Origin of the sequence: Thermococcus sp., from assembly GCF_027063845.1 — an archaeon.
Lineage (GTDB): Archaea > Methanobacteriota_B > Thermococci > Thermococcales > Thermococcaceae > Thermococcus.
Genome location: NZ_JAMOQU010000127.1, coordinates 1 through 54,018 on the forward strand (window position 1 = coordinate 1; position 54,018 = coordinate 54,018).

The 54,018-nt window shown below is 54.6% G+C and carries 60 protein-coding genes and 3 pseudogenes (1 of these 63 only partly in view); 40 read left to right on the plus strand and 23 right to left on the minus strand.

Annotated features, from left to right (window positions below):
* The 4 genes from MVO87_RS10345 to MVO87_RS10360 all read right to left on the minus strand — a co-directional run.
* On the minus strand, positions 1-1,966 hold a 1,966-nt coding region (locus MVO87_RS10345; protein WP_297553083.1), incomplete at its 3' end, for a chemotaxis protein CheA.
* Positions 1,941-3,050 carry a protein-glutamate methylesterase/protein-glutamine glutaminase gene (gene cheB / locus MVO87_RS10350; RefSeq protein WP_297515522.1) on the minus strand — a complete coding sequence of 370 codons (1,110 nt, stop codon included), beginning with the start codon at positions 3,048-3,050 and terminating at the stop codon, positions 1,941-1,943. The genes MVO87_RS10345 and cheB, both read right to left, overlap by 26 nt.
* A gap of 11 nt (positions 3,051-3,061) precedes the next feature.
* Complete coding sequence (locus MVO87_RS10355; RefSeq protein ID WP_297515525.1) at positions 3,062-3,424, minus strand: response regulator; 363 nt, start codon at positions 3,422-3,424, stop codon at positions 3,062-3,064.
* Positions 3,399-4,262 (minus strand): CheR family methyltransferase, encoded by an 864-nt coding sequence (locus MVO87_RS10360; RefSeq protein ID WP_297515529.1) that lies wholly within the window; start codon positions 4,260-4,262, stop codon positions 3,399-3,401. The genes MVO87_RS10355 and MVO87_RS10360 overlap by 26 nt, the downstream gene beginning before the upstream one ends.
* 245 nt (positions 4,263-4,507) lie before the next feature.
* Between MVO87_RS10360 and MVO87_RS10365 the strand changes: the two genes are divergently transcribed.
* Both MVO87_RS10365 and MVO87_RS10370 read left to right on the plus strand, forming a co-directional pair.
* A complete protein-coding gene (locus MVO87_RS10365) occupies positions 4,508-5,716 on the plus strand; it encodes a methyl-accepting chemotaxis protein (protein WP_297553085.1) in 1,209 nt (402 codons plus the stop codon).
* Positions 5,717-5,720: 4 nt separating this feature from the next.
* Positions 5,721-6,161, plus strand: coding sequence for a chemotaxis protein CheW (locus MVO87_RS10370; RefSeq protein WP_297512466.1), 441 nt, complete (start codon positions 5,721-5,723; stop codon positions 6,159-6,161).
* Here the strand turns inward: MVO87_RS10370 and MVO87_RS10375 are convergent.
* Positions 6,158-7,204: a hypothetical protein gene (locus MVO87_RS10375; RefSeq protein ID WP_297512469.1), complete on the minus strand. Its 1,047-nt coding sequence runs from the start codon at positions 7,202-7,204 to the stop codon at positions 6,158-6,160. The two genes, MVO87_RS10370 and MVO87_RS10375, sit on opposite strands and share 4 nt — an antisense overlap.
* Before the next feature lie 294 nt (positions 7,205-7,498).
* Between MVO87_RS10375 and MVO87_RS10380 the strand changes: the two genes are divergently transcribed.
* Positions 7,499-7,828: a helix-turn-helix domain-containing protein gene (locus MVO87_RS10380; protein ID WP_042690868.1), complete on the plus strand. Its 330-nt coding sequence runs from the start codon at positions 7,499-7,501 to the stop codon at positions 7,826-7,828.
* A 9-nt stretch (positions 7,829-7,837) separates the two neighbouring features.
* Positions 7,838-8,791, plus strand: a complete 954-nt coding sequence (locus MVO87_RS10385; protein WP_297512649.1) for a class I SAM-dependent methyltransferase — start codon at positions 7,838-7,840, stop codon at positions 8,789-8,791.
* Between the two features lie 12 nt (positions 8,792-8,803).
* Here the strand turns inward: MVO87_RS10385 and MVO87_RS10390 are convergent, their stop codons facing one another.
* On the minus strand, positions 8,804-12,382 hold the full coding sequence (locus MVO87_RS10390) for a CARDB domain-containing protein (RefSeq protein WP_297553114.1): 3,579 nt from the start codon (positions 12,380-12,382) through the stop codon (positions 8,804-8,806).
* 186 nt (positions 12,383-12,568) lie between these two features.
* On the opposite strand from MVO87_RS10390, the gene MVO87_RS10395 reads away from it, so the two are divergent.
* The 16 genes and pseudogenes from MVO87_RS10395 (at position 12,569) to MVO87_RS10470 (ending at position 26,985) form a co-directional block, all read left to right on the plus strand.
* Entirely contained in the window at positions 12,569-13,282 is a 714-nt protein-coding gene (locus MVO87_RS10395; RefSeq protein ID WP_297553087.1) for a flagellin, read from the plus strand.
* A gap of 38 nt (positions 13,283-13,320) precedes the next feature.
* Positions 13,321-13,647, plus strand: a pseudogene (locus MVO87_RS10400) (archaellin family protein); the annotation flags it as partial.
* Positions 13,636-14,334, plus strand: coding sequence for an archaellin family protein (locus MVO87_RS11285; RefSeq protein WP_342765123.1), 699 nt, complete (start codon positions 13,636-13,638; stop codon positions 14,332-14,334). The pseudogene MVO87_RS10400 and the gene MVO87_RS11285, both read left to right, overlap by 12 nt.
* A gap of 33 nt (positions 14,335-14,367) precedes the next feature.
* Positions 14,368-15,105: a flagellin gene (locus MVO87_RS10410; protein ID WP_297553089.1), complete on the plus strand. Its 738-nt coding sequence runs from the start codon at positions 14,368-14,370 to the stop codon at positions 15,103-15,105.
* A 50-nt stretch (positions 15,106-15,155) separates the two neighbouring features.
* A complete protein-coding gene (locus tag MVO87_RS10415; RefSeq protein ID WP_297553091.1) occupies positions 15,156-15,821 on the plus strand; it encodes a flagellin in 666 nt (221 codons plus the stop codon).
* A 10-nt stretch (positions 15,822-15,831) separates the two neighbouring features.
* A complete protein-coding gene (locus MVO87_RS10420) occupies positions 15,832-16,620 on the plus strand; it encodes a flagellin (RefSeq protein ID WP_297553116.1) in 789 nt (262 codons plus the stop codon).
* 12 nt (positions 16,621-16,632) lie between these two features.
* Positions 16,633-17,118 carry a flagella accessory protein C gene (locus MVO87_RS10425; RefSeq protein WP_297553093.1) on the plus strand — a complete coding sequence of 162 codons (486 nt, stop codon included), beginning with the start codon at positions 16,633-16,635 and terminating at the stop codon, positions 17,116-17,118.
* A gap of 3 nt (positions 17,119-17,121) precedes the next feature.
* Complete coding sequence (locus MVO87_RS10430; protein ID WP_297553095.1) at positions 17,122-18,543, plus strand: FlaD/FlaE family flagellar protein; 1,422 nt, start codon at positions 17,122-17,124, stop codon at positions 18,541-18,543.
* A gap of 23 nt (positions 18,544-18,566) precedes the next feature.
* Positions 18,567-19,103 (plus strand): archaellin family protein, encoded by a 537-nt coding sequence (locus MVO87_RS10435; RefSeq protein ID WP_297553097.1) that lies wholly within the window; start codon positions 18,567-18,569, stop codon positions 19,101-19,103.
* Positions 19,103-19,579 (plus strand): archaellum stator protein ArlG, encoded by a 477-nt coding sequence (gene arlG, locus MVO87_RS10440; protein ID WP_297553099.1) that lies wholly within the window; start codon positions 19,103-19,105, stop codon positions 19,577-19,579. The genes MVO87_RS10435 and arlG overlap by 1 nt, the downstream gene beginning before the upstream one ends.
* Positions 19,580-19,621: 42 nt before the next feature.
* Positions 19,622-20,320, plus strand: a complete 699-nt coding sequence (arlH, locus tag MVO87_RS10445) for an archaellum protein ArlH (RefSeq protein WP_297553118.1) — start codon at positions 19,622-19,624, stop codon at positions 20,318-20,320.
* Between the two features lies 1 nt (position 20,321).
* Complete coding sequence (flaI, locus tag MVO87_RS10450) at positions 20,322-21,962, plus strand: archaellum flagellar ATPase motor FlaI (protein WP_297516594.1); 1,641 nt, start codon at positions 20,322-20,324, stop codon at positions 21,960-21,962.
* 10 nt (positions 21,963-21,972) lie between these two features.
* Positions 21,973-23,703, plus strand: a complete 1,731-nt coding sequence (arlJ, locus tag MVO87_RS10455) for an archaellar assembly protein ArlJ/FlaJ (RefSeq protein ID WP_297516604.1) — start codon at positions 21,973-21,975, stop codon at positions 23,701-23,703.
* Positions 23,700-25,634: a COG1361 family protein gene (locus MVO87_RS10460; protein WP_297516592.1), complete on the plus strand. Its 1,935-nt coding sequence runs from the start codon at positions 23,700-23,702 to the stop codon at positions 25,632-25,634. The genes arlJ and MVO87_RS10460 overlap by 4 nt, the downstream gene beginning before the upstream one ends.
* 40 nt (positions 25,635-25,674) lie before the next feature.
* Positions 25,675-26,325, plus strand: coding sequence for a protein-L-isoaspartate(D-aspartate) O-methyltransferase (locus tag MVO87_RS10465; protein ID WP_297516590.1), 651 nt, complete (start codon positions 25,675-25,677; stop codon positions 26,323-26,325).
* Positions 26,326-26,364: 39 nt separating this feature from the next.
* Positions 26,365-26,985 carry an HAD-IB family phosphatase gene (locus tag MVO87_RS10470; protein WP_297516588.1) on the plus strand — a complete coding sequence of 207 codons (621 nt, stop codon included), beginning with the start codon at positions 26,365-26,367 and terminating at the stop codon, positions 26,983-26,985.
* 135 nt (positions 26,986-27,120) lie between these two features.
* Here MVO87_RS10470 and MVO87_RS10475 read toward each other — a convergent pair whose 3' ends face one another.
* Together MVO87_RS10475 and MVO87_RS10480 are read right to left on the minus strand one after the other, a co-directional pair.
* Positions 27,121-28,338 (minus strand): A24 family peptidase C-terminal domain-containing protein, encoded by a 1,218-nt coding sequence (locus MVO87_RS10475; protein WP_297516586.1) that lies wholly within the window; start codon positions 28,336-28,338, stop codon positions 27,121-27,123.
* A gap of 9 nt (positions 28,339-28,347) precedes the next feature.
* Positions 28,348-28,512, minus strand: a complete 165-nt coding sequence (locus MVO87_RS10480; RefSeq protein WP_297516602.1) for a class III signal peptide-containing protein — start codon at positions 28,510-28,512, stop codon at positions 28,348-28,350.
* Positions 28,513-28,580: 68 nt separating this feature from the next.
* Between MVO87_RS10480 and MVO87_RS10485 the strand changes: the two genes are divergently transcribed.
* Both MVO87_RS10485 and MVO87_RS10490 read left to right on the plus strand, forming a co-directional pair.
* Positions 28,581-28,919 (plus strand): ASCH domain-containing protein, encoded by a 339-nt coding sequence (locus MVO87_RS10485; protein ID WP_297516584.1) that lies wholly within the window; start codon positions 28,581-28,583, stop codon positions 28,917-28,919.
* Positions 28,916-29,485, plus strand: coding sequence for an ASCH domain-containing protein (locus tag MVO87_RS10490; RefSeq protein WP_297516581.1), 570 nt, complete (start codon positions 28,916-28,918; stop codon positions 29,483-29,485). Before MVO87_RS10485 ends, MVO87_RS10490 begins: the two co-directional genes overlap by 4 nt.
* On the opposite strand, the gene MVO87_RS10495 is transcribed toward MVO87_RS10490, so the two are convergent.
* Positions 29,466-29,756: a hypothetical protein gene (locus tag MVO87_RS10495; RefSeq protein ID WP_297516579.1), complete on the minus strand. Its 291-nt coding sequence runs from the start codon at positions 29,754-29,756 to the stop codon at positions 29,466-29,468. The two genes, MVO87_RS10490 and MVO87_RS10495, sit on opposite strands and share 20 nt — an antisense overlap.
* A gap of 143 nt (positions 29,757-29,899) precedes the next feature.
* On the opposite strand from MVO87_RS10495, the gene MVO87_RS10500 reads away from it, so the two are divergent.
* A complete protein-coding gene (locus MVO87_RS10500) occupies positions 29,900-30,604 on the plus strand; it encodes a TIGR02253 family HAD-type hydrolase (RefSeq protein WP_297516577.1) in 705 nt (234 codons plus the stop codon).
* A gap of 70 nt (positions 30,605-30,674) precedes the next feature.
* Here the strand turns inward: MVO87_RS10500 and pgsA are convergent, their stop codons facing one another.
* The 3 genes from pgsA to MVO87_RS10515 are packed head-to-tail and all read right to left on the minus strand — an operon-like array spanning position 30,675 to position 33,387.
* On the minus strand, positions 30,675-31,244 hold the full coding sequence (pgsA, locus tag MVO87_RS10505; protein WP_297516575.1) for an archaetidylinositol phosphate synthase: 570 nt from the start codon (positions 31,242-31,244) through the stop codon (positions 30,675-30,677).
* A 5-nt stretch (positions 31,245-31,249) separates the two neighbouring features.
* Complete coding sequence (locus tag MVO87_RS10510) at positions 31,250-31,786, minus strand: tRNA (cytidine(56)-2'-O)-methyltransferase (RefSeq protein ID WP_297553102.1); 537 nt, start codon at positions 31,784-31,786, stop codon at positions 31,250-31,252.
* A complete protein-coding gene (locus tag MVO87_RS10515) occupies positions 31,786-33,387 on the minus strand; it encodes a transglutaminase-like domain-containing protein (protein ID WP_297553103.1) in 1,602 nt (533 codons plus the stop codon). Before MVO87_RS10515 ends, MVO87_RS10510 begins: the two co-directional genes overlap by 1 nt.
* A 49-nt stretch (positions 33,388-33,436) precedes the next feature.
* Between MVO87_RS10515 and MVO87_RS10520 the strand changes: the two genes are divergently transcribed.
* Positions 33,437-34,216 carry a (R)-S-adenosyl-L-methionine hydrolase gene (locus MVO87_RS10520; RefSeq protein WP_297516601.1) on the plus strand — a complete coding sequence of 260 codons (780 nt, stop codon included), beginning with the start codon at positions 33,437-33,439 and terminating at the stop codon, positions 34,214-34,216.
* Positions 34,217-34,780, plus strand: a complete 564-nt coding sequence (locus MVO87_RS10525; RefSeq protein ID WP_297516569.1) for a nicotinamide-nucleotide adenylyltransferase — start codon at positions 34,217-34,219, stop codon at positions 34,778-34,780.
* Here MVO87_RS10525 and MVO87_RS10530 read toward each other — a convergent pair.
* Complete coding sequence (locus tag MVO87_RS10530) at positions 34,777-35,961, minus strand: MFS transporter (protein ID WP_297516567.1); 1,185 nt, start codon at positions 35,959-35,961, stop codon at positions 34,777-34,779. The genes MVO87_RS10525 and MVO87_RS10530 overlap by 4 nt on opposite strands.
* A gap of 161 nt (positions 35,962-36,122) precedes the next feature.
* Between MVO87_RS10530 and MVO87_RS10535 the strand changes: the two genes are divergently transcribed.
* Together MVO87_RS10535 and MVO87_RS10540 are read left to right on the plus strand one after the other, a co-directional pair.
* The gene (locus MVO87_RS10535) at positions 36,123-36,830 is read left to right on the plus strand and encodes a beta-galactosidase (protein WP_297516565.1); all 708 of its coding nucleotides are present in this window, start codon (positions 36,123-36,125) and stop codon (positions 36,828-36,830) included.
* A 35-nt stretch (positions 36,831-36,865) separates the two neighbouring features.
* A complete protein-coding gene (locus MVO87_RS10540; protein WP_297516564.1) occupies positions 36,866-37,240 on the plus strand; it encodes a hypothetical protein in 375 nt (124 codons plus the stop codon).
* 1 nt (position 37,241) lies between these two features.
* On the opposite strand, the gene MVO87_RS10545 is transcribed toward MVO87_RS10540, so the two are convergent.
* The 3 genes and pseudogenes from MVO87_RS10545 to MVO87_RS10555 all read right to left on the minus strand — a co-directional run bounded on the left by MVO87_RS10545 (position 37,242) and on the right by MVO87_RS10555 (position 41,224).
* Complete coding sequence (locus MVO87_RS10545) at positions 37,242-37,868, minus strand: GNAT family N-acetyltransferase (protein WP_297516600.1); 627 nt, start codon at positions 37,866-37,868, stop codon at positions 37,242-37,244.
* A gap of 34 nt (positions 37,869-37,902) precedes the next feature.
* Positions 37,903-40,338 carry a serine/threonine-protein kinase gene (locus MVO87_RS10550; protein WP_297516563.1) on the minus strand — a complete coding sequence of 812 codons (2,436 nt, stop codon included), beginning with the start codon at positions 40,336-40,338 and terminating at the stop codon, positions 37,903-37,905.
* Positions 40,339-40,402: 64 nt separating this feature from the next.
* A pseudogene (locus tag MVO87_RS10555) lies at positions 40,403-41,224 on the minus strand (GNAT family N-acetyltransferase).
* 67 nt (positions 41,225-41,291) lie between these two features.
* Here MVO87_RS10555 and MVO87_RS10560 point away from each other — a divergent pair.
* From MVO87_RS10560 to MVO87_RS10570, 3 genes are all read left to right on the plus strand, one after another.
* Entirely contained in the window at positions 41,292-41,795 is a 504-nt protein-coding gene (locus MVO87_RS10560; protein WP_297516598.1) for a hypothetical protein, read from the plus strand.
* 62 nt (positions 41,796-41,857) lie between these two features.
* Entirely contained in the window at positions 41,858-42,304 is a 447-nt protein-coding gene (locus MVO87_RS10565) for a helix-turn-helix domain-containing protein (protein ID WP_297553105.1), read from the plus strand.
* Between the two features lies 1 nt (position 42,305).
* Positions 42,306-42,788, plus strand: a complete 483-nt coding sequence (locus MVO87_RS10570; protein WP_297516558.1) for a hypothetical protein — start codon at positions 42,306-42,308, stop codon at positions 42,786-42,788.
* A 183-nt stretch (positions 42,789-42,971) separates the two neighbouring features.
* On the opposite strand, the gene MVO87_RS10575 is transcribed toward MVO87_RS10570, so the two are convergent.
* From MVO87_RS10575 to MVO87_RS10590, 4 genes are all read right to left on the minus strand, one after another.
* Complete coding sequence (locus tag MVO87_RS10575) at positions 42,972-43,643, minus strand: gluzincin family metallopeptidase (RefSeq protein WP_297516555.1); 672 nt, start codon at positions 43,641-43,643, stop codon at positions 42,972-42,974.
* 147 nt (positions 43,644-43,790) lie between these two features.
* Positions 43,791-44,336 carry a GNAT family N-acetyltransferase gene (locus MVO87_RS10580; RefSeq protein WP_297514998.1) on the minus strand — a complete coding sequence of 182 codons (546 nt, stop codon included), beginning with the start codon at positions 44,334-44,336 and terminating at the stop codon, positions 43,791-43,793.
* A 49-nt stretch (positions 44,337-44,385) separates the two neighbouring features.
* The gene (locus tag MVO87_RS10585) at positions 44,386-44,529 is read right to left on the minus strand and encodes a hypothetical protein (protein ID WP_297515001.1); all 144 of its coding nucleotides are present in this window, start codon (positions 44,527-44,529) and stop codon (positions 44,386-44,388) included.
* Positions 44,530-44,673: 144 nt separating this feature from the next.
* Positions 44,674-45,318 carry a hypothetical protein gene (locus MVO87_RS10590; RefSeq protein WP_297515003.1) on the minus strand — a complete coding sequence of 215 codons (645 nt, stop codon included), beginning with the start codon at positions 45,316-45,318 and terminating at the stop codon, positions 44,674-44,676.
* Positions 45,319-45,396: 78 nt separating this feature from the next.
* Between MVO87_RS10590 and MVO87_RS10595 the strand changes: the two genes are divergently transcribed.
* The 7 genes and pseudogenes from MVO87_RS10595 (at position 45,397) to MVO87_RS10625 (ending at position 50,369) form a co-directional block, all read left to right on the plus strand.
* A complete protein-coding gene (locus MVO87_RS10595) occupies positions 45,397-46,734 on the plus strand; it encodes a TldD/PmbA family protein (RefSeq protein ID WP_297553107.1) in 1,338 nt (445 codons plus the stop codon).
* The gene (locus tag MVO87_RS10600; RefSeq protein ID WP_297553109.1) at positions 46,735-47,940 is read left to right on the plus strand and encodes a TldD/PmbA family protein; all 1,206 of its coding nucleotides are present in this window, start codon (positions 46,735-46,737) and stop codon (positions 47,938-47,940) included. It begins immediately after the preceding gene.
* On the plus strand, positions 47,937-48,269 hold the full coding sequence (locus tag MVO87_RS10605; RefSeq protein WP_297515016.1) for a hypothetical protein: 333 nt from the start codon (positions 47,937-47,939) through the stop codon (positions 48,267-48,269). Before MVO87_RS10600 ends, MVO87_RS10605 begins: the two co-directional genes overlap by 4 nt.
* Entirely contained in the window at positions 48,266-48,874 is a 609-nt protein-coding gene (locus MVO87_RS10610; RefSeq protein WP_297515019.1) for a class I SAM-dependent methyltransferase, read from the plus strand. Before MVO87_RS10605 ends, MVO87_RS10610 begins: the two co-directional genes overlap by 4 nt.
* A pseudogene (locus tag MVO87_RS10615) lies at positions 48,871-49,536 on the plus strand (carbon-nitrogen hydrolase family protein). The gene MVO87_RS10610 and the pseudogene MVO87_RS10615 overlap by 4 nt, the downstream one beginning before the upstream one ends.
* Before the next feature lie 49 nt (positions 49,537-49,585).
* Positions 49,586-49,915, plus strand: coding sequence for a methionine--tRNA ligase subunit beta (gene metG, locus MVO87_RS10620; RefSeq protein ID WP_297515022.1), 330 nt, complete (start codon positions 49,586-49,588; stop codon positions 49,913-49,915).
* Position 49,916: 1 nt separating this feature from the next.
* Positions 49,917-50,369 carry a protein-tyrosine phosphatase family protein gene (locus MVO87_RS10625; protein ID WP_297553110.1) on the plus strand — a complete coding sequence of 151 codons (453 nt, stop codon included), beginning with the start codon at positions 49,917-49,919 and terminating at the stop codon, positions 50,367-50,369.
* Here the strand turns inward: MVO87_RS10625 and MVO87_RS10630 are convergent.
* Together MVO87_RS10630 and MVO87_RS10635 are read right to left on the minus strand one after the other, a co-directional pair.
* Positions 50,356-50,919, minus strand: a complete 564-nt coding sequence (locus MVO87_RS10630; protein WP_297553112.1) for a nitroreductase family protein — start codon at positions 50,917-50,919, stop codon at positions 50,356-50,358. The genes MVO87_RS10625 and MVO87_RS10630 overlap by 14 nt on opposite strands.
* A gap of 55 nt (positions 50,920-50,974) precedes the next feature.
* On the minus strand, positions 50,975-51,724 hold the full coding sequence (locus tag MVO87_RS10635) for an MBL fold metallo-hydrolase (protein ID WP_297516204.1): 750 nt from the start codon (positions 51,722-51,724) through the stop codon (positions 50,975-50,977).
* A 75-nt stretch (positions 51,725-51,799) separates the two neighbouring features.
* On the opposite strand from MVO87_RS10635, the gene MVO87_RS10640 reads away from it, so the two are divergent.
* Together MVO87_RS10640 and MVO87_RS10645 are read left to right on the plus strand one after the other, a co-directional pair.
* A complete protein-coding gene (locus tag MVO87_RS10640; protein ID WP_297516198.1) occupies positions 51,800-52,264 on the plus strand; it encodes a Mut7-C RNAse domain-containing protein in 465 nt (154 codons plus the stop codon).
* Positions 52,261-52,971: a 6-hydroxymethylpterin diphosphokinase MptE-like protein gene (locus MVO87_RS10645; protein ID WP_297516195.1), complete on the plus strand. Its 711-nt coding sequence runs from the start codon at positions 52,261-52,263 to the stop codon at positions 52,969-52,971. The genes MVO87_RS10640 and MVO87_RS10645 overlap by 4 nt, the downstream gene beginning before the upstream one ends.
* A 74-nt stretch (positions 52,972-53,045) precedes the next feature.
* Here MVO87_RS10645 and MVO87_RS10650 read toward each other — a convergent pair whose 3' ends face one another.
* The gene (locus MVO87_RS10650; protein ID WP_297516192.1) at positions 53,046-53,873 is read right to left on the minus strand and encodes a hypothetical protein; all 828 of its coding nucleotides are present in this window, start codon (positions 53,871-53,873) and stop codon (positions 53,046-53,048) included.
* 94 nt (positions 53,874-53,967) lie between these two features.
* On the opposite strand from MVO87_RS10650, the gene MVO87_RS10655 reads away from it, so the two are divergent.
* Positions 53,968-54,018: the 5' portion of an LSm family protein gene (locus tag MVO87_RS10655; RefSeq protein ID WP_297516187.1), read on the plus strand. It continues 165 nt past the right edge of the window; 51 of the gene's 216 nt are visible here — the first part of the coding sequence; its start codon is at positions 53,968-53,970; its stop codon lies off the right edge, out of view.

Below are 54,018 nucleotides of genomic sequence, written 5' to 3' on the forward strand. Positions count from 1 at the left end.
GGAGCGCCTGGATGATGGCCATGCTCACTGGCAACTTGAGCACGAAGGTCGTTCCCTTTCCGACCTCGCTGTAAACGGCTATGCTTCCGTTGAGGCTCTTGACGACCTCCTTGACCACGTCCATACCGACTCCTCTTCCTGAAACGTCCGTGACCTGGTCCTTGGTGCTGAAGCCAGGCAGGAAGATTAGGTTTATAGCCTCCTCGTCGCTCATCTCAGCCGCCTGCTCCGGCGTGATGAGGCCCTTCTCTATCGCCTTCCTCTTAATCTTCTCCGGGTCTATGCCCCTTCCGTCGTCCCTGACGATTATCTCGACGTGACTCCTCTCACGCCTTGCTATGAGCTCAAGCCTTCCCGTCCTCGGCTTGCCGAGCTTCTCACGCTCCTCAGGTGGCTCAATACCGTGGTCTATGGCGTTCCTGAGGAGGTGGACGAGGACGTCGCCGAGCTTGTCGAGTATCGTCCTGTCAACCTCGATGTCAGCTCCCTCGATGATGAACTCGACTTCCTTGCCCATCTTCCTCGCGAGCTCGCGGACCATCCTCGGGAACTTGTTGAAGACCTCTGCGACCGGTGTGAGACGCATCTCCATTATCTCGTCCTGCAACTCTGTGAGAAGCCTTGAGAGCGTTGAGAGGGTCTCCAAAAGCTCCCTGTCGCCGAGTCTCTCGGCTATCTGCTCAAGCCTTCCCTTGGTGATGACGAGCTCACCGACAAGGTTCATTAACCTGTCGAGGTGGCTGACGTCAACCTTGATTATTTTGGAAATCTTGACCTTCGGAGTCTTTATCGGACCCTTTGCGGCCTTCTTCTCCTTCTTTTCCGCTTTCTCCGCTTTCTTTTCCTCCTTCTTTTCGGACTTGGGCTGGGACTGGGTCGGGGCTTCTTCCCCAATCTCCCTAACGTCGGCGTTTTCAACGTCCGGGTGCTTGGTGATTATCTTAACTATGTCCTCCTTCTTGAGGTTCGTCCTCAGAATGACCCTGAAGTAGTAGCCGTCAATCAGCTCGCCGTTCTGGATGTCAATCGCGTTGGGCTCGGTCTTCTCAACGACTCCAACCTTCTGAAGGTCCTGGAGAACGAGATAAGAGCGAACTCCCTTGAGCGGTGCGTCTTTCTGGAGGTAAACCGTGACCTCGTACTTCCTTTCTCCTCCTTCTCCCTGCGCCCCCTCTCCACTCGCAACGGTCTCGCCGCCAAGCGTCTGAACCTCGACCTTCTCGACCTCGGGATGCCGAGAAACGACTGTTTTAATCTTCTCCGGGTCCTCTTCGGTCTCTATGACGAACTCGAGCACATCAACGTCAGCCTTTCCGTCCTCAATTATTTTTCTCTCCGGGTTAGTTTCAAGGACAATCCCCAGCTCCTCCAGGTCGGAGAGAATGAGAAAAGCTCTGACCCCCCTCAAGGGGGCGTCCTTCTGGAAGTAGACCTTCACGAGGTAGCGGTTGCCGGCGGGAGGAGCTTCTGGCGCCTCGGCTTCCTCCCCTTCTCCCTCTTCGGGGGTTTTCTCCTCTTTCTCTGCCTTTTCCTCTTCCTTCTTTCCGCCGCCTGCCCCTGCCTGGTCGAAGAACTTCTGGGCCTTTTCGAAGAGCGAATCAACGTCAAAGTCTCCCTCCTCCCCGGTCTCCTCGATGTTGTCAACCATGGCCTCGATGATGTCGAGGAATTCGAGGAGGACGTCTATAAGTTCGGGAGTTGGCTCAATCTTACCGCTCCTGACGAGGTCGAAGAGGTTTTCCATCTTGTGGGCAACTTCGCTGAGCTTCATGAAGCCCATAGTCGCGGCCGTACCCTTGAGAGTATGAGCGTCGCGGAAAATCTGGTCTATCATCGCCTTCTTCTCTTCCTCACTGCCGCCTTCCTTGACTATCTTCTCCAGCGTGAGTATGGCGTTGCTGAGGCTGTCTATCCTATCCCTCGCGTCTGCGAGGAACTCATCAAGGTACTGTGAAAGGTCTTCCACCGCCACCACCCCGCTTTATCTTGTTCACTGCCATCACAACGGTGTCGGCGATTTTATCGAGTGGCACGATGTAGTCAACCATGCCTGTCTCGGCGGCTGCCTTTGGCATTCCGTAGATTATCGAGGTCTCCTTGTCCTGCGCGATGGTGATTCCGCCCTTCTTCTTGATGGCGACTATTCCCTGGGCCCCATCGCGTCCCATTCCCGTCATGACGACGCCGACGGTTCTCCGACCAAAGACCTCTGCGGCGGTAATCATCATCGGGTCGGCCGCGGGCCTTACGCCGTGTATCTTCGGCTTCTTGTTGAGGGTTATCACGGGCTTTCCGCGCCTCAGCTCGACCTCCATGTGGTAGTCACCGGGCGCTACATAGCCCCAGTCCTCCTCGATGGGCTCGCCGTCCTCGGCTTCCTTCACGTTGAGCTTGCTGACGCTGTCAAGCCTCTTGGCGAAGGACTTCGTGAAGCCGGGGGGCATGTGCTGGACGAGCAGGATTGCCGCGCCGAGGTGCTCTGGGAACTTGGGGAAAACCTTGAGGAGGGACTGGGGTCCACCTGTGGAGGCCGCCATTGCAACCGCAATCCTCGCGGGAACACCTTTCCTCTTGACCTTGCTCTTCTGGGCCCTCAGCAGTCTCGTCCTCTTGAGCTCAAGGAACCTTCTCGGGACCTTCGCCGCCTCCTTGATTTTCGCGATTATCTCGTCCTTCATTTCTTTCATGCTGAGCGATATTGAGGAGCTGGGCTTGGGAATGAAGTCAATGGCACCGTACTCGAGGGCCTTTATCGTTGCCTCGGCTCCCTCCTGCGTGAGTGCGCTCACCATGATTACCGGCGTTGGGTTTTGTTTCATTATCACCCTGAGGGCGTCGAGGCCGTTCATTCGGGGCATCTCAATGTCGAGCGTTATTACGTCCGGCTTGTGGAGCTTGACCATGTTTATGGCCTCGATTCCATCCCGCGCCTCGCAGCAAACTTCAAGCTCGGGGTCGGAGTTGATTATATCCCTGAGTATCTTGCGCATGAATGCCGAGTCATCAACGACGAGTACCCTAATCTTTTTCTTGGGTGAGCTCAGGGGCATCATCACTCACCCTAACTCGACAGTACGCGGTTGATTTCTTCAAGCACCTTCGGGGCCTGGAAGGGCTTGACGATGTATCCAGAGGCACCGGCCTTGAGGGCTTCCATGACCTTGCTCTCCTGTCCGACGGCGGTAATCATGATTATCTTGGCGTTGGGGTCGATTTTTTTAATCTCCCTGACGGCCGTTATTCCGTCCATCTCTGGCATAACTATGTCCATCGTTACAATATCGGGCTTGAGCTCCTTGTATTTCTCCACTGCTTCCTTTCCGTTGCTGGCCTCGCCAACCACCTGGTGGCCGCCCTGGGTCAGTATCTTCTTCAGGAGCATGCGCATAAAGGCGGCGTCATCTACGACCAAAACCCGAGCCATGCTTCTTCACCTCCAGGTTCTTGCGATAAATCCTCGCGACGAGGTCGTACAATTTGAACAGCTTTGCCGCGTTTCCGAGTATCGTCTCGGTTTTACCCAGAATCAGGAAACCGTGGTCTTCGAGCGAATTATACAGCTTGGCAAATATCTCCTCCTGCGCCTCCCTCTTGATGTAAATCAGCACGTTGCGGATGAATATGACGTCGAAACCCGTTGGGTACCTCGGGCTGAATAGGTTGAATTGCTGGAACTTAACGAGCCTCTTCACCTTCGGTGAGACGCGGTAGCGTTCATCGCTTACCCTCGTGAAGTACTTCGGTATCATGTGCCTCGGAACCTGCTTCTCGACGACGTCAACTGGGTATTCGCCGCGCATGGCCACGGCCAACGCTTCCCTGTCTATGTCCGTCGCGAGTATCTGCACCCTGAAACCGCCGAGGTTCTCTCCAAGGGCCTCGTAGAGAGTCATCGCTATTGAGTAAGGCTCCTGTCCCGTGGAGCAGGCCGCGCTCCATATCTTAAGCGAGGAGCTGTGCTGTTCCTTCTTTATCTTCACGAGCTCGGGGATGACTTTCTTCTCAAAGGTCTTCCAGACGATTGGGTCGCGGAAAAACTCGGTGACGTTTATAGCGACCGTTAAGAGCAGTTCGTCGAGCTCCTTCTTGTTTGTCTTTATCAGGCGGTAATACTCCATGAAGTTCGTAATCCCCAGCTTTCTCATCCTCGCGCGGATTCTCCTCATAAGGTAGGAATCCTTGTAGGCGTCACTGCTAACCTTGAGGTGCCGAAAGAGCTCCTCCTTAATCTTCAGATAGCCGGGGTCCCTGTAGTCCATCATACGGCCCACTCACCTTGGTGAATGTCCGGGATGAAGGCGAGCCCGTTGGGGGCTCAACGAAATTCCCTACAAGTTTATGGGCCTTTTCTCATAAAAAGCCTTTAGTGTAGATGGTTGTGTAGGTGCATACGCAGGTCGTTACGAATCGAAGGGTTATTATAGTGACTCGTAGCATTGGTTATTACATACATACGAAAGTCTTTTATCCCCGAAGTGACAATAAGTACCAGTCAGGGGGTGCGCCCATGGGCAGGTCAGTAACTCTCGCCTCGGTGCTATCGGTTCCAGTGGTCACGCTCGCGGGTTCTGCGGTTTCTCTAGCTGTGGGTGCAATAGCTGGCATCGGCACCGCTCTGGTCGTTGGGCTCTACCTCTCCTCCGGCTCCCGGAGGGAAGACATCCTCGACGTTCTTGAGAAGCTAATCGAGGGGGAGCACGTTCCCCTTGAGGGCTTTGACCAGGAGACGGCCTCCCGTCTTCTCCACATAGCCGAAAAGGCAAAATCAAAGAGAGAGGTTAAGATTGAAAGGGTCGGCGTTCCGGAGGAGGTTCGCGAGGCCCTTGAGGAGCTCAGGAACGCCGACAAAAAAGCCACATCGCTTCTTGAGAGCACCGACTTTGAGGTTTCCCTCGACTCCAATGGACTGCTCACCCTCATTCAGGACGAGCGCTCCCGCGTGGCGGAGCTAGGAGACTACATCCAGACCCTCACCGCCGGCATAGAGGAAATGAACACCCAGGCCCAGGCGCTGACCGATTACGCCCTCGAAACGGCTAACATGGCCGAGAAGGGCAAGCAGATTTCTGATAACGTGGCTTTGAACGTCGCGAGCATCAACGAGGTCAACCAGGATATGGAGAAGGCCCTCTCGCTCCTCGTCGAGCACTCCAAGAGGGTTGGAGAAATCGTCGAAGTCATCGGCAACATCGCGGAGCAGACGAACCTCTTGGCCCTCAACGCCGCAATAGAGGCCGCGAGGAGCGGAGAGCACGGAAGGGGCTTCGCTGTGGTCGCTGAGAACATCCGCGAGCTGGCCGACCAGTCCAAGAAGTCAACCGACCAGATTGCGGAGCTGATTAGGAACATGCAGGAGAGCATTGACAAGGTCGTCGGCTCAATAAAGAAGGAGTTCACGGTCACAGAGGAGATAAAGGACGCCGTTCAAGAGCTCATCGCGGCCTTCGACGATATAGCGAGACGCGCCAACGAGACGGCCAACATGATAAAGGAGCTCTCCGACAGCATAGAGGGCCAGGCCCAGTCGGTTCAGATGCTGATGGACACCCTGGACAGCGTTTACAAGGTTCAGGAAGACCTCTCGACTGAGATTGACGGCTTCACCACCTTCGTCGCGGACGTCCAGACGAGGCTAGAGGAGATTAGAAAGGGTCTTAAGGAGCTTGCCGAATCGGTTTCGCGTTCACGTGAACTCCTTGAAAGGGTTGGGGGGTGATACCTTGGGGGAGATTCAGGTTGTAGCTTTCATGGTCGGCAACGAGGAGTTCTGCCTTGACATCTCTAAGGTCAGGGAAATCAAGGAGATGATGCCCATAACCCGCGTTCCCAACGCGCCGGACTTCGTTGAAGGCGTCATAAACCTGCGCGGTCAGATTACCACCGTCGTCAACCTCAAAAAGCTCCTCGGCTACTACGACATGGATGAGGATCTCTCCAAGAAGAAGATTATCATCGCCGAGGTCAAGGACGAGGTCGTCGGCATAATCGTTGACGCCGTCTCGGACGTCATCACCCTCACTGACGAGCAGATAGAGCAGCCTCCAAAGACCCTCGCCAGCAGGGTTGACATACGCTACATAAAGGGCATCGCTAAGATAAACGACGGTGAAAGGCTTCTCATAATGATTGACCTCGACAAGCTCCTCGGCGACGAGTTCTAGAGGAGGTTGAGGTCCTTTAGAATTTCCTCTATGTCGTCTTTCTTCTCTTCGGGCTCCTTCTCAACGGCACCGAGCTTGAGCATTAACTTTTGCACCTGCTCCTCCAGCCTCCTCAGCTCCTCGAACTGGTAGCGCAGCTTCTCGTAGAACTCCTTCTCTACCGGCGTCACGGGGACGGGCTCTCCGAGCATCTCGGCAATCCTGTCAATCTCACCGGCCAGCTCGTAGGTTATCCTGTGTATCTCGATGAAGCTCTTCTCGGGCGAGAGTTCTTTATCCCCGCGCTTCATCGGGAGTTCGAGCCTCTTGGTCTTGACTATGACCTCGTTGAACTTGGAGTAAACGTTCTCGTCTGGAACTGAAACGATGGCCAGCTTCCTCAGGTTCTTGAGGAGTTCTACGAGGTTCTCTTTGAGCTCCTGGAACTCCTTCTGCCCCTTTCCTGTCAGGACGTAAACCTTCGCTATGTCCCTGAGCGAAAGGAGCGCGCGCTTGGCTTCAAGAAGGCCCTCGCGGAGCTTCTCCGGCTGCAGTGTTATCGCGGCCTTGATGACCTCAAGGAACTCCTCCACTTCCTCGTTCTTCCGCCTCTCGATGACCTCTTCGAGGTGCTCTATCTCCTCCTCAAGCTCCCTGATGATTTCCTCCTTGAGCTCCTCCTTTATAAGCTCCCTGCTTTCCTCGACTTCCCTTTCCAGCTTTTCGACCCTGCCTTCGAGCCTCTCAAGGCCGTTCTTAACGCTCCCAATCTCGAAGTCGAACTTCGTCTCGAACTTCTTGAACTCCTTCAGGGACTTTTCAAGTGAAGCCAGCTTCTCCCTTATCTCCTTCAGCTCCGGGATTTGAGCTGAACTCCTCTCGGAGCTTCTCAGTTCTGAAATCCTCTTTTCAATGGCAGAACGGAAGCCGGTGAAGTTCTCTTCGAGCTCCATGAGGTTGTCCTTGAGTTCGAAGTACCTCGCGAGAACCTTGTTCGTGACGTCCCTAACGTAGAGAACGAGCGCCACTGCGACCGCTGCCGTTACTGCAATCGCTTCCCACATGATTACCACCCGGAGCCCGTGGAACTAATATGCGCACCAATGCTTTAAATGTTTTGTGAAACTGCTTTGGATTTTATCCAAAATCATAGAGGGATGTACCAACCTTCCACGAGTATCGAAATGTTGTGATGATTCCCCAATTCGATGAGATTTTCGTTGTATTAGGGACATTATCCATGCGAAAACGTTATATATCTTCCAATCGTTAGTACTAACACGATGCACCTGCATGGCCAGCTACATAAAGTTCAGAGGGGTACAATCAGCTCAGAAAAAGCCCGGGGTGGTGGAAGTATGAACTCGGTGGTGATAGACCCGCAGGTGCTCAGGTCGTTGCACCGCAGTGAGCTCAGGAAGAAGATATTGATGTACCTGAACGAGATATACCCGTCCGCGACGTACCTGTCCGAGATTGCGAGGGTCGTCGGTTCTGACCCGTCCAACGTTAGGGGCGCTCTCGTTGGTCTTGGTAACCGCTACAACGGTGAGAGCTCCCTTGTCTATCTCGGCCTCGTTGAGGAGATAGCGAGCAACGGCTTCAAGTACTACCGCCTCACGGAATACGGCAAGAAGGTCGTGGACTACCTGAAGGAATACTACCGCTACTACAGGCGGTTCCTGTGAGGTGGGGAGATGTCCTCCCCGAGGGTCGTGGACACCAACATAGACCACATGGTTAGGATTGCCATACTCCAGATTGTTTCCCTCGGCACGAAGCATGGTATATTTTCCCTCCTTGCGAAAGAACCCACCCTCCAGGAGCTACTTGACAGGGTTGGCCTCCCAAACAGGGCTCTCCTGGTTAAGTTCGTCTCAACCCTGCAGGACCTCCGAATCGTCGAGGTTCGCGCCGGGAGGCTTCACCTCAACGGTTTTTCATATACCCTTGAGATTCCTCCGGATAAGTACGACCTCCTTCTCCCGGACTGGGTGTCAATCCACGAGGAGATTTATCGGATGGTGGACTACGCCTTCATAACGCCCACCCATCCGCACATCCTCATGGACTTTGACAAGGACGCCGACTTCTGGGACATGAGAATGAGCACCTCCTTTGCGAGGGCCTACCGTGAGGTTATGGCCGACGTCGCCAACCTGGGGCCGGGTTCGGCGGTTCTCGACATAGGATGCGGTTCCGTCTCGCCGGAGTTCTTTGGCAGGATTGTGGGCTACGATGGCCTCTACCTCGGCCTCGACTACTCTCCGGCGCTCCTTGAGATAGCCCGCTCCCGGGCTGAGGAAAAGAACCTCCCCGTTTCCCTTAAAGAGCTCGACGCCAGGCTAATACGGCCCGTCAACGAGTACGATGCCGTTCTGATGAGCTTCGTCCTTGAGTACATCCCGGACAGGGCGAAGGTTCTCAAGAACGCCTTCGAGACGCTGAAGAGCGGGGGCAAGATGGTGATAGTCGAGCCCTTCAGGGACGCCTTTGAGAACGTCTCGGCCCTTGAGTTCTTCGAGGCCCTCAACAGGGACTTCACGGGCTTCCCGACGGTGAGGGAAGTGACGAGGGCCCTGGATAAGATGGGCTTCAACTTCAAAACCGAGCGCCCTGGAAGAAGCATTCTCGTCGTGGAAAAAGTTTAAAGAAGGGAAAGTTCAGGCCTTAAGGGCCTTTTCCAGGATTTCTATTGCCTTCTTGAGCTCGACGTAGGCCTTGCGCAGGTACGGGAAGAGTCTTATGTTGCCGATGTTGCTGAGAACCGGGCCGTACTTGGCGGCCTCCTTGTAGTAACCCTCGGCCAGCTCCTTGTGCTTGAGGGCCTCTTGGAGCGTTGCGTTTGAGACGTTGGCATTTACAGCCTCCTGGTAGAGCTTCTCGAAGGTTTCGATGTTTCTGGTGTAGTAGAGGTAGTAGAGGTAGTTGACCCTCATCAGCGTCAGAACGAGCCCGCTCGCGCTGAGTGACGCTCCCCGGGTTACCTCCGCCAGGACGATGAGCTCGTTGTTGCTCTCGTTGCTCTCCTGAATCCTGTTGTCGGGGTCAACGACGGCCTTTATGGTGTAGTTGCCCTCCTCCTCGGGCGTCCACTTGAAGGGCAGCGAGAACTCCGCCCCCTCCGAAACCTCGCTGACGGTAACCCTTCCGACTTCGGTTCCGTTGACGTAGAGAACGACGTCGAAGGGTCTGTCAACCGGTCCGCCGAGGTTCTTTATCGTGACGTTTATCGTCTGCGGGACGCCGACGTAGAACTTAGTTGGACCGATGGCCTCGACCTTGAGGTCGGGTAACTTCACACCGAGGGCGTACTCGCTCAGGTGGCTGACGTTGGCCCAGACGTAGTTGTGCACCGGGTCCCTTCCGAAGCCGAAGACGGTTATGTTGCCGTACGGGGAGTTGTCCGGGAGAGTCTCCCCGACGTGCTTGCTGAGGTCAATCCACTCGGTTCCGTTCCAGTAGAGGAGCGTCACCGCGTTCTCGCTTATGCCGAGCCTCTTGAGCATCTCGTCGCTGTAGGTCAGGTTGAGGATTACCCACGAGTACTTTACCGTCTCGTTGGTCTCGACCTTGACGTACTTGAGGTCTTCGTAGCCCTTGGCAGTCATCTTCACCCTCGCGTCTTCGTTTTCAACTCCAGAGGCGACGGTGACGTTCATGGTGACGCTCTCGTTCTGGGCAGGGGCAATGACTATCTGGGTCTGGTTCTCGACGTTGACCTCGTGGGTCTCGTTGGCCGTGAGGTTGAGATCCCTCGTCTCGACAGATTTTCCGAAGAAGTTGACGAGCTTAGTTGTGACGTGGCCGGCCTTGTCAACGGCGGTAACGTTCAGGATGTAGTCTTCGAGGCCCCTGATGGTGAAGTTGAACTTGACTGAATAGCCGTTTATTGCATAAGTGAAATTCAGACTGTTCCGCTCTATGACGTCCGTTACGTTCGTAATTGTATAGTTCACCTGCTTGATTCCCCCCTCATCCCAGACGCTTATGTTAATCGTTACGTTCTTTCCGACCTCCTGAACCTTGGGCGTCACCGTTGCGGTTACCGCCGGTGGGAGGGTGTCAACCGTGTTGTGCACCCACAGGCCCCAGTCTATGTCAAAGAGTGCTCCCTCATCGCTCACGAATCCAAAGCGTATGTGGAGCCATTCCCATCCTCCTATGGGGATGTTCTCCATGTTTATCCTTGCCACACCGTTTCCGTTTTCGTCGGTGAAGCCGATTTCATTGTGCTCCTGACCGTTGGAGTAGTAGGAGTAGTAGAAGACGCCCTTTCCCGGGAGCTTAATCGGAACCTCCAGCTCCCCTCCGGTGTATTTGACATCCTTCGGAAGCTCAAGCCCGCTGACTACGTAGTAAACCCTCTCAGTGCTGTGGCTTCCCGCACCGCAACCAAAACCGCCGTCCGGGTCCCTGTGGCAGAGCCAGTTGTTGGGGAGAATCTTGAACAGGTAAACCCCCGGGCTTACGTTCCCCGGAACGGTCGCGTTTGAGGTGACGTAGAGGGAACTCACGTTTCCGATGTAGTTCCAGTCAAAGGCCTGGCCGAACTCAACAACGGTTGGGGTCTTGAGGCCCCAGTCAATTCCCCTGTCGTCTGCCGGCTCGATGTTTATCCTGACCCCGTCGGAGGTTATGTTGACGAAGACCCTCGCCCTCGGCGTGTCAACGGTCGTGCCCTCGTACGCTCCCGACCTGTGGATGAAGAGAACCTCCGGGTGCCTGTCCCAGACCATGTCGGCCAGTCTCTCCGAAGGAACTGAAACGTTGGCGCTGAACCTGCCGTCTTCGTCTGTCTTCACAGTTTTAACGCCCCAGGGGGTGAAGATGTACACGGTCTCGTTGGCGAGTCCCCTGTAGAACCTCTCCCAGTCGTAGAACCAGTCCCTGGTCTTGTTCTTGAGGTCGCCGCTAATCATGAGGGTGTCTCCGGTCTTAAGTCCCCTCTCGGGGCTGTACGTCAGGTTGACCCAGGCGCTACCCCATAGGTTCGGCCTCAGGGTGTAAATCCTTGCCATTGCGTTTCCTATCCTGACCTCGCCGTAGTATGCCCACTCCGGGACGGTTATTCTCTTGATGACGCTCTTGGTGCCGTTGAAGGTCACGAGGGTGGTGTTGGTTTCCCCGTTCCAGTCCCATATCCAGGAGTGGAATTCCCAGCGGTACCAGGTGACGGTCATGTTGTAGGTGCCTTCCTTGGTAGTGTTGACGACGAGGGAAATGCTCTGGCCCGGCTCCGCCAGAACCTTGTCTGGCGTTATCGTGAAGATTAGGGGCGTCTCGTTGGAGGTTTCGTTAGTTGGCGGCTGGGGAACTGGGGTGGACTTTTCAATTCTTATGTTGTGGGAGCCGACCTCCGTGAGGATTTCAATCCTGTCGCAGTCCGGAACGGTCAGGGTGAAGTTGGCGTAGCCGTCCCTCACGCCAACCGTCATGTTGTCGGTGAGGGTTGTCCAGTTGCTGTAGTACCACTTCTCCAGCTTGACGGTGAGGTTTCCGCTGTAAGGCGCGTTTGCCCCGGCGTCCCAGGCGAGAAGATGAACCGTCACGTTCTGGCCGACGTATGCTTTATCTGGGCCTATGAGCTTGGTGAGGATTATTTTCTCACGAACCTCGAAGCGGGACGCCGTTCTGCCGTCGAAGAGAACCTCACCGGCTCCGGTCTCGTTGAACCTGAGGGTGAGCTTTAGCTTTCCGTCGGTGACGTTCACGACTTCGCTCCTGACTTCCCTACCGTTGAAGAGCACCGTCACGTTGACGGCTCCGCTGTAGGGCGTGAGGACGTAGGGCGTGACGAGCGTCCACTCGATGCTGTAGCTCCTGTTGACCTGGAGCTCCAGGTCTTTCTCGATGAAGAGGTACGGCGGAACTTTCTCGACGTCAATCCAGGTGCCCGTTGAGAGGTTTCCGTACGTGGCCCTTACCCAGTAGCCACCTTCCTCCGCGAAGGTTAGGTTCAGGCTCGCAAAGCCGTCCTCATTGGTGGTGACGTTGTAGAGCCCGCCCTCGGTTATGATAGTTACCGTCGCGTTCGCTATTCCACCCTCGCCAGGCTTCCAGAGCACGACCGCAATCGTCACGGTCTTTTTCGGCTCAACGAGCCTGCTCGACGGCCAGATGAAGAGCTGGACGTTCTCAGTTCTGCTGTAGGTGTAACTCACTCCCATGACAGCGGGCACACCACTGCCGAGGAGCAACAGTATTAATGCCACCACTATTGTTCCCTGCCTTCTTACCATGGGAATCACCGTAACTTTATGCTCTTGTCCCCTTTATATACCTTAGCGGTAGTTTCGCCGAGGCCATCGTGGTTAGTACCTACATATGCACCTACATAACCACCTACACTACCAACAACAAAAAAGGGCTTTATATTTTTCGGGCGTAACCACTAACGCAGAAAACCCTACGGGGGTGCGTGGTGAATGAAGGCCAGGACCAGAAGAGGTGCCGTCGGTATCGGTACCCTGATTGTGTTCATAGCCATGGTTTTAGTGGCGGCAGTTGCTGCGGCAGTGCTGATTAACACGAGTGGCTTCCTCCAGCAGAAGGCTTCCAGCACTGGAAGGGAGACCACCCAGGAGGTTGCCAGCGGACTTCAGGTCGAGAGGGTCGTCGGTAAGGCCAACAACCTCCCGAGCAGCCAGTACATCCAGCAGTTGGCCATCTACGTCAGCCCGAACGCCGGAAGCTCCGGCATTGACCTCAGCAACACCAAGATAATCCTCAGGAGCGAGAACACCGAGGCTGTCCTGAAGTACGATGTTGATGCCACAGACAAGGCTTTCACTGATGGTGTTGTTAACGACATCTTCAGCGCTGGAAGTTCTGGACTTGAGGCTTGGAAGTACCTCGACCAGTCCACCAGCGAGTTCGGTATCATAGTTCTCCAGGACGCCGACGACAGCCTCAGTGCGGACCACCCGACGCTCAACAAGGGTGACCTTGTCATCCTCACCGTTCTCGTTGGAACCTATGACGTTAACGGAGATGGTACTAACGAGGCTGGTGTCTTCGGCGACGGCATCGCTCCGGGCAAGAAGATTACCGGCGAGATTGTCCCAGAGTTCGGTGCTCCGGGCGTCATCGAGTTCACCACTCCGAGCACCTACACCGACGCCGTTATGGAGCTCCAGTGATTTCGTTTCCTTTCCAAATTTGTTAAGGAGGTGAGAGGATGAGGAAGGGAAGGAGGGGTGCCGTCGGTATCGGTACCCTGATAGTATTCATTGCCATGGTGCTCGTCGCGGCCGTAGCGGCGGCAGTGCTCATCAACACTTCAGGCTTCCTCCAGCAGAAGGCTTCCAGCACTGGAAGGGAGACCACCCAGGAGGTTGCCAGCGGACTTCAGGTCGAGAGGATAGTCGGTAAGACCGACGCCAACAAGGAGTACATCCAGCAGCTCGCCGTCTACATCAGCCCGAACGCTGGCAGCGCTGGCATTGACCTCAGGAAGGCCAAGATAATCATTAGCAACGGTGAGAAGCAGGCCGTGCTGAACTACAAGGTTGGAGATGGAGTTGCCAAGATTGATGATGATGGAACATTTGATGAGACCTCTGAGACAAATGACCCGCAGACTGTCCTTAAGACTGGTGACAGCGTTCTCATTGACTACAATGGAACTGCCGGAACACTTACCATTGGAGACACTGTGATTACCCTTAGTTCAGAGAGCCTCTACGCCAGCGAGAAGTTTGCGTTCATTGACACGTCAGATGGTGAGTACATAATCCTCAACGAGGGTGCTAACACTGTTTCAGTTACTGACAATGGAGATGGAACTATAACCATAACAGTTGGCTCTACCAGCATGACAGTCACTGACGGCTCTTCAATCACTATTGAAGTCCTTGACTCCGCCTACACTGCCAAGGATGAACTTGCGGGTGGCATTTTCGCCAGTGAAAAGTTTGCATGGTCCCTCCTTGTTAGCCCGACCGACTACGGTATCATCGTCATCCAGGATGCCGACAACAGCGTCCAGGCTCTCTACCCGACCCTCAACAAGGGTGACCTCGTTGCCCTGACCTTCAACGTTGGAAACAGCGGTGGCAGTGCCATCTTCGGCTACGGTATCGAGCCGAGGACCAAGATTACCGGTAAGGTCGTTCCTGAGTTCGGTGCTCCGGGCGTCATCGAGTTCACCACCCCGACCAGCTACACCGCCGAGATTATCGAGCTCCAGTGATTTCCTTTCCAAATTTTATGGAGGTGAGGTGAGATGTTTGGCAGGAAGAGGAAAGGTGCCGTTGGTATTGGCACCCTGATAGTGTTCATTGCCATGGTGCTCGTTGCCGCGGTTGCCGCCGCGGTGCTCATCAACACTTCAGGCTACCTCCAGCAGAAGAGCCAGGCCACCGGCAGGCAGACCACCCAGGAAGTTGCCAGTGGCATCAAGGTCACCAGCGTTGTTGGATACGCTCCAAAAATATCCGATGGAGTCTACGACAACATAATGAGGCTTGCTATCTATGTTTCCCCGAACGCAGGAAGTGACGGCATTGACCTCAGGAAGGTTAAGATAGTCCTCAGTGACGGTGGCAAGGAGGCCACCCTCGAGTGGGCTGATCCAGACACTAACGATGACGGTGCTCAGGATGTTGACACTTACACCAACGACCCGGTTAGCAACATATTCGAGGACTCCTTTGGAACCACCTACACCTTTAACTGGAGCGTCCTGACCCCGACTACCTTCGGCATCATAGTCCTCCAAGATGAGGATGGTAGTGTCCAAATGAATTACCCAACCCTCAGCAAGGGCGATCTCGTCGTCCTTGCCGTCAGGGCTGGAGCAGTCTTTGGTGATGGTGACACTAACTACGATGAGCAGAACGTTGACGGAATAGCCCCCAACACCAAGATAACCGGTGAGGTCGTCCCCGAGTTCGGTGCCCCAGGAGTCATCGAGTTCACCACCCCCAGCACCTACACCCAGAGCGTCATGGAGCTCCAATGATTCTGCCCCCTTTCCCTTTCGTTCTTTGAAGATTTTTCGGAGGTGATGCTATGCGTAGGGGAGCAATAGGCATCGGCACGCTGATAGTCTTCATCGCAATGGTCCTCGTGGCAGCGGTGGCAGCGGGTGTCATCATCGGTACAGCGGGCTACCTTGAGCAGAAAGCCCAAGCAGCGGGAAGGCAGACCACCCAGGAAGTCGCGAGCGGTCTCAAGGTAATCAACATCTATGGCTACGTCAACACGACCCCCCCGAGCAAGGGCACCATAACCAAGATGGCTATCTTCATAGCCCCCAACTCGGGAAGCGAGGGCATCGACCTGAGCAACGTTAAGATTGTCCTCAGCGACGGCCTCAAGCTCGTCGTCTACAACTACAGCGGAATCCTCTACAGGGGCGTCATAGACGACCTCTTCAACAGCACCGAGATAACGACCAAGATATGGAAGAACAACAGCCTCACCGACACGAACTTCGCCATCGCTGTAATCCACGACGGCGGGAGCGAGATGGACACAAGGCACCCGAACCTTGAGTGGGGTGACATGGTTGCACTGCTCATAAAGACGGTCGTCTTCAAGACCGAGGACGGCAAGGAGGGCATTGGTCCAGCGACCAAGATAGTCGGTAAGGTCATTCCCGAGGTCGGGGCGGCCGGTGTTATAGACTTCACCACCCCGGCGACGTTCAACTACAACGTGATGGTGCTGCAGTGAGGTGGTGACCATGAGGAGAGGTGCGATAGGTATCGGCACGCTCATCGTCTTCATCGCGATGGTACTAGTGGCGGCAGTTGCCGCTGGGGTGCTCATAAGCACCAGCGGCTACCTCCAGCAGAAAGCTATGGCCACCGGCAGGGAGACCACCCAGGAGGTGGCCAGCGGTATAAAGGTGCTCAACATCTACGGCTACACCCCCGCCGACCCGCCCGGGAGCGGTAAGATAACCAGGATGGTCATCTACGTCAGTCCCAACGCGGGAAGCGGTGGCATTGACCTCGCCCACGTCAAGGTCGTCCTCAGTGACGGCAAGGTGATGGCGGTTTACAGGTACGTTGACGCTCAGGAAGATAGTGTCGATAAGAACTACTTCCTCTACAGTGGAGACGTCAGCAACGTGTTCCCTGACGTTGGGGAAAACAACAATGGTGTCCTTACCTCTGCCCCAACTGACTACACAGAACTCACGGGTACAGACAACACCGTCGAGAACCTCTGGAAGAACCTCTACCATGCCATGACCAACAACAAGATGCTCTTTGGAATTGTAGTCGTCTCGGACAACGACGAGAGCCTCAGCGGAAGCTGGCAGCACCCGACCCTGAGCTGGGGCGACATCGCGGGAATAGCCCTCTGGACGATACCCTTTGACGACAACAGCGACCACACCGACGGCTACGGTATCGGTCCCGGAACCAAGGTTACCGGTAAGGTAATACCCGAGACCGGAGCCGGTGGCGTCATAGATTTCACCACCCCGAGCACCTACACCGACAACCTGATGGAGCTCCAGTGAGGGGGTGGGAAAATGGCCCTTGACTTCCTTTCATCTTTATTCAAGAAGAAGCCCAAGTCCAAGGAGGAAGAGCCCACCCCCGCACCGGAGCCGATGGAAGTTGAGGAGCTCGAAGAGGAAGTTGAGAGCAGGCGGGAGGACGAGCAGATAAACCAGATACTTGAGCGCATAAACGAGATTGAGAACGACATCCCGAGGATAAAGATAAGCATTGACACCCTCAAGAAGCAGATACAGGAGCTCCGCGACGACATAGACAGGCTCGACAAGACCATCAAGGACGTCATGATGCTCTACGAGGTCATCAGCCAGGAGATAAACCCCTTCAAGGAGCAGATGGGACAGGAGAACCCGCTCACCAGTGAGATACAGGAGCTCAGGAAGGAACTGGAAGACTTAAAGCTTGAAATTGCCCAGATAAAGAATGACATAAAGGTGCTCGCCGGCTACGGCGTTGACCTCGATTCGATAATCTATGAGGTGCTCGCGGAGGTGTGACGCATGGAGATGGCAAGGCTCGTCACCGAGGCAGACATCAACGCAAAGCTCGCGGAGCTTAAGGGCAAGGTTCCCAGCGTCATCATCAACGACCTCAGGGAGAAGCTGATAGCGAGAAAGGAGAACCTCACCTACGAACAGCTCGAGAAGATAATCCAGAAGGTCCTCGAAACCTACGGCAACCAGGTTACCAAGTACGAACAGCTCAGCAAGCGCGTTGACGAGCTGGGCAAGAGACTTACAGACCTCAGCATGCAGCTGAGCAGGCTCGTTGAGACCCTTGAAACGGCCAAGTTTGAAGTGCACGAGAAGAAGGCCGAGACCGTCTCGAAGAAGGTTGAGGAAGTCCACGAGAAGATTGGCAAGCTTGAGGAGCTCCTTGAAGAGGAGGAGAAAGAGGAGGCTCCGTCCGAGCTTGCTGAGAAGCTTGATGAGCTCCACAAGAAAGTTGAGGAGCTCGCGGAGAAGGTTGAGGAGAAGACCGCCGCCGAGAAGCTTGAGGAGGCGCAGGAGAGGCTTGAAGAGCTCCAGGCCAAGATTGAGGCCGGCGAAGAGGTCAGCGAAGAGGAGCTTGCCGCGGCGGAGCAGGCCGTCGCCGAGGCCCAGGCCGAGCTCGCCCAGGCCGAGGAGAAGGCCGAAGAGGCCGAGGAAGTCACGGAAATCGAGGAAGTTCCCGAGGTTGAGGAAGTAACCGAAGTTCCCAAGGCCGAGGAAGTTGAGGAGCTCAAGGTTGAGGAGGTTCCAGAGGCCGTTGAGGAAGTCGAGACGCCGAGCGAAGAGCTCGAAGTCGTTGAAGAGGCCCCAGAAGCTCCCGAGGCTGAAGAAGTTGAGGAGATTGAGGTCGAGGCCCCGGAGGGAGTTGAGGTAGTTGAGGCCCCTGAGGAGGGGGTTGAGGAAGTCGCGGAAGCCCTTCCCGAGGAAGTTGGTGAAGTTTCGATTGAAGAGGTTCCCGCTCATGAAGTTGTTGAAGAAAAGAAGGAGGAAGGTGGTGTTGGCATGGCTGAAAAGCTCCAGATTCCCGAGGACATCGCGAGCCTTCTCTTCGAGGAGGAGCCAAGGAAGGCCAGGCTTGAAAAGCTACCCGAGGACATCGTTTCCACCATGATAGCGCTCAAGTGGCTCGGGTTCCTCATAGACAGGGTCGGCATACAGAACCTTGAAAGGGTGCTTGAGTTCTACTACGAAATCGGCTGGATAAGCGAAGAGGTGCTCAACCAGCTGCTCCGCTACGCCAAGGGCACCAGACCGCACCACAGGGACCCCGAGTGGAAGCCAGCCGAGAAGCTCACCGTTCAGGACCACCTCATAAGCCTGCTCTTCATCGAGCGCCTTAGGGGGCTCAGGATTAACAGGAACGTCCTTGACAAGCTGGAAAGGGAAATCAAGATGCTGGAGAAGACGCTCGATGAGTTCTACGGTATCTAAAGGAGCAATTCGGGGGGCGGCCTATGGGATTCAGCGTCTCAGCGAGTGCAGCGATAATCTTCATTTCATTTTTAATGGTGGCTGGGACGCTATACACAGCCTGGGACAACGCTTACGCCAACGTTCAGGCCGCCCAGGAGTATTGGTATGAGATGAGGTTGTCTCAACTGAATACACTCTCTTCACTTGACGCTGAGAACAGCAGCGTAAGCACGGGGACTGACAGTGGTGGGAACCAGTACTACAACCTCACACTTGCAATACAGAGTAATGGAGTCACCCTCTATGTGCCACATTGGAGTGGAACGTATGATGGAAAACTGGTCACCCTCAACAACGTTGACGACGATAACGTTGGTTTCCTATCCGATTACGGCTATCTCCTCCCAGGGAATTCCATTCAGCTGAACGTCACATATATTCCACTCAACGAAAATGAACACAGTATCAAGATAACCTTTGACAATGGGTGCTGGTTGTTGATTAATTGGTACTACAACACCACTGAAAAGGTGGTGTATGTGAACACATCCAGAGGCTGTCCAATGGAGGTGAGCTAATGGCGGCAGGAGGGCCAGCGAGCGAGCTCATAATGTTCATCGTGGCAATACTCGTCGCCGGAAGCGTTGCCGGCGCCTTAGCTTACGTTACCAACGACATAGCCCATGGAATCAACGATAGGGGCGCGATGCTGGCTGACAGACTGAGGACGGACTTCGCGATAATAAACGACCCAAACCACATTCCGGTTGATACTGGAACCAGTCCTCCAACTTACACGTTTTACATCAAGAACGTGGGCAAGGAGATAATCCCCTTCACAAGCGATGCCGTTCAGGTGTTCATAGACGGGAACCTCGTTCCGGCGAGCCAGCTCTCCTTCGAGGACACCGGCGGGAACACTATAACCTCCCTTCAGCCCTATCAAGTGGGCGTGATTAAGGTTCAGTATGACCTCACTTCGGGTCACACCTACACGATAACGGTTGTCCTTGAGAACGGGGTCAAGAGGAGCCTTGTGTTCACGGCTCCGTGAGCCACTGACCGGCTAAAATAAAGCGAGACGGTGGTGGTCACATTGGTCGAGGAACTGCTCAAGATAGAGCTGAAGGGCGACGAGCTTCACAGGCGTCTCGGCGGTGGAATCCCCGCCGGGACTATAATGCTCGTCGAGGGTGACAGGGGTAGCGGTAAGTCCATCTTCGTCCAGAGGCTCCTCTACGGGTTCCTCATGAACGGCTACACCGCGAGCTACATCTCAAGCCAGTACACCACCGTTGAGTACATAAGGCAGATGGAGTCCCTGGGTTATGGTATAATCCCCTTTCTAATCCGGAAGAAGCTCATATTCGTCTCCCTCTACCCCCTCCTGAGCGGTGTGAGTGAGAAGAGGAAGTTCCTGAGCAGGCTTTTTGGTGAGCCCCGCCTCTGGGAGCCTGACGTCATGATAATCGATTCATTCTCATCCCTCCTCTCGCGTGAGCAGGACCCGTCTGCCGTTAGGGACTTCCTCCTCTACGTGAAGAAGATGGCCTCCCTTGACAAGGTGATTATACTCACCGCAAACACCGAGGAAATTGACCGCGACTCGCTTTTCGTCCTTGAAGAGGCCTCGACGATGCTCGTAAGGCTGAGCGTGAAGGTCTTCGGTGGTGACCTGAAGAACTCCGCGACCATAGTCAAGTACAACAACGCCAAGGGCGTCTTCCAGAAGATTATACCCTTCCGCGTTGAGCCGAAGGTGGGGCTGATAGTAGAGATAGCGGCGGTGGTGTGATATGGCGCAGGTGGTCAGCGACACCCTTGAGGAGGCAATGGCGAGGAACCCCCATCTTCGCAAGTACATTGACCAGTTTAGGAAGAAGTACGGCAAGATGCCCGAGTTCCACGCCCAGCTCAGCAGGGACATGAAGGACATAATGTACCCCAACATCCTATATCCCGTTGGGGACCCCATCTTTATCCACATCTTTGCAGACCCCGCAACCGCCGAAAAGCGCTACATCGTCATTGAGCCAAGGATTGAGAGCAGGGAAGAGGAGGAGAAGTACAACAAAATCCGCGACAAAATCCTTGAGATAGCCCCGACCAGGGACATTCCGGAGGAGCAGGAGGAGTTCGAGAGGTTCCTCGATGCCCTCTTCGATGAGGCCGTCTTGAGCCTCGTTAAGTCCGGTAAGGGAAGCCCCTTCGGTAAGGGCCAGCGCTTTGTTATAACCAAGGACGAGATGGAGAAGTTCCGCTACCTCATCAAGAGGGACATCATAGGAATAGGGCCCCTTGAGCCCCTTGCCAGAGACCCGTACATCGAGGATATCCACATCATCGGTGCCAACAATGTCTCCCTTGTCCACAAGATATTCGAAATGATGCCGACCAACATAACCTTTGGTGACGATGTCAAGCTCGCCGACTACTTTAAGAACATAGCCGAGCGCATTGGAAGGCCCGTCAGCGACAGGAATCCGATAGTTGACGGTGCCCTGCCCGATGGCTCCCGTATAAACATCATTTATTCACCGGACATCTCCATCAAGGGTCCGAGCGCGACAATCCGTAAGTTCTCGGCGACGCCGATAAGCATAACCCAGCTCATAGCGTGGGGAACGCTCAGTGCAGAGGTCGCCGCCTACCTCTGGATAGCCCTTGAGTACGGTATGAGTGTCTTCGTCTGTGGTGAGACGGCTTCCGGTAAGACCACCCTCCTCAACTCAATCATCCCCTTCATCAAGCCCGGTTCGAAGATATTCACCGCTGAGGATACGCCGGAGGTTCAGGTTCCCCACCCAGTCTGGCAGAGGCTCATCACGCGTGAGCGCGGTCCCGAGGAGAGCCGTGTTACCCTGTTCGACCTGCTCAAAGCAGCTTTGCGTTCGAGGCCGAACTACATCATCGTCGGTGAGATTCGTGGTGCAGAGGGTGCCATCGCGTTCCAGGCAATGCAGACCGGCCACCCTGTTATGGCGACCTTCCACGCGGGCGACATCAAGAAGATGATACAGCGTTTCACGGGCCATCCGATAAACGTTCCGATAACCTTCATTGACAACCTCAACATAGCCGTCTTCCAGCAGGCAGTTTATGTAAAGGGCAAGTTCCTGAGGAGAACCGTCAGCGTCGTCGAGATTGAGGGTTACTACGAGGAGCTCGGAGGAGTTGCGACGAGGAACGTCTTCGAGTGGGATGCCGTCGCTGACAAGCACATATTCCGTGGTTTCAACAACTCCTACATCCTTGAGAGGAAGATAGCCGAGATTGCGGGTTACGAAGACCCCAAGGACATCTACAACGAGCTCTTCCTGCGCGCGAGAATCCTCCAGAGGATGGTCGAGCTCGGCATAACCAACTACTGGGATGTCTACAAGGAAATCAAGGCCTTCTACCTCAAGGGTCTCGAAGGCTTAAGCTTCAGGGTCTGAGGTGATGCCAATGGCCGACGAGAAAATCAGCATCTTCACCAAGGCTGACCTAAACCTGGAAACCTACCTCAAGAAAGTCCTGCTGCCCTACATGGGAATCTCGGCGGTTCTCTTTATAGTCGTCGGCCTGATGGCGAGGCTTTTTCCAATCCCCACTGGTTTAAGGGTGCTGATGTTCCTAATCCCAGTTATCCTTCTCGTCTACGCTGCAGTTTACCCTTACATCGTGGCGGACTCGAAGAAGATATCAATCAACTCGAAGATGCCCTACTTCATCACTTACTTCGCAGTGCTCTCAACAAGTGAGATGAGCCGTTCTGACCTCATCGCAATCCTCGCCAAGGACCCAAAGCTCGGCGCGATAGCGAGCGAGCTCAAGAAGGTTCACACAATCGTCAACAAGCTTCATCTTTCGATGCCGGAAGCCTTCCGCTTCCTCGCGAGGAGGACTCCCAGTCAGATGTTTGCGGACTTCCTTGACAGGCTTGCCTATTCCCTCGACAGCGGTGTTGACCTGAAGGAGTACCTCTTCCAGGAACAGCAGACCGTCATGGACGACTACCAGACCTTCTATGAAGGCGCCCTCTATGACCTCGACATCTTCAAGGAGATTTACGAGTCAATCATAATCTCGGTCGTCTTCATAGCCTCGTTCGTTATCATCGGCCCCATAATTACCGGTATGGACATCGGCAGGATGGGCCTCTACGCCGTTGCCATGACCCTCGCGGCGGAGGTTGGGATACTTCTCGTCGTCAAGTTCAGAATGCCGGAAGACCCGATATGGGCGGACAGCAAGGGAATACGGGACCCGCGCAGGGAGCGCATAAAACGCGCCGCGATTTACTCGGTCATGGGCATGATTATAACCGCGCTGGTCTACATGCTGATTATAAGGCCCCGCTTTGCAATCCCCACGCCATTCACCCTCGCGCTAATCCTGACCCCGTTCTACTACCTCGGGCGCGTCGTGGACAAGGAGGAGAAGTCCATATTCAGAAAGGACGAGAACTTTCCTGCCTTCATCAGGAGCCTGAGCTCGTCCCTTGCCGCGAGCGGTGCTTCACTTGTGCTCGTTCTCAAGTACCTGAGCGCCCACGACTTCGGTTCGCTCACCGACGACATCAAGGCACTGTACAGAAGGCTCGCCATCCGCGTTGACAGGGACAGGGCCTGGGACTTCTTCATTGCCGGAACCGGGAGCTGGCTAATCGGTATATTCTCCGAGATATTCCGCGAGAGCCTCAGGATGGGTGCGGAACCGGATTACGTTGGTCTCATCATCAGCAGGAACTTCGAGAGACTTGTCCGCCTCAGGAGGAAGAGACAGCAGAGCATAGCGAGCTTCATAGGCATCATCTACGGTCTGACCGGCGCCTTTGCATTTGCCCTCGCAGCGTCGTTCCAGGTCGCGGTCTCGATAAGCCAGATGTTCTCCCAGATGAACCTCAACCTTGCCAACAACTACATTGGGGACCTTATCCACGTGATTCCTCCCTCCGGAATGGCGTTCCTGACCTACATCATGCTAACCCTGATGGTTCTTCACTCCCTCCTCTCGGCAATGGTCATCAAGCTCGCCGACGGCGGACACATCCTCGGCTCCGCGAAATATTTTGTCATACTCACCTGGATATTCGCGGTTGGAATGTACCTCGGCCAGAGCCTCATGGAGAAGATGATGAGTATGGGTGCTGGAAACGCCGAGATTGTGGCCTATCTCCTGGGGGTGATTCCATGAAGAGGCTGGTCGCTCTCCTGTTTATCCTGCTCCTTCCGCTCGTTGAGGCCTCAACGTTCACCGGTTACATCGGGGTGTCTTCGACCGTCGGGGTGGGCAACTACACAGTGACGGTTAAGGACGTCTCGCTGGACGACGGCTCGCTCCTCCTCGACGTTTCCACCCCCAACTGGAGCGGGATAAAAAAGCTTCCTCTCGGCAGCGTGCTTTCCCTTGGTGAACTGAACCTGACGTTCGAAAAGGTATTCCTGGGCTCCAGGTCGCTCGTTTTTCTCTCTGCCCAGTTCCCCTACGTCCTGCCCGGCCAGAACGTCACCCTCGGGCCCTACACGATAGAGGTGCTCTCCGTTGGCAAGGATGGGGTTGAGCTGAAGGTCACCTATGGAAACGAGAGCAAGACCTTTAAGTCCTCCTTCAAGTTCGAGAATCTCGTTGCCAACGTTTCCGGCTTCCTTCCCGTTTACTCTGGCTATTTGAAGCTCAACGAGAGCTTCTCCTTTGCAGGTGAAACCGTAACCTTCACCGGGGCAAAGGTTGAGAACACGACGAGCGGGTTCATCGAGACGGTGTTCTTCTCCTACGACAACACGACATACGCCCTGCCCGTTGGCAACGAGAGCGTCATCGGGCCGTTTCTGGTCAGGGTGGATGACCTCATAGGGCTCAACTACACCAAGGTTGACGTTCACTTTCTCGGCGTTTCGATGAACCTCACAATCGTTCCAAACGAGGTCTTCTCCCTTGCCCCTGGCCAGACCAAGACCCTCGGCCCCTACGTGTTCCGCTACGACTACCACCTCGGCAATAAGCTCAAGGTTTCCCTCCTCAATCCATGTCAGGTCGTTCTAGCCTCGACTTCCCTCATAGTTTCCAACGTCTCGACGCTCCTTTATCACAAGGGTCTCACAGTTATCCCCCTCTCCATCGACGCTAACGGAACTGCCCAGTTCGCGAGCTTCATAAACCCCAACGAGCTTCCCTCCCCCGACAAGGTTGCCAACGTTCTCGTTTCCCTCAGTGACGGAAACGCCAGGCAGTACCTTCCAACGACCCTCACGGTTGAAGTTGAAAACACGGGCAACGTTGCCCTTTCCAACCTCACAGTCAAGTTCGTTCCGGGCGACGTCAAGGCGCTCTCCGAAACGGAGTTCTTCCTAAAGTCCCTGGCGCCGGGAGAAAAGAAGGAGTTTAAGCTCGCGGTTCTGCCGATGAAGTCGGGCAACGTCTCGGCTGGAAGGGTCACCGTTACCGCCATGGCCCCGTACGAGCTCGCCTGCGGTGGATACACTCTCCTCAAGTTCTCATCCAACGAACTTACCCTGAACGTTAAGCCGACCAGGGTCGAGTACTCCCTTAAGGTTTCGGCCCCTGCCAACGCCTCCCTCTACCGGCCCGTTAACCTGACGGTCGTTGTCAGGAACACCGGGGACGAGACGCTTCCCGCGAACCTGACCCTAACCGTTCCGCTCGGTGTTGCGATGGCGTCATCTGGTAACGTTTTCGCCAGCGGGAGCAGGATAGTCCTTCCCCTCTACTTACCTCCCGGCAACGAGAGCGTCGTTAGCTTCGTTCTGATTCCATACACCCCCGGAGAGAAATCCTTCAAGATAGCGGTGATTTCGGTTCCAGGGGTCGTCAACGAGACCGGCCTCTCGATAACCGTCCTCGGTGCCGGGACTGAGGGGGAGAACCAAACGGCGTCGACGACGTTCACGACCACGAAGACGATTACGGAGAGGATAAACTCCACCGTCACGATAACGGTTACCAAGACCCAGACGGAGATAAAGACGAAGACGGTAACCTCAACGACCACCTCAAGCGTCCCCTACACCCCCCTCAAGACTAAGCTAATCTGGTTGGTCATAGGAGTGGTAATCGGCGCGGGGATAATAATAGCGATAGCCTGGTACCAGGCCAGGTCGTCGTGAGTCTTTTATTCTTTTCTTTCCAGAGGGGTAGGGGGTTTCCATGAACCTCGACGAGCTCTGGAGGAGAACCGTTGAGAACCTCGTTCGCGAGGGAATCATACGGAGCGAAGCGGTTAAACGGGCCTTTCTAAAGTATCCCCGCTACCTCTTCGTTGAGGAGAAGTACCGGAAGTACGCCCACCTCGACGAGCCGCTGCCGATTCCGGCCGGGCAGACGATAAGCGCCCCCCACATGGTTGCGATAATGCTCGAGCTTGCCGAACTCAAACCGGGTATGAACATCCTCGAGATAGGAACCGGGAGCGGGTGGAACGCGACTCTGATTTCGGAGCTCGTCAAGACCGACGTTTACACCGTTGAGAGGATTCCAGAGCTGGTCGAGTTCGCAAGGAGGAACCTGGAGCGCGCTGGAGCTAAGAACGTCCACGTGATTCCCGGCGACGGAACGCTCGGCTTCCCGCCGAAGGCTCCCTACGACAGGATTCTCGTAACGGCCGGGGCACCGGACATACCAAAGCCCCTGGTGGAACAGCTCAAGCCCGGCGGAAAGCTCATAATCCCCGTTGGAAGCTACCACCTCTGGCAGGACCTTCTTGAGGTTATCAAGCTCGAAGACGGTTCGATTAAGGTAAAGAACCACGGGGGCGTTGCCTTCGTTCCGCTCATCGGGGAATACGGCTGGAGGGAGTAGACTTTTAAGTTCGGTCCCTCTTCATAACCCGGTGATAGAATGAGGCTCATAGCTTTCGACGTCGAGGGAACCCTTGTAAAGGCGCGTTCGAGCTGGGTCGAGCTCCACAAGAAGTTCGGCACGTGGGAGAAGGGGAAGGAGTACGCGGAGCTGTTCTTTGCCGGAAAGATTGACTACGCGAAGTGGGCCGAGTTAGACGCTTCCCTCTGGCTCGGCAAAAGCAGGGAGGAAATCCTTGAGTGGGCGGACTCGGTCGAGTACAACGACTACGCCTTTGAGCTGATGGACTTCCTGCGCGAGAACGGGTTTAAAATAGCCCTCCTCTCGAGCGGGCTGATGTGTTTGGCCGGAAGGGTCGCGAGGGAGCTTAAAGCGGACTACGTTTTCGCCAACGAGCTGGTCTTCAAGGACGGAAAAGTTGCCGGCGTCATTCCGAGGGTTGACTTCGAGGGGAAGGGCGCGATACTCAGAAGGCTCAAGGAGGAGCTCAAACCTGAACTGACGATAGCGGTCGGCGACGGCTTCAACGACCTCAGCATGTTCCGTGAGGCGGACGTGGCGATAGCGATAAACCCGCACGAGGGCGTTGAGGGCGACCACGTCGTCGAGAGCCTGAGAGAAGTGCGGGAGATAATCGAGGGACTGATAGGGGGTCGGTGAAGGGCGTGCTCCTCACCGCTCGGCAAAGCAAAAGCTCGTCATCCCCCTGTCGGCCCGACCGGAACCCCCGGTTCACGATTCCCCAGGGAGGGCGGGCGCCGGGCCGGTGGAAAATTGGAAAAGGGCCTTAAAACTTTAGAGGCCCATCAGCTTGAGCTCGAGGAGCCAGAACAGGTCGCCGATGAAGTAGCTTATCAGGAAGCCGAGGAATATCGCCGGGGCGAAGGGCATTGCTTTCTTCCTCAAGAACTTGTTCTCCAGCTTTCCTTCCTCCACGAGCCTCTTGAGTTCTTCAATCTGCTCCTTCGTCAGGCCCTCGGCGCTCGGTGATGCTATGACCTTCCCATAGTCCGGCTTGAGGAGCGAAAGGTCCACCTTCAGGAGCGCGAACTTGAGCCTCTCGAAGGGGTCTGTCCTGTCGCGTCTAATTTTCCCGTCCTTCTCGAAGATGGTTTCTCCCAGTATGTCCCACTCCCTCAGTTCCTCAACCGGAACCTCCTCCATGAGGACGTTCCTCCTTATGAACTTGACGAGTGCCAGGAACACCTTGAAGGCGTAGAGGAACGCGAGGAGCCTCAGGAAGGCAAAAATCGCGCTCTCCGGTGAGAGGTAGATGAGATAGGAGAGAACAAGCGCTCCCGCAACGTCTCCGATTCTCCTGAGCTTGCCGAAAATTGTTATGAGGACTACCGCGAGGAGCCAGCCGAGGATGGGGTTCAGTGAGACGCCGAGTCCCTCTTCCAAGATGACCCTTACCCCCAGGGCACCCATAATCCAGAGGGACAGCTCGACGGTGAGGCCGGCACCGGAGACGAGTATCTCTCTGAGCTCCGAGAAGCGCTTCCTCAGGATTATGACGCCGAAGGCGTAGATGAATATGAACGGGAACACCGCTATGAGGCCGTTGAGGAGGATTGCTATTGGATAAAGCGGGTAGTGAATGTAGTAGGGGGCGGTTATCTTGGCCGTGTCTGGCGGGTATGGCAGGAGCGCGGAGAAGCCGGCTAGTATAACCGCGTCGCCGCTTGCCCATGCCCCGATGTAGAACAGGAGCAGACCGAGAATCAGCCCAACGAACAGGGCTATTATTCCTGAGAGGGCAACCAGAACGCTACCCTCGCTCAGCCCCTTGTAGAGGTAGTAAAGGATTCCGATTTCAACGGCCGGAACCGGCAGTTTGACGAGCCACTTCGGGAGGGGAACCTCCTCTTCGCCCTCGTCCCAGCCGAGGAACTTTCCGATGAGCGCTAAAAGAACCGAGACGTGGTTGTCGAAGATGAAACCGGTCTTCAGGTCGGTGTAGGATGTAACCAAACCCATGGCTAGCCCTGCCAGAAGCGGAACCGCCTCCATGCTTTCACCTCACAGGTTTTCGAGGAGCTCTCTCCTGACGCTGTCAACGTAGTTGTTAACGTTCCTGTTGAGGTCTCTCATTGAGTTCAGGACGACCCTCGTCGCCATGAGCACGAGCACGAGAACCGCTGCGAGCATGAATAGGTATTCCAGTGCAGTTTGAGCCCTTCTCATGGTCGCTCCCAATAAGGTTACGCCCCAAAGCCTTTAAAAGTTTCCCTGAACTTTCTTCGGGAGCGAAGATGAAGGTTTACAGACTGTTCGTCAAGGAGGAGTATCTGGACTTCATAACGTCCGGCCAGAAGAGGATAGAGGTTCGCGTCGCTTACCCCCAGTTGAGAAAGATTCAGCCCGGGGACAAGCTCATCTTCAACGACTCGGTTCCGGCCGTTGTTACAGAGGTCAAGCGCTACGAGACGTTTAGACAGGTTCTGCGCGAGGAGCCCATAAAGAAAATCTTTCCCGACGAGCCGAGCTTCGAGAGGGCGGTAAAGCGGTTCCACAACCTCTACCCCAAGTGGAAGGAGAACCGCTACGGTGTTATCGCCATAAAGTTCAAGCTCATCGGTGAGGGGCGATGAAGCACCTCGAGTTCGATGGGAAGTACGCCGATGCTATACTGAAAGGGAAGAAGAGGGCAACCGTCAGGCTGGGCAGAAAACCGAACCTCAGGGAGGGGGACACGGTTCTAATCCACGCTGGCGGCTACGCCCTCGGGAAGGCCGTAATAGAGAGAGTGGAGAGCAAAACTGTGAAGGAGCTCACCGAGGAGGATGCCTTCCTCGACGGCTTTTCCAGCAGGGAGGAGCTGATTAGGGCTTTGAAGGAGCACTACAAGTACGTAAACGACGACTCCAGGGCCCACGTGATAGTCTTTCGCCTCGTGGAGAAGTTTGAGAAACCCGTGATGAGCTCGGACTACGCCTATGAGGGCAACCTGCCGGTTGAGATAGCCGAGAAAGCGTTAAAGTACCTCGACCTGCCCGAGGAAGACAGGAAGCTGATAGAGCTGTTCCTCAAAACGGGAAGCCTGAGGAAAGCCGCCTACAGGCTCGGTGGCCTGAACAAGCGCTACCTGATAAGGGACGCGCTGAGAAGGGCCTACGAGGAGCTGAAGAAGAAAGGAATCATGGGACCGAAGCTTTAACGCTCTCAAGGAGCGCTATCGTCTCCTCTCCTTCGACCTCTCTCTTAACGGCTGAGAGCTTAATCGGCATGAGCTTGAAGGTGTTACCGTTGATGAGGTGCCTGAGGGTCTTCTCAAACTCCTCCATTTCCTTCTCTCCCGCGAAGTCCACCTTGGCTATGAAGTCGTACTCCCCGTAGAGCCACTGCCCGCTCACGGGGAGCTTCTCCAAAACCTCGTCCCTAACGCCCCAGACGAGGAGTATGGCCTCGATTCTCCTCACCTCCGCCATAGATGGGGGTTGTCCTACGATAAAAGCCTTTCTCAGCTTTTTCCGTCAGACCTACAACCTTTCGAAATATTTTCGGGTGAAATTCGTCTCCACGGCGGGAAGCGTTTTAACGCCCTCAGGGAACCTAAAAAGGGTGGTGAAAAATGAAGGCGGTCTTCTTCGACTTCGTCGGGACGCTCATAACGAAGGACGGTGAAAACGTAACGCATCTCAACATAATCCGCGAGGTTCTCAGGAGGGCCAACGCCGACCTTGACGCCGAAACCGTTTGGAGGGCCTATGAGGAGGAGAGCTCAAGGCTCTTCAGCGAGCTGGCAGGCAAAGAGGCGAGGAAAATCCGCGAGGTCGATACGGAGGCTTTAAGGCGCGTTGCAGAGCGCTACGGCTTCAGCGTTCCCGAGGAATTCTGGGAAATCAGCCTTGAGATGCACTCCCGCTATGGGGAACTCTTCCCCGATGCGGTGGAGACGATTAAGGCGCTCAAGGCGCTCGGCCTCCACGTTGGAATCGTAACCGACTCGGACAACGACTACATCGAGAGCCACCTAAAAGCACTCGGAATCTACGACCTCTTCGATTCGATAACCACCAGCGAGGAGGCAGGCTACTTCAAGCCCCACCCGAGGCCCTTCCGGCTGGCCCTTGAAAAAGCGGGTGTAAAGCCAGAGGAGGCCCTCTACGTCGGAGACAACCCGAGGAAAGACTGCGTTGGTGCCAAGAACGTTGGAATGCTCAGCGTTCTCCTCGACCCGAAGGCCGAGAAGAGGGAGCTCTGGGACAACTGCGACTTCGTCGTTTCAAAGCTGGGCGACGTCGTTGAGATAGTGAAGGGTCTGATGGAAAAATGATGGGGGTCAGCAACGGCAGGGCTCTTCATCGGAGCCTCAGATAGCGAAATTCTCGTCATTCCCCTCTTCTTCACTTCAGCCTCTGGTAGGCGGCGTAAAACCTCTGGATGACGGTTATCCACGCGAGTATTCCGACGATGTAGACGCCATATCTGACGTATTCTGCCCCGAGGAACGAAAATAGCATGAGGATTATCAGCCTCTCCGCCCTCTCGGCTATGCCAACGGCGAGCTTTCCGGAGCCAGCTAACTCGGCCCTGCAACGCTCGTAGCTGACGAGGTAGCTTCCCATGAACGTCAGGAAGGCAACGCGCCAGTCTGCGAGGCTTCCGAGCGCGATTCCAAAGAGCACCGCGCCGTCGCTTATCCTGTCGAAGGTCGAGTCGAGGAATGCCCCGAAGCGGCTCGTCTTCCCTGTCAGCCTTGCCAGCGTTCCGTCGAGGGCGTCAACGAGCGAGCCTATGAGGAGCGTTAGAGCCGCCAACCTCGGCTCGCGGAGGTAGTAGAGGTAGGCCGCAAGGAGGCTTAGTAGGAGGCCTATCACTGTTACCGCGTTCGGCGTTAGCCCGGCCTTTGCGAGGGGTTTAACTATCGCCTCAAGGTAGCCCCTGACGTTCTCTCGATACCTGTTGAGGACCATTTCCTTCACCCGTCGAGCTGGATTACCTTCTTCCCCCTCTCCTGCGGAATGATTTTGAGCTTTGCCCCCTCGAACTCCTTCCTGAGGCCCTCACCGTCGAGGAGCCTGTCGAGGAAAACCGCCAGCGCCGCCACCTCGCTGTGGGGCTGGTTGCCAACTGCCACGTTGTAGTGGGCCAGCTCGTAAACGTCTCTTGGAACCTTCTCGGCACCGACGACGATGAGGAAGTCCTTTCCGGCCTTCAGCTCCTCCTTAAGCTTCGGCATCGCGTCGTCTATGTGCACCCCGTACATCGTCAGGTGGACTATAACGCCCCTCTCGCGCCACTCCCTCAGGATTTTCTTCCAGCTGGGGTCGAAGGTTATCTCGAACGGCCCTCCCCATCTCCTCACGACGTCCTCAACGCTCTCCCTGACGTGCTCGTCTTCCTCGGCGGCGATGATTATTTTGTCGGCTCCGAAGGCCCTAGCCGTCAGGGCCACGTGCGTTGTGATTCGCTTATCCCTCTCCGGCCTGTGACCGAGTCTGAGTACCGCTATCATCACACCTCACCCGTAAAGACCCTCCAGTAGTAAGTGAAATCATCGCGCCAGGGTATGTCCCTGTAGAACTCGTACAGGACTTTTATGTTTTTCTGGATTTTGTCCGCGCTCCACTCTGAGAGGACCTCGTTCAGCTCGGCCTCGTTGGGTGCCGACGCAAAGAGGAAGAGTGCGTAGAGTTTCTCCTGCTCGTTCAGGTCGTTGAGGACGAGGTCAATCTTGGAGCGGAGAGATGGCTTTACACGGTTCATAATCACGTTCATAAGCCTGTCCTCGAGGTCGTTCATGAACTGGTTCGTGACGTCAACGTGGTTGTGGAGGCCGGTTCCGTATTTGAGGGCCACGAGACGGTAGCCCTTGGTTGTTATGAGCTGGTAGAGTCTGGGGAAGTACGGACTGGCCAGGTACTCGTCCAGGGGACCTATGAAGTCGTGGCTGAAGTCAATCACGTACCAGCCGTCGCCGGTGTAGAACTCGGTAATTGGGTGGGCAGTGCAGTCAACGCCGTTGTAGAGGCCTACAACCCTGGCGGGAACGTTTATTGACCTGAGCATCGCCGTTATTAGGATTTGGGCCTCCCTCGGGCTTATGGTTTCCATCCTGAGAAGCTCCTTCGGGTTGAGGGTCGTCGTGTTGTCCGTGAAATTGTAGACTGCCTTAATCCACTTGTAAAGCTCAACAGCCGCCTGGTATTCGGAGCTCGCGTTCCCGATTATCGCCAGCGTTGCGGGTTTAAACGTCGTTGCGTTGAAGGCCGAGCTTGAGTTGTACCTCTCCTCCCAGTACCTGTCAACGATGTGCCCGCTGGCCGTCCAGGCGTAGTTCTCTCCGTACGCTTCCTTCAGCTGTTCGACCGTCGCCTCCCAGGGTTGCCAGACGACTTGGATTCTAAAGCTCTTTGCCATGCTCTTCTCAGCTGTTCCGACGCGGTACTGGACGAGAACCGAGACGAAACCGTCGCGGTAGGAGTAGGGTGCCTTGAAGGTGTAGCGCAGGGTCACGCTCTCCTCTGGGGGAATAACCCTCGGAGGTGTTGGCGCCCCCAGAACTTTCATTCTGGGCAGGGGCACGAAGCTCACCTTGAGGAGCTCGACCTCTTCGTCGTACCCGTTGGTTATCTCAACGGTTACGGGAATCTCGTCGCCCCCGAAAACCTTCTTGGGTGCGCTCACGTTCAGCGAGAGCCTCACCGGAACGTTCTCCTCTGTGGAAACGGTTATCCTGAAGTGGCCGTAGAAACCAGTCCAGGTTCTCTTAAGTTCGTCCCGCAGTTCCAGGGAGACTTGGAAGGTGTATATTCCGGGTCTTGAGGGCGCGCGGATTATCCAGACGAGCTGGGTTGCCTGGCCGACCTTTAGAACGGGCGGAAACCTTGGCTCCTGGACTATCTGGAAGTTGTCGTTGCCCAGGATTAGTGTGGCCCCAACGAGCCCAACCTTTCCCGTGTTGTTGACGGTCACGATTATGTGGAACGTTCCTCCGGGGGGTACGGTCGTCTTGTCAATCGAGAAGGTAACCTTCGCCGGTGGCTTCACGAGGCAACCGGACGCGAGCACGATGAGCGCGAGTGCCAGAAGGACGGCCGTTCTCTTCACCTTCATCTCCAAACCCTTTAAAGCCAAACCTTTAATTAAACTTTGGGTGGTGAAAGTGATAACGCTGACGACGGACTTCGGGCTTAAGGGGCCCTACGTCGGTGAGATGAAGGTTGCGATGCTCCGCGTCAACCCGAACGCGAAACTCGTCGATGTTACCCACGCGGTGACGAGGCACTCGATAATCGAGGGCTCCTTCGTCATGGAGCAGGTGGTTAAGTACTCGCCTCCCGGAACGGTTCACGTCGGAGTCATAGACCCCGGCGTCGGGACCGAGAGGAAGGCGGTAATCATCGAAGGTTCTCAGTGGCTGGTCGTTCCGGACAACGGATTAGCTACACTTCCGCTCAAGCATATAAACCCGAGACGCGCTTGGGAGATAGACTTCGAAAGGATTAAAAAATTCACAGGCTGGAGGATAAGCTCGACCTTTCACGGGAGAGATGTTTTCGGGCCCGCTGGAGCACTCATAGAGATGGGAGTTTCTCCAGAGGAGTTCGCGGAAGAGATTCCCCTCGATTCGCTGGTCGAGCTCGACATTGAGCCGAGGAAGGAAGGCGACCTCTGGGTTCTGAAGGTAATCTACGTTGATGACTTCGGCAATGTCATCCTAAACCTCGAGGACTACGGGAAGCCGGAGGCGGTTGAGCTACTCGACTTTGGACTTAAGATTCCCTACAGAGAGACCTACGGCCAAGTGGAGCCCGGAGAACTGCTTGCACTCCCGGGAAGCCACGACTACCTTGAGATTGCCGTCAACCAGGGGAGCGCGGGCGAGAGGCTCGACTTGGGTGTCGGGGATGTTGTTAGGGTGAAGCTGATCGGAGGTGATTGAATGAAGCGCGGTCTATTCGTCGGCCGTTTCCAGCCCGTCCACAACGGGCACATGAAAGCTTTGGAGTTCGTCTTCTCGCAAGTTGACGAGGTCATCATCGGAATCGGGAGCGCACAGGCAAGCCACACCCTCAAGAACCCCTTTACGACGAGCGAGAGGATGGAGATGCTGATAAGGGCCCTTGATGAAGCTGAGTTCCCCAAGAAGCGCTACTACTTGATTCCGCTCCCGGACATCAACTTCAACGCCATCTGGGCGACCTACGTGGTTAGTATGGTGCCCCGCTTTGACGTCGTCTTCACCGGGAACTCGCTCGTCGCCCAGCTCTTCCGTGAGAAGGGCTATGAAGTAATAGTCCAGCCGATGTTCAGGAAGGACATCCTCTCGGCGACGGAGATAAGGAAGCGCATGGTCGAGGGCAAGCCATGGGAGGAGCTCGTACCGAGGAGCGTCGCCGAGTTCATAAAGGAAATCCACGGCGTTGAAAGGATTCAGATGCTCGCGACGAACCTCGAGAAGAACGAGAAAGAGTTGCAAGCGCCGATAAGGATTCCGGAGTTTTAAGAGGGGCTCGATGTTCCCGTCTCTCCTTTTCTGCTCAGCTTTGCAAACATAGCCCCAGCCAGAAGGAACAGCCCGAAGCTTACAGCGTAGGGCAACGTTGGGTGAAGGCTCGCCAGTGCTCCCGCAACGAAGGGTGTGAAGAGGGCGAGGAGCTTCCGGTAGCTCGATATCGCCGCGTGGAACTCGCTGGCCTTCTCCTTTGGAATCAGCTTGAACATCCAGGAGCGGTAGAACGGGAACCAGAGGGTGCTTCCAAAGTCGCCGACCGCGTAAACGAGGAGGGCGAGCCAGAAGGGTGGCGAGAGGGCCATCACCAGCGCGTAGAAGGCGTTAATCAGCATGCCGGCCCCTATTGCCTGGAATCCCTTTCTCTTCGGAACCCTTTCGCTCGCGTAAGTTCCTATTATCGATGCCAAACTGCTCGCGCAGGCTATCAGCGTCACCTCGAAGACGGTCTTGTGGAGCACGAAGACGACGTAGTTTATGAGTACCAGCTCAGGAGCTAGAGCCCAGGCGAGCGTTAGTAAGGCCTCGAAGGCGAGGAGAAGCTTGAATTCGCCTGCTTTGAAGGTGAAGCCCTCCGATGTTATCTTCTCCTCCCGACCAACGGAAGGGAGGAACCTCCAGATGTACGCTACCGTGATGGCCGAGAAGAGGCCGAAGAGCAGAAACGCCCAACGGTAGCTCTCCGGTCCAGGATAGACGTAGCCTAGGATGTAGCCCATAATCGGGAAGGTGATAAGCCGAGATATCTCGGGCAAGCGGAGGTGCCAGGCAAAGATTTCCTCATACCTGTCCTCCGGGTAGATTACCTGCTCGTAGGCCCGGTAGAGGGGGTAAAGAACAGTGGAGAGCTTTTCTATAGCTCGCCCGGCGAAGAGCATGATAGGAGCTATAGCTCCCTTCGCGAGGCCGTAGGAAACGTATGCGATGCCGTCGAGGATGTCTATCGCGATAAGGCCCTTCTTGATGTCCCAGCGGTTGAAGAGCCTGCCGAAGAGGTAAGTCAGGGGAATCGCGATTATGTTCACAGCGGTAAAGAACACCCCGACTTCGAGAATCGAGTAGCCGGTCCCCATGAGGTATAGCGGGAAGAGTATCCAGACTATCAGGCCGGGAGCGATGAGCGTGTGGTAGAGCATGTATGCCCTGGCTTCCCTCGGAATCTCACTCCAGCGCATCTGAAGCCCCGTTCAGATTACAACCGAGATTTTAAAACGTTTCTCAGACACCTGGCGTAAACCAGCACCGCTCGCCCTCTTATGAAGACTGTGGGCTTGCTAAACGCACTCACCCAGATTAATTTCTCAAGAAGCTTTAAATGGGGTTCCCCCAAGTTCGGATGGCGGTCAACGTGCTGAGGAGATTGCTTCCACTCACGGCGTTTTTCATCGTCCTTCTGGTTATCTTTGGTCTGCTGTTCGTCAATCAAACTCCTACCCTTCCGCCCTGCGAGGGCAACGTCACTTACACCCTCACTCCCGGTGTCAACGGCTCCCTCGGTGTCCTGATAGTCTACATGGATCCGGGCATAAGCCACGAGAGGGCGGAGGCCGTTTTTGACGCGGCAAATAAGGTGGGTACGAAGTGGGTGAGGATAGGCTTTATCTGGGCACTGGCAGAGCCCTCGCCAGGGGAATACAACTTCACCGAGTTTGACTGGATAATCAACGCCGCTCTTGAGAGAAACCTCTCCGTGCTTCCCGTCGTGATGTTCACGCCTAAATGGGCCTCGGGAAAACCGGATGCGGAGGATTACTACCTCTATCCGCCGGCGAAGGGCGAATACCTCCGCGATTTCGCAAAGGCTCTGGCCATACACTACCGGGGGAAAATAACCCACTGGGAGCTCTGGAACGAGCCCGACATGAGGGGCTTCCTCAAAGACCTCGACGGAGACGGCTCGACCGCTGACGAGTACGCTGAGATGCTGGCCTACTTCTACGGCGGTATAAAAGCCGGAGACCGGATGCAAAGGTCGTCCTCGGCGGGCTTGCCAATTCGAAGGTCGAGCCCTCCTGCGAGAGGGACTACCTCAGGAAGCTCCTGAGCGACCCGGACTTTCCAGCGGGACAGAACTTCGATGTGGCGAACATCCACACGAACTTCCGGAGTCCTGAGGACATAATTCAGGAAATCCGGGAGACCCGGGCGATTCTACATGAATTCGGCCTCGAAAAGCCCCTCTGGATAACGGAAACGAGCTACACGCCCATCAAAAAGTTCCAGATTCTGCCGTGCTATCAGGGAGAGGAGGGGTTTGAGCGCTACGTTCACGATGCGCTCGTGGTCGAGCTGAACGAAGGCGCCGAGGTCGTCGTCTGGGCGGCCCTCCACGACTACGGGCCCGACCGGCCGGAGAGCGACCCATACAAGTACTCGGGCCTCTACACCTACGACCTTGAGCCGAAAAAGGCGGTGGAAGTGTTTAGAGAGTTGAGCGAGGAGCTGGAGAAATAGGTTAATCCAGCCATCCCTCCAGGGCCCTGTTAACGAGTTTCAGGAACTCCTCCTTAGTTCCGCCCTTCCTGTAGAACTCGTCTAATAGCTCCATGAAGCGTTTCTCCTCCTCTGTGAACTTCTCGCCTCTCCATCTGAAGATTCTGAACCTCTCGCCGAGGAGCTCAACGGTGTGGAAGCCGCTATCTCTGGGCGTTGGCTCAAGGTCCTTCACGAGCTCGATGGTATTTATCGTGTCGTAGCCGAGCCTCTTCCAGAAGGCTATGGCGTCCTTGTCCTGGGGTAAGACGAAGAGGTAGAGAGCCGAGTCCCACTTCAGCACCTCCTCCTCGGCCCGTTCGACGAGAGTTGTCCCAATTCCCTGCCCCCTGAATTCCGGCCTCACGTATATTTCCTCCACCCAGAAGCTGCCCTCCCTGCTCGAAACTCTAATGAAGCCTGCGGCCCTTCTTCCATCGAATGCGAGGAATATTATGTCGCCCCTTTTGAAGTAGTGCACTGCCTCTGCCCTGTATTCTGCCTCGGCGTGGGGGCTCCAGCCCTGCTTGCCCCTAAGCTCCTTGAAGAATTCGATGTAAAGCTCCTGGAAGTCCGGGAGGTGTTCCTCAATTAGGCGGACTATTTTCATTATTCTCACGTTTTAGAGTTTTTAAAAGCTAAAACTAAACTAACCATATAATAGTTTCTTCTATGTTATTTATTGTTTCTGGAGAAGGTGTTATTCTTTCGTTTAGGAATACACTAAGTTGGCTTAACATTTTATGTAATTTTTTTAGTTTAGTGCTGTCATTTATATATAATTTTAGCTCAGTTCCTATACGATAAGCATTCTCTAAGTTTCCTGCCCGTAGGTATGCAATAAACATGTATTTAAAATACTCAACTAACCGAATATTCTTAGTGACGGTGGTGAGCTCTGTGTTTGTTGGTAGGATCTCCATAAAGACTTTTAGTAAATCATTTTGTAATTGCTCTACAGTCTCATATCTCTTAGCCTTATCTTTTGCGAGCATTTTCATAATGATGGGTTCAACGAACTTAGCCTCTGGATTGACAGCGCTCGGTGGAACCGGGTCTTTCCCAATTATTGAGAACACTATCTCTCCAAAGGTACTCCCGTTAAAGGGGGACCTTCCAGTCACAAGTTCGTAGAAGATAACTCCCAGCTGCCAGATGTCCGTCCTCTCATCGGTTTTTCCAAAGCGAGATGGGTCTATCTGCTCCGGAGCGGCGTAGAGGGGTGTAATTTCTAGTGTCGAGTATGTATTTTCACTTACAAACTTGCTTAGCCCCCAGTCGCTAATCTTGGCTATACCTTGCTTGAGTAGAACGTTGCTCGGCTTCAAATCACGATGGATTACACCCTTTGAATGAGCATATTTAAGCCCTTCAGCAATATTGAGAATAACAAGTACCGCCTCATCTATTGACATAGGCCTTTTAGTTTTTTCTAATGAACCTTCGCAAAATTCCATCTCGAGATAGGGAATCGGTAGTACGTTGGCGTCATAGAGTTCGACGATGTTTGGATGCTTCAAGTGCAGCCAGTTGCTTATTTCTCGGAGGAAGGCTTTTCCAGTTGCCGTGTCCAGGTTCTTGGGGATTTTGAGAGCGACTGTTTTACCGTCACTCTTTCTTTTAGCTTTGTAAACCCACGCAAAACCACCTTGGCCGATGAGCTCAAAATCTGTGTAGAACTCGACCAACTGCTCCATGGGTTGTTGGATTACTGATCTTACTGAGGAAGTTAAAGATGGGGATAACTTATATGGGTGGTCAGCTTGATTAGTTGTGTTTTTATTGATCAATAATGCATAGTGCGTTGGTTCATTTTCGATTTTATACGGGACAATAATCTCAGGAATTGTGATACTGTGAAGATTTGTTAACCTGTACGTAGTTGTTATCAAGGAAGAAATATCATTGCTCTCTAACTTTCTAAGCAAAAATTGGATAGCATTTCTGATATATGTCATTTTGAAAACTTCTTCAATCGGGAAATCCATCTCTGTGTATTCTAGTTGATATTTCATCAAAGGTAATCCAAACTCTTTCAAAATTCTATTAGAGTATCCATTTATCCTACTAGATGCAACTTCATCGATTTCAAGATTTAGGTAGTCTCTTAACCACCGTTCTACTGTCTCTTGTGTTATAGTTATTCTCCAATCTCTCTCTGGATAAAAAACAACTTTTGATGGAAAGTTAAACAGAGGTAAGGACATGAGGAATGTTTTATTATTTTTGCTATATCCAGTACCAATATTATCTAATGGATTTTCCCTGATTATCATTGATCGTAGATAAAACTTAATTTGTTCTGCAAATGTGCTTCCGAATACATATCCCCATGCAATTGCTTTGTTAAGAATTTTTAAGTACCCCTCGCTCTCCGCAAGACAGGGATTTTCTTGAATTTTTCTTGATGGGGTATACTTAGGATTAAATCTTTCATAGTTGTCATCAATTAAATCTGCAGTACGAAGAATGGGTAAAAGTAGATAGGGTCTAATTGTCACTTGATATTCTTTCTCTTTTATATACACAGATAACACTCTTTGTTTTAGTTTATTCTTTTTTATATGTTTCTTGCCATTATGATTTTTTATAAGAAAACCAACAATACCTATGAAATCCCCGAGATCTAAGGAAAATACTTGATTTGAGCCTTCTTCGTAATCAAACTTTAAAATGGCTTTTTCCATATTTTTAACAATCTGGTAACTGTATTCTCCATGTTTTTTTCTTAGTTCCTTAAACCCATCCGGAGAATTCCATTTTTTTATGTCTGGTGAGATCATTGACAAATCATGAGAAAGTGCTGATATCTCCAGTATCAGCTTTTCCACCCTATAGGACATAGGATCCGTATGGAGAGTACTTATGTACTTTTTATAAAGCTTTACGCTATTTCTTTTTACACTATATGCATGGCAGATACCATGGGGGTTGAAAAACCACGGTTTGTATTCATCATCCAATTCTGGTATCCACATTTTGTTTCCGAATTCCTTTAAAATTTCACTCTCCCAAGCTGTTTTAAGAGCCAATATACCAGTGTCTAAAGAATTTTGAAGATTTTCAATAATATAGCCCATCATTGTTCCCTCTAGTCCATAGATACACACTTTTCTTTTTATCTCTTATTATAGCCATGATTGTCTACTTCTCTTTCGAACTTAAGAAAAGTCTCCTGAGAACCAGCACGTTGGGTTCCTCAGTCTCCTCCCAAAGAAAGAGACCGAGCCTCTTCAGTCCCGGCAGGAGGGGCTTAACACCGCTCGGGAGCATTACCTCGAACTCCTCCCGTCCCCTCTCGCGAGCAACCCAAGCCATTCCCGGGAGCGTGGCCTTAAGCGTTGCCAGTCCAACGTCGAGGGGCGTGAACGTTGCCTCCCCCTTCGGAACGAGGAAGCGGAAGCCGTTGAGGTCGTAGAATTAGGCCTTCGCCTTCAGCCATTCGAAGCTCTCATGACTCCTGTGGAGAAACTTCAATCCGACCGGGATTACGCCGAGGGTCAGGTCTTCCATCCCTGGCTCAATTTTCTCGGGCTCTTCTGGCTCAAAGTCTGCCACTTTGGCCCCGAAGTTGAAGAACTTGGCCTTGATGTAGAAGCCGTCTCTCTTTGCCATGGCTATGCTCTCGCGGCTGAGGAAGTAGGTCGCAAACTCAAGGGCCTCAATCTTTCCCTCGCGGGCGAGTCTCTCGCCGAGCCCGAGCATGAAATTGTGGAGCTTCCTCCCGTAGCCTCTACCCCTGTAGTCTGGGTGAACCCTCAGCCCCTCAAGCCAGCCAACCTTCCCCGGCAGAATGGTTAGCTTCGCCGTCCCGACGACCTTTCCGTCAACCTCGAGGGCGTAAAAACCTCCGTCCTCAAGCCACTCGTCGAAGACCCGTGCTAGATAATCCTCACCGTCCCAGGTCAGCCTCGCTATTTCCTCGATGAATGGTTTATCCTCTGGCCTTGCCTCGCGGATGAGCATGAACATCACCATGAGAGGGTTGGAGAAACCTTTTAAGGCTATTTTCCAATTACGTCCGGTGGTATTAATGAAACATATCGCGTCTCTAATAATCGCCCTGCTCTTGGTCGCTTCGGCCGTCCTCGGTTACTCATACCACCGGAAAAGTGCAGAGGCAGAAGACGCCAAAAGTGGCTTTCTTTCCGTTTCAAACACCGCCCTCTTCTGTCTGACCGACATGGGTGCCCTCGAAACGATGTTTAAAAACAACGCGAGCGAGGAACTCGTAAGGGAGCGGGTTGGAAGGTATGCTTTCTGCTCCCTCGTGCTCAGTAAGGCCTCGGCGTCGCTCTACAAGGTCACCGGGAAGAAAATGTACTGGAACTTTCACGTTGCATCTGCAAACCTCGCCGACTTCTTCAGCCACGTGAGGAACAGCGAAGAGCCGAGAAAACTCGTGGCCGAAAACCTGGACGTCCTCCTGCAGATTGACCGCGAGATTTCGGGGATATATCAAGAGTGGGGAAAGGGCAACGTCACCGAGGACATGACGTCTAAGCTCCTCAGCCTGACGGAAGGCCTCTCATGGTGAATCATTAAAACTGCTAACTCCTGACCGGAAACGCTAAAGGGTTGACCACCCAACCATTAACCATGCCCGACGAGGAGCTCGCCAGGGAAGTGCAGGAGCTCAGGAAGGCGCTCGAAGAGCTCAGGGAGAGCTTCGCCCTCGTTCCCCAGCTGGCGCAGGCCTACCTTCGGCTCATCAATCTATACACCCAGTACGGTAGCCTGGGAATAGAGGTGGCCGTTCCCGAGGTCACCGATCCCATATCGAGGGAAATCGTCCGGATTCTCTTCGACCTCAAGCGGGCCAACGTGAGCCAGATAGCGCGGGAGCTGAAGGGCAGGCGCGGAAAGGCCTCGCGCAACACGGTTCGAGCGAAGCTGGCCGAGCTGAAGGAGATGGGCATCGTCGTCGAGGTTCCCGGCGAGAGGGGAAAATGCTACGCCCTCTCAAAGAGGGTGGTCAAAAAGTGGCTCGAAATAGTCGGAATCCCGATTAAACTTGACCGGACTAATGATTATCGAGGTGGTTGACATGGTGGATGAAAAGGGTGGAACTCCGAAGAAGCTGGAGGAACTCCTAAATGAGATTGTAGAAGAGATGAGGAACGCCAGGAGCGAGGAGGAGCTCGAAGTCCTCAGGAAGAAGGCGGACATACTGGAGGATCTCATCGAGGCCTACGAGGGCGACAAAGACCTTGAAAAAGTGCCCCTGCTGCTGGAGAAACTCGGGGACATGGTGGAGAACATCCTCGGGCCGCTCAAAGAGCTCCTCAACGAGCTCTACAGCCCTGAGAGGGTTCAGGCGATGGGAAAGAGCGTGGCAGAATTTTATAAGAGCCTCGTCGAGGCGGGCATGGACAAGGATGCTGCTCTTGAGCTCACGAAGGAGTACATGGACTCGATAAACCCCGGCAAGAAGCTCATGGAGATGCTCGTGGATATGAAGAAATACCTTCAGGTTCCGGAGATTCCTAAGGTTCCCAAAAAGGAAGGAAGCAAAGGGGAGGTCGAATGAACCCGCTCCCAATTTTTCGCTTTTTTCTCCGCCTTCCATTGCTCGCGTTTAGAATTGCCGGTCTTGTGAGGATAACCAACCGGGCGAGGCGGAGCTTTAAAAAAGTCCTCAAGAAGGAAGGCCTACCCGAAGACGTCGCTGAGGAGCTTGAAAGGCATTTCACTCCTCGGTTTCCTTCTCTTCTCAAACGGTAACCTCAAGCCCTGTGACCTCTTTCATGATTCTCCTGAACCTCTCGAAATCAACGCTCTCCTCTTCCACGAGTCTCCTCAGGACGTCGTAGAAGGCATTTCCTGCCCGCTGGTGGATCTCGTAGAGAATTAATGCTCCTTTTGTGTAGGAGAGCTCCCAGAGGCCGAGCCTTCCCCACTCAGACAGTCTGAGCTTCTTCGCCTCCGGAAACCGCTCAATTACGGCTTCGTAGTTCCTTCTCAGGCCCTCGATGAAGCGGTTGAAGGCTTCCTCGCCGTGTATCTCCTTAATCGCCAGCGCAGTCAGGTAGTTGGCGAAGGCCTCGTCAAAGAACCTGCTTAGATGAGCCTTGGGCGTTGCCCTCGGGTTCCAGAGGTGGGCGAGCTCGTGGTAGAGGTTTGCTGGTATCTCCGCCCTGAGCGAGCTCCCCGCGACGAGCGCGTAGCCTTTTCCGGCCTGCCCGCCGTAGTTCTCAGGCGTCTCGATGACGGTGAACTTTCCCGCCCTGTGCCCTAAGATGGACGAATAAAACCAGTATGCATTCTCAAGTAGCTCAAGGGCTCTGTTAATTCCTTCTCCGCTAAGAATGGAGCGCCTGAAGGGCTCCTTTTCAATGACCTTGAACGGTGCCACCGCGATGTCGAGCCTTTTTGTGCCCTCCATCGGAGCCGGACTTCGAGAGCCTCATCAAGTCTATCGTTGGCTCGGAGTTTGACGCCGAGATAACCGTTGAGGGCATTCCTGAGGGGTTGGTGGTCGCGTTTGGCGGGGAAATCAAGGAAAACCGGCTGAGAATCGAGTTCCAAGTGCTCAATCATTTTCATCCCTTCTGAACTTCTCGTAAATCAGCTCGTCTAAGTACCTCCCGTCGCTCCAGACGTGCTCCCGGAACCGTCCGCTCAATGAGAAGCCGTTCTTTTCAAGGACGCGGATTGAGGGAATGTTGTCGCTGTGAACCTTCGCCCAGACCTTGTGGAGATTGAGATGAGTAAAGGCGTATTCGCAGAGGAGCTTCACCGTCTCCGTTCCGTAACCCTTTCCCCTCTCTTCCGGGGAGAGGTAGTAGAGTATCTCCCCCCACCTTGCCTGCCAGTCAATCCAGTTGAAGCCGGCTATGCCCACGAGCTTTCCGCTCTCGTTTTCTATCACCGCGAAAGTGGAGCTTTTCTCCCTGTTCTTCTTCAGCTCCTCGTAAAACTCCTCCTCTTCCTCGGGCAGGGTGAAGTGGGCTGAGTTGAAGAGACCCCTAACGGTGCTCCTGTCGTTGAACCACTCCCAGCTTTTGGGAAGGTTTTCCCTGAGGAAAATCGCCAGGGAGACCTTTTTGCCCTTCAAGATTATCGGGCGCATGGGCATCCCCTCAAGGGACTTCTTTGTTTTGTTAAGGATAAATGGAACGAGGCATTCAGCCCTCAATTGACTGAGCCACCATCTCGATTTCCTCCCATTCCCTCACACCGATGGCGATGCCTCCCTTCAGCACCTCGACCCAGCCGTTTTCCCATAGCTCCCTTACCTTTGGCTCTTCTCCCTCGAGAATCTCGACCACAACGGCCTTTCCTTCAAGCTCGCCCCGACGAGGAGCTTATTGCCTGCGGACAGGAGCGAGGTGGCGCTCCCCTCGCCAAGCTCGATTCTCCGCTCACCGGCCTGGACCCAGAAGCTTTCCCCGCGGTAGCCGGCCAGGACAAGCTCATCTTTCCATGTGCAGGCACTCAGAGCTGTACCCTCTGCGAGGACTCCTCTCCTGCTGGTTCCCCTCGTCGTTGAAGTCGAAGGCCTTCACTTCCCAGCTCCCGTTTTCAGCTTTGATGCTCCCTATGACCCTCACACCATTCTTCAAGGGCAGGAATGCCGTGAAAACCCCATCCTCCCAGCTCCCGAAATCCTTCAGCCAGAGGAGCTTCCCCTCCGGGGAGACCTTCCCGATGAAGAATCCCTTGTCGCCTGGCCTTCCGGTTTCCCCGGCGATAAAAACTCCGTCATTCGAGAGAAGGATTGAATAAACGGCTCCGTTGTTTCTAACGTTGAGCTTCAGCTCCCAGAGTGGATTTAAGCTCTTATCGAGCCTCGCCAGATATGCCTTCCAGCCCTCTCCTCCGTCAGGCGTTGCAACCCCTTCAACCGCCCCGCCTATCAGGTAGCCGTCGCCGAGATTGAGCGCGCTGTGCCCCTCCCAGTCGTTCTCTCCCGCCAAAAAGCGGGTCTCGACTATCTCTTCACCGTCGAGCCTTGCGAGCATTATTTTGTAGTTCTTACCGTCGTGCACGCTCCCGACGAGCAGGTCGCTGGCCATCGCAACCGGGACGGTTTCAGCACCGAACGAGTAGGTTCTCATTAGTTGAGCCCCCTGGAGCACTATCCCGGATTACTATCGGACAAGGTTTTTAAGGATTATCTTTGATTTGGAATTCAGGTGATTTCAGTGGACGTTTCAAGGGTCGTTGAGCTCGCGCTCTCGCTCGGCGCGGAGTACGCCGAAGTGAGAGAGGAGCGGTTGATTAAAACTGAAATCGCGGGCTCGGACGAGATAAACGTTTCCACCCGCTACTCTGGGGGATTTGGGGTTAGAGTCCTTGTGAACGGCTCTTGGGGATTTGCCTCCGTGAACTCGCCCGGCGACTTAGAATGGGCCGTCAGGAAGGCTGTGGGGCTCGCAAAGGTTAGCGGAGGAGATGTGAAGCTCGCCGAAGTCAAACCCGTCCGGGACCGGGTACGAAGCAGGATGAAGGTGAGGCCCTCAGAAGTGTCGCTTGAGGAGAAGGTCGGGGCCGTGAAGGAACTTCTGAACGACCTGCCGGAGGCTCCGAGAAAGACCGTGAAATATTCGGACTTTTCGGGCATCAAACAGCTCGTCACGAGCGAGGGCACCGAAATCGAGTGGGAGCTGACTGGGATTTCCTTTGAGGCCGATTTGGTAGTTTCCTCTAACGGAAGGAGCGCGTGGCTCTTCAGCTTGACCGGCTCAATCGAGAGGGGCTTTGAGGCGGTTGATGCCATGAAGAAGAAAATCCTCACCGAAATCAGCGGTCAGATGAACTGCTTCCTTCACGGAGGAAGGCCAAAGCTAAGGAACGTTCCGGTTCTCCTCTCACCTTACTTTGCCGGCACGATTGCCCACGAGGCCCTCGGCCACCTCGCCGAGGCGGATGAACTGCCGAACACGCCTTTAGCTGATAAGCTCGACGAGAGAATTGCCCCGGAGTTCGTAGGCCTGAGCGATGGGAACGTTCCCGATGGTCATGGAAACGACCTCTACGACGATGAGGGTGTCCAGGTGAAGAAGGTCGAAATCCTGAAGGATGGAGTTTTCAACGAGCCCCTCGTGGACAGGGAGCGGGCTTACCTGCTGGGGGTGGTACCCAACGGGCACGCAAGGGCCGAGAGCTACGCCTTCGAGCCGATGATAAGGATGCGGAACACCTACTTCGAGCCAGGTGACTGGACGTTCGAGGAGCTACTCGAGGAGGTCAAGCTCGGCTACTACCTCGTGAGCGCCGGACCGGGACAGACCGGCCTTGACTCTTCATTTACAGTTGGAGTCATGGAGGGCTACGTCATCAGGAACGGCGAGATTGCCGAACCGATATTCGGTGCGACGGCGAGCGGTAAAGCCCTCGATGCCCTCTCCGGAATCAGGGGGCTCGGAAGGAAGCTCGACTTCGAGAACTCATACTGCGGAAAGGGGCAGGTGGTGAGGGTGAGCATGGGAGGGCCTCACGTCCTCTTCGAGGAGGGAATCCGGGTGGTGTAAATGGAGCGTGAGGTTTACCGTCTGAGGGAGGAACGCATTGGTGTTTCCCTTGAGAGAAACATTAAGCCTTTTGCACGGGTTAGAGAGTTCACTGCCGTAAGGTTAATTGAGAACGGGAAGGTGGGTTCTGCACTTGCAGAAGGCAGAGCCGAGGGGGAGGCTTTGAGGCTCGCCCGCGAGACGCTCCGCTTCTCAAAGGAGGAAGATTATCATCTCCCGCCCGGTTGTAGGGTCCGCTGGGACAGAACGTTTGAGGCAGATGTAGAGGACATCGCCGGCGAGCTCTCCGCGTTAGCTGACGAACTTGGAGAGAAGGAACTTTCCCTATCCGGGACTGTGGAGTTAATAACCCGGCGCTTCTCGGTTGAAAGCACAGCAGGAGCAGACGTTAATGGTGCATACTCCCTGATGAGGGCCGAATTTGAAATCGGAGGCGGGATTTCCTTTCAGACTTCTGCAGGCTCGGCTTCAAGGGTTGAGTTCACCGAGTTCATAAACCCCTACCTCGGACTTATAGAGGGGCTTAGTAGGGTTAACCCTCCAAGGGGAAACGTTGAGGCGATATTCACCCCGACACCTCTTTACAGCATTCTCCTCGTTCCCGTCCTCTGGAGGCTTAGAGGGAGTACTTCACTCAAATCGCCGGGAATGGAAGCAAAAGAGGGGGAAACCCCAGCTTCGCAGCTCATCACCATTCTCGACGACCCCCGCGATGAAGGCTCGCTCCGCTACGTTAAAGCGGACGACGAGGGGGTTAGAGCGAGAAAGAACGTCCTGATAGAGAAGGGCACGGTTAAAAGTCTCCTATGGGACAGCTACACCGCTTGGAAGGCAGGAAGAGAGAGCACGGGGAACGGGATAAGGCTCGGCGAGCGAATCTTTGACGGCCCACACAACCTGACGCTCGTCCCTAGGCAGAAGAGCCTCGACGCGTTAATTGGGGAAGTTGAACGGGGCTTTTTAGCCCTCAGCGTTAGGGGGGCAAACACCCTCGACCCTGCCTCCGGTGACTTCTCGGTCGTTGTAACACCAGCCCTCATTATCGAGCGGGGCGAGGTCAAGGGTTTTTCACGTTTTGAGCTCAGAGGAAACGTTTGGCAACTGCTCAAAAACACCACCGGCGTTGGAAGGGAACTAACGAGGGTATGCTTCGACGAGGGATTTTCCATCTCCCTTCCCTTCCTTAGGACAGAGGTGGTGGTATGAGGGACTCCCTGGCGGTTCTTGCGGTTCTTTTCCTCATCGCCCTTTTCTTCCTGCCAGCTTACTACATCGGGCCGCTTTACCTCCTCCTCGTTGTCATCTACCTCCTCGCGCTCTACGCCGTGGAAAGGAGGGGCCCCAAAAGGGTTGAATCGGTCATCGATGTGGCGTTCTTCCTCACGTTGATGTGTCTCCTTATGAAGAAGTTTGGGGAACCCCTGTGGCAGGGGCTCGCGCTCGGGCTGCTTCTCCTCGGGCTCGAAGCTGCAAAGGGTTTGTGGAGGAGACGCTACCGGGATAAAAGTCTGGACAAGCCGGGGGTGAGACCATGAAAGTCATAGAGACCTTTTATTCCAGGGCCCTTGATGCCTTCAGGGAATTTGGCGGAACCGAGGAAGAGCTGATGTGGCTGGTCGGTTCGAGACTGGCCCTGTTTCCGTCACACGGGGAAGAAATACGGCTGAGGCTTAGGGTTATGGAAGAAATCGTAAAACGAGCGAAGGGAAAAATCCTCGACGTTGGCTCCGGTTCAGGGTTGCTCGCCCTAGCGCTCTCCGAGAAGGGAACCGTCATCGGAGTCGAAAAGAGGGCTGACTTCTTTCCCCTCCTTCGGGAGCTTGAGAACGAGCGGCTGAAGTTCATGCAGGGCGACTTCCTCAGGGACGATGTTGGCGGGGACTTTGACGTTGTCGTTTTCTCCTACATCCTCCACGACCTCAAACCGGAACCGTTTCTCAGAAGGGCCGTGGAAGTTTTATCGCCGGGCGGTAGGATAATAGTCGGTGACTTTGACCTCAACGGTCTGAAGGAGAGGCTCAAAGAGTCAGCCAAGCTCCATAGGTTGGCTGTTGAGGAGGAGCTGGTACTTGGGCGTGCTTCAAGCCACGGAAAGGTGTGTGAGGCTTTCCTGCTTGTCTTTGGGAGGGTAGAAAAATGAAGGTCGTCCTAATCCCTATGCACGTTGAGACTGGAAACTTCGAGGCCAACTGGAGGGAGTTCGAGAAGCGCTTCAACGAGGCCTTGAGGCACGACCCAGACTTCCTCGTCTTCCCGGAGTACTGCCTCACTGGCTTCGAGGAGTGGGACTTCAGCGGGGCAGGGCTCTACGACGAAATCTTGGGTAGAGTAGCCCAGCTCGCCAGGGAAGCCGGCGTTTACATCGTCTTTGGCCTCCTTGAGCCCTACAAGAACTGTGTCTACAACTCGGCCCTGCTCATCGGCCGAAACGGGGAGGTTCTGCTCAAGCACCGCAAGTTCTAGGAGCCGATGAAGTTCTGCACGGGTAACACGGTGAGAACGGCCAGAACAGAGTTTGGGAAGGCCGCGATAATCATATGCGGCGACCTGTACAACAAGCGGATAGCAAAGTGGATTAGGCAGAAAAGGCCGGACTTCCTGTTTGTGCCGATGGAGTACTCTCCGGATTACGGCGAGCTCAACGAGGAGGACGTTGAGGCCATGGCGGAGCGGGTTAAACTCCTCGGCGTCAAAACTTTCATAGTCAACAGCCACTCACCCGGCGGTGCGTGGGCCTTTGACCCCGATGGGAAGCTTCTGGCGTCATCAAGGGGTTATGAGATTCTGGTTGTGGAGATCTGAGCTCCGAAACCCTTAAGCCCAGTCCCGCTAGAAACACGACGGTGATAGTATGGAGCTCTACGACGTCTCCGAGTTCTGGAAGTTTGACCTCCGCGTCGGCCTCGTGAGGAAGGCCGAGAAGCTGAAGCGGACAAGGAAACTGATAAAGCTCGACGTGGACTTTGGAACCGAGCGGAGAACGATAATAACGGGTATAGCCGACCAGTACAGCCCGGAGGAGCTTGAGGGCAAGAAGTTCATCTTCGTCCTCAACCTGAAGCCGAAGGAGTTCTCGGGAGTCAAGAGCGAGGGCATGCTCATAGTGGCGGAAAACGAGGAGGGAAAGGTCTACCTCCTGCCCGTTCCCGATGAGGTCCCGGTGGGAACGAAGGTGTGGTAATATGTGGCGCTCGGCCAAGTTCGTAGACGATAACGTCGCCTTCTCGCGGATGCCCGTGGAGAAAGAGCTGGACGAAGTTGTCGAAACCTTCGACGCCGTGGTGGTCTTAGTTGAGGACTTCGAGCTCTCGTATTCACTCGATGAGTGGGAAAGGAGGGGAGTTGAAGTATTTCACAGCCCAATCCCGGATTTCAGCGCCCCTCCCTTGAGCAAGCTCATAGAAATCCTCCGCTGGATTGAGGAAAGAGCGAGGGAAGGGAAGAAAGTTCTGATTCACTGTCTTGGGGGCTGTGGACGGAGCGGTACGGTAGCGGTCGCGTGGCTGATGTACTCCCAACACTTGTCCCTCAGGCAGGCCCTCTACCGCGTCAGGAGGCTCAGACCGTGTGCAGTTGAGACTGAGGAGCAGATTGAGCTTTTGCAGGAGCTGGAAAGGGCAATTAAAACCCGTTGAAGCTCACGACCTCCTCAAGCTTTTTCCTCTCGTACTTCGGCTTCGGGTCCGCAGGGTAGCCGACGGGCAGAATCGTCTGGAGCTTGTAGTCCTTTGGAACGTTCAGGAGCTCCTCAACTGGTTTTGGGTTGGGAGGGGTGTATGTTACCGTTCCGAGGCCGAGCTCTTCGAGCGCGAGGAGTAGGTATCCGACGGCAATCCAGGTTGATTGGAGCCAGTACGGCGCTTTGGTGTGACCGAAGACGAGTATCAGATAGGGCGCCTCGCTGAGGAACGGTTTCTCGGGCTTAAAGCCCTTGGCGTTGAGCCACGCCATCAGGTCGCCCTTCGTCCTCGAGTAGAACTTCTCCTCTTCCCCCTCGCAGAGCTCCCGTATTTTCCCCTTCAGCCAGTCGTCGTCAATAACAACGAACCTCCAGGGCTGGGCGTTCATACCGCTCGGCGCTTCCTTCGCCACCTTTAGAGCCTTTAAGATGTCCTCCCTCGGCGGTTTATCTGGAAGAAAAGTCCTCACGGTCTTCCTTCGCCTCGCCAGCTCAAGGACTCGCATGGCATCACCGTAATAAATTAGGAGCCGGGAGTTTTAGGGGTTTTGGGCGGTTGGCTCAGACGTAGAAAACCATGCCGTCGTAGGCGACGAGAACTTTGTTTCCCCATCTCTTCCGCACGTAGTCGGTCAGCTCAAGGAACGGAAAGTTCTTGTGGGAGATATGGCTCAGAACGGTTCTCTCAGCTAATCCAAGCCCGAGTTCGGCCGCTTCGTCAACGTTGTTGTGATAGGGGTCGTCGAAGCCGGGCGGGTAGGTGGCGTCCACAATCGCCAACCTGAGCGGGGCCCTCTCTTCCAGAAACTCCCGCGTCTCCTCTGGAAGGCCCTTGGTGTCGTAAAGCAGGGCCACACTCTTCCCATCCTCTTCGATGAGGTAGCCGAGGGTTTCAACGCCGTGGTTCAGCCTCAGTGCCGTAATCCTCAGCGTGTCGAGCTCGACCGTTTCGAAGGGCCTGAGCGTTCTCGGGCGGAGGTTCTTCGGATCCTGCAGGATTAGCGCGTCGGCACTCCCCTCCGGTGCATAAAGAACCGTTTCCCTTGCCATCCAGCGGAGCTTGTAGAGGCCGTAAATGTGGTCGTGGTGCCAATGGGTGAGAAAAATCGCCTCGAGCGGGACGTTGAGGAAGTCCCTTATGTCGGTCCCGACGTCGAAGAGAACGGCTTTCCCGTTTTCTGTGATTACCGCCAGCGTTGAGGGCCTCCTCTGGGCGAAGCCGAACTTCCTCGCCTCGGTGCAGGTCGGGCAGGTGCAGAGATGAGCTGGAATCCCCTCGCTCCCGCCGGTGCCGATGAAGTAGACGAGCATAAGGACCACCGGTTTATATTTTATGGCCGTGAAATAGAGGCTGAGTTTATAAGGGTTCTCCCGTAACCCCTTCCGATGAAGTTCATCGCCGACATGATGCTTGGCAGATTAGCGCGCTGGTTGCGCCTCTACGGCTACGACACCCTCTATGGAATCGAGAACGATGATGAGATAATCGAGGTTGCCCTGAAAGAAGGCAGGGTAGTCCTCACCAAGGACGTCGCCCTTGCGGAGAGGGCTGAAAGGCTCGGCGTCAATGTCTTCCTCCTCCGCTCCAACTCGCTTGAGGGGCAGGTTGAAGAGCTGAAGCGCCTCGGCGTTGAGTTTGGGGAACTCTTTCCAGCGAATGCACGATGTCCGAAGTGCAATGGGCCCATAAAAGCGGTTTCAAAGGAGGTCGTTAAAGGTAAGGTTCCGCCGAGGGTCTACGAGAATTACAACGAATTCTACGTCTGTGAAAACTGCGGACAAATCTACTGGCCCGGAAAACAGTGGCGGGAGATGCTGAAAATGGATAAAAGGTTGAGGGGGTTGAAATGAGATGGGATGACTGGGAGCCCTTCTACCTCCGCATCGTGAAGGAGATGGGCTATTCAATCGAGGAAGACAGGAAGTCGGCTGAGCTACTCCGCTCGCTCCTCCTTGGGGGCGATGAGTACATCCTCCGCGAGGAGCTTGAGGCGGTAATCGGACGGAAAGCCTACGTTTTCGGCGCGGGTCCAAGCCTTGAAAACGCCTTGAAGGAGTTCGACTTCTCGGACGGGACGCTCATATCTGCCGACGGGGCAACGACGGCCTTGCTCGACTTCGGCCTCGTTCCCGACGTAATCGTCACGGACCTCGACGGAAGGATTTCTGACATAAAGCTCGCCAACGACAGAGGTTCCTTCCTCGTCGTCCACGCCCACGGGGACAACGGGGATAAGCTCGTCTCCTACGTCCCGTTCCTGTCGAGAATCCTCGGAACAACTCAAGCCGAGCCCCTCGACATAATCTATAACTTCGGAGGCTTCACCGATGGCGATAGGGCTGTATTCCTGGCGGAGGAGCTCGGTGCGAGGGAGATAACGCTGGTCGGCTTCGACTTCGGCGATATCGTTGGGAAGTGGAGCAAGCCCTCACTGAAGAAGCACTCGCCAGTCTGGGAGAGCAAGCGTAAGAAGTTCGAGTTCGCGAGGGAACTGTTGGAGTGGCTGGAGAAAAACGGGCGGGCGAGGATTGAGTATTTGACGCCAAAAGATGACTGATTAAGTAGTCATTCGAGTGAACGATTGAGTACTGTTTTTGGTCATTCCGTTGACCAATTAAAAAGAAACTGAAATCAGCTCAAATCCTTGAGCTTCCTGACCTTTCCGCCCTTTATCTCGACGTAGCCGAGCCTCTTGAGGAGCCTGAGGGTCTCCTCGAAGGAGTCGCGCGAGTAGTTGATGACGAGGGTTCCCTTCGGCGTTGGCACCGCTATCGGCGAGGCCCTCAGAAAGCCCTTGGTGAGCTCCTCCTCCGGGATTTTCTTGTCGCCGAGGGCCTTCAGGATTTCCTCCGCGAGGATTGCCCTGCCGACGAGGGCGAAGTAGGCTTTCAGCAGGTAGTCCTCGGGGAAGTACTTGCTCGCTATCTTTCCGAGGGCGTTCACCTTGGCGATGTTCAGCTCAAGGATTTCGAACTCGTGCTCTATGACGAGGTCAACGAAGGCGAACTGTTTGGCCTTTTCCTCAACCTTTCCGGGGTCGTGGACGAGGTTGAACGGGAACTTGAACTCGAACTTCAGTTCATCGACGTTGATTCCCTCCTTGAGCCTGACGTTGACGCCGTCGTACTCTATTGCCCCGTTGCGATAGAGCTGGTCGAGAAGCTCAGCCACCCAGAGGCCCTCTTTGAGTAGCTCGTCGGCCTTCTCGCCGGCCTTGAGGTGCTCAAGGACGTGGTTGAGGCTCTCCCTGAACGAGAGGAAGCCCTCTCTGATTGCCTCGACGTCGGCCCCCTCAAGGTTCTCAATCCTCTCCTCGATTTCCCCGAGCGTTCCCTCGATGAGGTAGCCGACGAAGGCCTCGTAGCCCTCCCTTGAGCGGACCTCAAAGCGTATTCCCTCCTTCCTGAGCTCCTCGATGAGCGCGCGCTTAACGGCTTCGTTCTTCGTGACGAGTCTCATACCACCACCCGAATGGGGAACGGTGGCCCGCTTATAGGCTTTGTGATGCGGGAAAGTATTAAAAGCCCTTAACATAGCAACGGCGGGGGTGGCTATGAGCGAGAAGCAGTATTTGCTCGACAAGACGCTGGAGCGCTGGAAGGGG

Bases quoted from the DNA above. Each gene is read 5' to 3' on its own strand.
- MVO87_RS10645 (WP_297516195.1), top strand. From the start codon at position 52,261: ATGAGATGGGATGACTGGGAGCCCTTCTACCTCCGCATCGTGAAGGAG.
- MVO87_RS10640 (WP_297516198.1), top strand. From the start codon at position 51,800: ATGAAGTTCATCGCCGACATGATGCTTGGCAGATTAGCGCGCTGGTTG.
- MVO87_RS10605 (WP_297515016.1), top strand. From the start codon at position 47,937: ATGAGGGACTCCCTGGCGGTTCTTGCGGTTCTTTTCCTCATCGCCCTT.
- metG (WP_297515022.1), top strand. From the start codon at position 49,586: ATGGAGCTCTACGACGTCTCCGAGTTCTGGAAGTTTGACCTCCGCGTC.
- MVO87_RS10420 (WP_297553116.1), top strand. From the start codon at position 15,832: ATGAGGAGAGGTGCGATAGGTATCGGCACGCTCATCGTCTTCATCGCG.
- MVO87_RS10395 (WP_297553087.1), top strand. From the start codon at position 12,569: ATGAAGGCCAGGACCAGAAGAGGTGCCGTCGGTATCGGTACCCTGATT.
- flaI (WP_297516594.1), top strand. From the start codon at position 20,322: ATGGCGCAGGTGGTCAGCGACACCCTTGAGGAGGCAATGGCGAGGAAC.
- MVO87_RS10510 (WP_297553102.1), bottom strand. From the start codon at position 31,786: ATGATAGCGGTACTCAGACTCGGTCACAGGCCGGAGAGGGATAAGCGA.
- MVO87_RS10630 (WP_297553112.1), bottom strand. From the start codon at position 50,919: ATGCGAGTCCTTGAGCTGGCGAGGCGAAGGAAGACCGTGAGGACTTTT.
- MVO87_RS10635 (WP_297516204.1), bottom strand. From the start codon at position 51,724: ATGCTCGTCTACTTCATCGGCACCGGCGGGAGCGAGGGGATTCCAGCT.
- MVO87_RS10380 (WP_042690868.1), top strand. From the start codon at position 7,499: ATGAACTCGGTGGTGATAGACCCGCAGGTGCTCAGGTCGTTGCACCGC.
- MVO87_RS10360 (WP_297515529.1), bottom strand. From the start codon at position 4,262: ATGATGGACTACAGGGACCCCGGCTATCTGAAGATTAAGGAGGAGCTC.
- MVO87_RS10390 (WP_297553114.1), bottom strand. From the start codon at position 12,382: ATGGTAAGAAGGCAGGGAACAATAGTGGTGGCATTAATACTGTTGCTC.
- MVO87_RS10515 (WP_297553103.1), bottom strand. From the start codon at position 33,387: ATGAAGGTGAAGAGAACGGCCGTCCTTCTGGCACTCGCGCTCATCGTG.
- pgsA (WP_297516575.1), bottom strand. From the start codon at position 31,244: ATGGTCCTCAACAGGTATCGAGAGAACGTCAGGGGCTACCTTGAGGCG.
- MVO87_RS10430 (WP_297553095.1), top strand. From the start codon at position 17,122: ATGGAGATGGCAAGGCTCGTCACCGAGGCAGACATCAACGCAAAGCTC.
- MVO87_RS10625 (WP_297553110.1), top strand. From the start codon at position 49,917: ATGTGGCGCTCGGCCAAGTTCGTAGACGATAACGTCGCCTTCTCGCGG.
- MVO87_RS10525 (WP_297516569.1), top strand. From the start codon at position 34,217: ATGAAGCGCGGTCTATTCGTCGGCCGTTTCCAGCCCGTCCACAACGGG.
- MVO87_RS10435 (WP_297553097.1), top strand. From the start codon at position 18,567: ATGGGATTCAGCGTCTCAGCGAGTGCAGCGATAATCTTCATTTCATTT.
- MVO87_RS10560 (WP_297516598.1), top strand. From the start codon at position 41,292: ATGAAACATATCGCGTCTCTAATAATCGCCCTGCTCTTGGTCGCTTCG.
- MVO87_RS10475 (WP_297516586.1), bottom strand. From the start codon at position 28,338: ATGGAGGCGGTTCCGCTTCTGGCAGGGCTAGCCATGGGTTTGGTTACA.
- MVO87_RS10375 (WP_297512469.1), bottom strand. From the start codon at position 7,204: ATGTGGGAAGCGATTGCAGTAACGGCAGCGGTCGCAGTGGCGCTCGTT.
- arlG (WP_297553099.1), top strand. From the start codon at position 19,103: ATGGCGGCAGGAGGGCCAGCGAGCGAGCTCATAATGTTCATCGTGGCA.
- MVO87_RS10550 (WP_297516563.1), bottom strand. From the start codon at position 40,338: ATGGGCTATATTATTGAAAATCTTCAAAATTCTTTAGACACTGGTATA.
- MVO87_RS10650 (WP_297516192.1), bottom strand. From the start codon at position 53,873: ATGAGACTCGTCACGAAGAACGAAGCCGTTAAGCGCGCGCTCATCGAG.
- MVO87_RS10480 (WP_297516602.1), bottom strand. From the start codon at position 28,512: ATGAGAAGGGCTCAAACTGCACTGGAATACCTATTCATGCTCGCAGCG.
- MVO87_RS10465 (WP_297516590.1), top strand. From the start codon at position 25,675: ATGAACCTCGACGAGCTCTGGAGGAGAACCGTTGAGAACCTCGTTCGC.
- MVO87_RS10495 (WP_297516579.1), bottom strand. From the start codon at position 29,756: ATGGCGGAGGTGAGGAGAATCGAGGCCATACTCCTCGTCTGGGGCGTT.
- MVO87_RS10590 (WP_297515003.1), bottom strand. From the start codon at position 45,318: ATGAGAACCTACTCGTTCGGTGCTGAAACCGTCCCGGTTGCGATGGCC.
- MVO87_RS10470 (WP_297516588.1), top strand. From the start codon at position 26,365: ATGAGGCTCATAGCTTTCGACGTCGAGGGAACCCTTGTAAAGGCGCGT.
- MVO87_RS10610 (WP_297515019.1), top strand. From the start codon at position 48,266: ATGAAAGTCATAGAGACCTTTTATTCCAGGGCCCTTGATGCCTTCAGG.
- MVO87_RS10365 (WP_297553085.1), top strand. From the start codon at position 4,508: ATGGGCAGGTCAGTAACTCTCGCCTCGGTGCTATCGGTTCCAGTGGTC.
- MVO87_RS10535 (WP_297516565.1), top strand. From the start codon at position 36,123: ATGGCGGTCAACGTGCTGAGGAGATTGCTTCCACTCACGGCGTTTTTC.
- MVO87_RS10565 (WP_297553105.1), top strand. From the start codon at position 41,858: ATGCCCGACGAGGAGCTCGCCAGGGAAGTGCAGGAGCTCAGGAAGGCG.
- MVO87_RS10485 (WP_297516584.1), top strand. From the start codon at position 28,581: ATGAAGGTTTACAGACTGTTCGTCAAGGAGGAGTATCTGGACTTCATA.
- MVO87_RS10425 (WP_297553093.1), top strand. From the start codon at position 16,633: ATGGCCCTTGACTTCCTTTCATCTTTATTCAAGAAGAAGCCCAAGTCC.
- MVO87_RS10355 (WP_297515525.1), bottom strand. From the start codon at position 3,424: ATGGCTCGGGTTTTGGTCGTAGATGACGCCGCCTTTATGCGCATGCTC.
- MVO87_RS10410 (WP_297553089.1), top strand. From the start codon at position 14,368: ATGTTTGGCAGGAAGAGGAAAGGTGCCGTTGGTATTGGCACCCTGATA.
- MVO87_RS10600 (WP_297553109.1), top strand. From the start codon at position 46,735: ATGGAGCGTGAGGTTTACCGTCTGAGGGAGGAACGCATTGGTGTTTCC.
- MVO87_RS10545 (WP_297516600.1), bottom strand. From the start codon at position 37,868: ATGAAAATAGTCCGCCTAATTGAGGAACACCTCCCGGACTTCCAGGAG.
- MVO87_RS10575 (WP_297516555.1), bottom strand. From the start codon at position 43,643: ATGGAGGGCACAAAAAGGCTCGACATCGCGGTGGCACCGTTCAAGGTC.
- MVO87_RS10415 (WP_297553091.1), top strand. From the start codon at position 15,156: ATGCGTAGGGGAGCAATAGGCATCGGCACGCTGATAGTCTTCATCGCA.
- MVO87_RS10490 (WP_297516581.1), top strand. From the start codon at position 28,916: ATGAAGCACCTCGAGTTCGATGGGAAGTACGCCGATGCTATACTGAAA.
- cheB (WP_297515522.1), bottom strand. From the start codon at position 3,050: ATGCCCCTGAGCTCACCCAAGAAAAAGATTAGGGTACTCGTCGTTGAT.
- MVO87_RS10460 (WP_297516592.1), top strand. From the start codon at position 23,700: ATGAAGAGGCTGGTCGCTCTCCTGTTTATCCTGCTCCTTCCGCTCGTT.
- MVO87_RS10530 (WP_297516567.1), bottom strand. From the start codon at position 35,961: ATGCGCTGGAGTGAGATTCCGAGGGAAGCCAGGGCATACATGCTCTAC.
- MVO87_RS10500 (WP_297516577.1), top strand. From the start codon at position 29,900: ATGAAGGCGGTCTTCTTCGACTTCGTCGGGACGCTCATAACGAAGGAC.
- MVO87_RS10580 (WP_297514998.1), bottom strand. From the start codon at position 44,336: ATGCCCATGCGCCCGATAATCTTGAAGGGCAAAAAGGTCTCCCTGGCG.
- MVO87_RS10570 (WP_297516558.1), top strand. From the start codon at position 42,306: ATGGTGGATGAAAAGGGTGGAACTCCGAAGAAGCTGGAGGAACTCCTA.
- arlJ (WP_297516604.1), top strand. From the start codon at position 21,973: ATGGCCGACGAGAAAATCAGCATCTTCACCAAGGCTGACCTAAACCTG.
- MVO87_RS10385 (WP_297512649.1), top strand. From the start codon at position 7,838: ATGTCCTCCCCGAGGGTCGTGGACACCAACATAGACCACATGGTTAGG.